Source organism: Paenibacillus sp. FSL K6-1558 (assembly GCF_038002565.1).
Classification (GTDB): Bacteria; Bacillota; Bacilli; order Paenibacillales; family Paenibacillaceae; genus Paenibacillus; species Paenibacillus polysaccharolyticus.
In genome coordinates this window covers 3,114,261-3,171,931 of sequence record NZ_JBBOCV010000001.1, presented here as the reverse complement: position 1 = coordinate 3,171,931, position 57,671 = coordinate 3,114,261, and the positions used below count along the sequence as shown (strand labels likewise).

The following is a 57,671-nucleotide window of genomic DNA, read 5'->3' as shown; positions in this document are numbered from 1 at the left end:
CATCGGGCCGCTTGTCGGATATGGGGAACGGTGCAACCTTTTTCTCGGCCACTGTTGAAGTGAAGCGGCAATGAGTGTGCTTGCAGCCAGATAGTTTTGATGTAATATAGATTCATATTATAATATCTTTAACTTACAGGCTTCCGCCGTGGCGAGTTGTGCCACGTGTGCGGGAGCCTTTTGTGCGGACAATGGTAAGGGTATGTCAGGCTAGAAGATGTAAGGAGTATGGGTAAAATGTTGAGATGGCTGGATAACTATCCAAAAGAAGTGAAAGTGTTTTTGCTGGCAAGCATGGTGAGTGCCACGGGTAGTGCTCTCATGTGGCCGCTGACGACTATGTATGTATTCGACGAGCTGGGGCGCACGATGGCAAACGCAGGTTTTGTTATTTTGATTCAATCTCTGGGTGGTATTTTTGGACAGCTGCTTGGTGGCTCTCTATACCATCGTGTAGGTGTGAAAAAACTAATCATTGGTTCGCTTGCACTAAACGCGGCAGGATTGTTCGCATTGCCTTGGATTAGCGCGTACTGGGTTGTTTTTATCTGTGCAATGGGTTGGATTGGGTTATTCAGTTCATTATCGTTGCCTGCAATTCAAGCGTTTATCGGCTTCCGGTTTGCCGAGCGGCGCGGAGAACTGTTTAACATTATTTATGTGGCGAACAACATCGGTGTGGCGATTGGAACGGCGCTTAGCGGATTTCTCGCTGACTTTTCATATCATCTGAGCTTTGTGTTAAACGGGGTGACCTCAGCAGGATTTGCAGTGTTTTTCTGGTTTTATCTTTCCCGGGCGGAGCCGGAGCAGGGAGAAGTACAGCTGACGAAACGTAAAACCGTACCAGACGGTCCGGGCATCTGGACACTGCTGGGAAACACTCGGCTGTATCTGTTTATGAGTCTTGGTGTGTTGTTCCTTTTGTTTGGCAACTCCATCTGGAATACAGGCGTATCCCCGTATATTATTTCAGAAGGATTGGAGAAAAGAATGTACGGTCTGCTCTGGACACTTAACGGGGTGCTGATCTTTGTGGGGCAACCATTCACCAGTTGGATAAAACGTACGATGGCTCGTACCTCCAGCGCCCAGATGACAGCAAGTGCCTTATTTTATGGGCTCGCCTACATTGTTATGATCACGATGTACAATTATCCGGGCATGGTACTTGCGATGGTGCTCGCTACTTTCGGAGAGATGTTAATCTCACCGGCAACACCGGCATTTATATCGGAGCATGCGGGGAGGGCAGCCCCTTTTTACATTGGTGTCTCGGGCGGAATTGGAGCGGTTGGACGTGTAATCGGGCCGTATGCGATGGGGGTTATGTATGATAAACAGGGTCTAATCCCTGTAGCATGGCTGGCAACCGGGACGGCTTCAATAGCCCTGCTTGGATTTGTATTACATGCTGCGCTGAACCGTAACCGGGAGACTCGGGAATACGGCTTGGACGCATAGGATTCTAAGTGAAACGGACAAAATGAACGTACTGAATCTAAACAACAGAGACGACTGAAATAATATAGATTCTAATGAACTTATCTAAAAATGAGATTGACAAAAAAGTTTATATATGCTATAATTTACATATATAAACTTTCCGTATATACTAAGGTTCTCCTGGCCAGGGGGACCTTATTTTTGTTGATACGGGAGGAACATGATGAGCGAGAAGAAGGAGTCCAGTATAACGTCTCTGATTTCAGCATTTGCCCGAGCCTACCATATGGAGCATGATGAACCACTTATCTTTAATGATTTTGTAAGTCGAAAACTGATCACTTCAGAAGAATTCGCAACAATTAGCGAAAACATGATACGAGGCATTCATTTCTTTCACCCGGATGCGGATCATCAGTTCAGGGGTGATTCAAATCAGATATTAAAATGGATAACCCAAGTCCAGCTGTCACCGATCACGCTGGCTCGCTCTGCCTACAGTGAACAGGTGATGCTACAGGAAGCTGCGCTGGGCGTGAAGCAGATGATTGTTCTTGGTGCCGGTATGGACACGTTTGCGTTTAGACACCCGGAATTGGGGGATGAGTTGGACATATTCGAGGTAGATCTCCCATCTGAACAGCAGTTAAAGAAAGAGCGTTTGAGGCAGGCAGAGCTGGTTATTCCACGCAATCTTCATTTTGTACCCATGGACTTCACCCGTGAGATGATTCGTACGGATTCTTGGAGCAGTCTATTCCGAGATGTGAGAACCATGTTTACACTGCTTGGCGTTTCGTATTATTTGCCCAAAGAAGACCTCTGTCGTTTAATTCATCACGCTTTTGCACCTCTTCCAGCTGGAAGTTCAATCGTGTTTGATTATGCAGATGAACATCTCTTTCAGGAAAAGGGCAAATATAACCGTGTCGAAAACATGGTCAAAATGGCTACGATGGGGGGCGAACCGATGCTATCCTGCTTCACGTATGAAGACATGGAGCATCTGCTGGAAAAAGCAGGTCTTCTCATCTATGAGCATCTATCCCCTGAAGAAGTACAGGAGCGGTATTTCAGTCAACGAACAGATGACTTGTCTGCTTTTGAGACGATTCATTTTATTCATGCGGTAAAAAAGTAATCTGATCCCGTGTAAGTCTCATTCGTTAGATCGTTTGACTTGCTTTATATGGATATTTATCTATAATCTTTATTTTGATCTTAGGTTGGATTTTTAAGGCTGATCTTGGGACAATTTGAGGTATAGGCTTTCCTATAAAGCAAGTCTTCTTTTTACAATCGATGCTGAACATAAGCGTTGAAGGCAGTGTGAGGTTCAAAGTGAGATATGAACGTATTGAATATGTTCTTCTTTTCTGCGAAAATCAAATAAAATGGTTGAAATCGCTATCACTAGCGACTATAATGAAAATGTCGAAACGTTTCAATCTGTTGTGTAGAGCAGATTTCTCAATATTTCTTTTTATATGATTAAGAAGAATTTGATTACGAAGGAACGAATCATGACTACAGTTTTGTTTGTACTACAGCAGAGAGACAAGAAGGTTGAGCATGAATTATTTTTTTGGAAATACCTCGAAACGTTTCGATCCATAATTGAAATGGTTTAGAAGCAACTCAAGATTTATAATAATAGTACAACCATAACATACTTTAGAGGTACCCTGAAACATCATCTCAAAATATTTGCATTACAATGAATAGTAACTATAAAAGAACAGAGCACAGAACGAAATAGTCATGGACGAGTGAAGCAAGAAGGGGCGAACTAGGAATGGCAACGATCAAGGATGTGGCAAAGCTGGCGGGTGTAGCACTCTCTACTGCTTCCTATGCATTGAATGGGGACAGCAAGGTTAGTGCCAAGACCAAAGCCAAAGTGCTCGAGGCAGCACGGGAACTGAATTACCGTAAAAACGGCTTTGCCATGGATCTGAAACGGAGCCGGACCAATACCATCGCGCTAATCTTGACAGACTTGTCGGGACCTTATTACTCCGAGTTGATTCGTAGTGTGCAGGATGTGGCGCTGGCGAACGGGTATGACCTGATTGCGTGCAGCTCGATGGGTGGAGGGGATTCAACGGCCGTACGTTTTTTGCGTGAAAAAAGAGTGGACGGAGCCGTTGTTCTGGCTCATAACATCGATGATGATATCCTGGTTCAGTCTGCCGGGTCGCGATTCCCCATTATTGTCATGGATCGACAGCTATCTGGCGATCATCTTGTTAGCGTACTGGTGGATGGAGAGCAGGGAGGATATCTGGCGACTCGCCGTCTAATTAGAGCGGGGCATGAGAATATTGCTTATATAAGCGGACCGTCCAATTCCTATGATAATGCGCTACGTTACCAGGGGTATCTCCGAGCGATGCGGGAAGCAGGCCTTACCGAAAAATCCAAGTGGCGTTTGAACGGCAATTTTGTGCGCGAGGGCGGTTTCAGCGCGACCAAGATGATGATTATGCAGGGAGAGCTGCCGTCAGCAGTGTTTTACGGGAATGACGAGATGGCTATTGGTGGACTGAAGGCATTTGAAGAGAGTGGTATTTCGGTGCCGGGAGATGTTTCCGTTATTGGATTCGATGATATCCAGCTGTCTGAATATATTCAACCACCGCTGACCACGATTCGTCAGCCGAAGCATGAGGCGGGATCACTGGCCGGGCATCTGCTGTTCCAGATGTTGAATGGAGAGAGTGTTAATCCATCCTATACATTAACGATTGATCTGGTAGAGCGCGGGTCCGTGGGGTCTCCTTAAGGTCGAGAGTAGGAAATAAGGTTACCGAGTTTGCATCATGGTATGTAATATTGGTGGCAACTGGGGCAGTAGATGCAAAAGGCAGAGCAAGTATTCATCACAGCAAGACTTGGCTAAGATGGATACATAACGACGAGAAGTGTGATCTGTAAGTGAACACAATGTGTTACTTGTATTACAGCATGAGGGTTATCGTTGGAACGGGTCGGGAACGACCGGTTCAAAGGGAGCCCTATTCTTTTTCAAAAATATCGAAACGTTTCGATTTTAAGTCGTAAACTAATTTAAGGAGTGATAGAGAGATGGCAACAACCATGAATGAAACGATTCGTCTGGCAGCCGGAGAAGTCACATTTACTTTTTTGAACAGTGGAGATTTGTATCAAGCCACTTCCGGCTCAACCATGCTGAATCAACTACTTAGCAACCCGATTGATGGGTCTTTGAATAATCTATACCTGCGTGTATACGGAGAAAATGGGGAGATTCTTTCCTTCCCTCTCCTCGGCGTGCATTCCGGTAGCCAAGTATCTACGAGCAAATTACATGCAGACCGTCAGCTGATCTGGACAGGCAGTGTGCAACCGAACCCTGCAGGACAGGCGATCCAGTATAAAGTTGTATTTACGCTTGCCCCGCAAGGAATCTGGTTCTGGGATGTGAAGATTACAGGACAACAGCAGCGTGTTGATGTGGTGTATGGACAAGATGTGGGACTTGCTGATCCGGGCGCAGTACGTAGTAATGAAGCCTATCTGTCGCAATATATCGACCATACGGTATTTGAAGATGATGCAAAAGGCTATGTGGTATGTTCACGTCAAAACCAGCCACAGGGCGGCGTGTTCCCTTACATGCAACAAGGCTCTTTGACCAAAGCGGTGGGTTACTCAACAGATGGATTCCAGTTCTTCGGACTATCTTACAAAGAAACCAATCAACCTGAAAGCCTGAGTCGCCCGTCTCTGGCAAACGAAACTTACCAGTATGAGTTCGCTTATACTGCATTGCAATCCGAGTTGTTGGAATTGAACGGTGAGGCACAGGTTGTTTTCTACGGACTGGCGAAGCCTAACCATGCATCGGGTATTACCGCACTGGAGTATGGAGATGAAGTTGCAGCAGGATGGAACGAAGTACAGGCTTTGAACGCAGAACAAGGTGAAGTATTTGAACAGGTGAAACTTTCCTCGTCTCTGGGTGAGCCACTGGCGGCACTGGATCTGACGCAGGAAGAGATTAACCAGCTGTACCCTGACCGTCATCAGGAAGAACGTAGCGGGGATCGGCTGTTGTCCTTCTTTACCGAATCTTACGAGCATATCGTATTGAAAGCCAAAGAACTGCTGGTGGAGCGTCCACACGGACATATTCTGATGAGCGGCGGTAATGTAAAACTTGGTGCACAGGTTATTACAACCACCTCGTATATGTACGGAATGTTTAACTCACAGCTTGTCATTGGTAACACCAATTTTAATAAAATGATCAGTAATGCCCGCAATGCTCTGAACGTGCCAAAAACGGCCGGACAACGCATCTATGTTGAGATCGATGGGCAATATCGTCTGCTGACGATGCCGTCTTTGTTCGAGATTGGGTTTAACTATGCTCGCTGGATATACAAAATGGAGTCCGATACACTCATCGTGACGAATTACACAACGACGCATTCTACGGAAGTACGCATGAATGTGCGTTCTACAAGTGGCAAAGCTTATCGTTACCTGGTGACGAACCAGATTACGATGAACGTGAATGAGTACGAGTATCCACTGCACATGACGCAGGATGGTAGCACATTGATTTTCAAAGCGGATTCGAAGTCTCTGAGTGCAGGAACGTATCCTGAGCTGGAGTACCGCATGACTGTTGAAGGTGCCTCTGTACAAGCCGGGGACGAAACACTTCTTGCCAGCGGTGTTCGCAGTGGTGCTGCTTCACTTGTAACGTTAAGCTTAGAAGAGACTGCGGAATGGACGCTGAAGGTTCAGGGCGTGCTGGAAGGTCAGGCGACTGCGGGTGCTGACACAGCAACTTCTACTCTTTCTTTTGAAGAAGAAGTGCAGGCATACCGTGAGTTCTTTGCAGGTGTCATGAATGGTTTCCGTTTGTCGCGCGGCGAGAGCCAGGATGCGGAAGATCTGTTCAAAGTCAACGCACTTGCTTGGTGGTACACCCACAACATGCTGGTTCACTACTCTGTGCCTCATGGTCTGGAGCAATACGGCGGTGCGGCATGGGGTACGCGTGATGTGTGCCAAGGTCCGGTAGAGTATTTCATGGCCACTCAAAAATATGAGCAGGTTCGCGATATCATCAAAATGGTGTACACACACCAATACGAAGATGATGGTAACTGGCCGCAATGGTTTATGTTTGACAAGTACTTTGCGATTCAACAGGAAGAGAGCCATGGCGATATCATCGTATGGCCGCTGAAAGTGCTGGCAGATTACCTTACTGCGACACGCGATTATGCCATTCTGGATGAGAAAGTGCCTTATACAGTTAAACACAGCTTTGGATTCACAGAAGAGACAGCAACCGTACTGGATCACGCGAAAAAAGAGATCGAGTATATCCGTGCACACTTCCTGCACGATACGTTCCTGTCCTCCTATGGAGATGGAGACTGGGATGATACCCTGCAACCAGCTAATGCACAACTCAAGCAATACATGGTGAGTAGCTGGACGGTTGCCTTGACGTATCAGTCCGTGAACGTGTTATCACAGGCGTTGAAGTCCAAAGACGAAGCTTTTGCGCAAGAGCTTGCCGAACTGGCACAGGGCATCCGCGAGGATTTCAACCGTTACATGCTGGGCACAGATGTAATTCCAGGCTTTGTGTACATGGAAGAGGCAGATCGGGCGAAGCTGATGCTGCACCCGACAGACACCGAGACTGGTATCCAATATCGTCTGTTGCCAATGACACGCAGCATGATCGGCGAACTGCTGAACGCAGAACAGGCTGAGTCACACTATGCACTCATTCGTGAACAGTTCCTCTGCCCGGATGGCGTACGTCTGATGAACCGTCCTGCGCAATATGCTGGCGGTGTGAGCACACACTTCAAACGTGCAGAGCAAGCATCCAACTTCGGACGTGAGATCGGTTTGCAATATGTGCATGCCCACATCCGTTACGTGGAAGCGATGGCGAAGCTGGGTAAAACGGATCAAGTGTGGAACGGTCTGGCGATGATCAATCCGGTGGGGATCCGTGAGGTTGTGCCTAATGCAGAGATTCGCCAAGCGAACGCGTACTTCAGTAGTTCGGATGGCAAGTTCAACACCCGTTACGAGGCACAGGAACATTTTGACCAGCTTCGCAAAGGGACGGTAGAAGTGAAAGGCGGATGGAGAATCTACTCCAGCGGCCCTGGAATCTACATGAACCAGTTGATCTCGAATGCACTCGGTATTCGTCAGGAAGGCGGTAATCTGGTCATTGACCCGGTACTGCCAGCTGAGCTGGATGGCATGCAATTCGAATTCGAATATGCAGGCACGCCGGTGACGTTTATCTACCACCTGAATGAGAAAGCTGTCAGCCGTGTAACGGTGAATGGCAAAGACGTGGCTGGTGAGCGTACAGTGAACCGTTATCGTGAAGGCGGGGTATGCATCTCGCTGGATGCGTTCAAAGAAGTAAGCGGCACGGCTGAGCGTACGATTGTTGATATTTATATGTAAACTAGTCATTGCTGTCCTCTCTAGCGAGACCAGCAATAAGAGCCAACCTCCTTTCGGAGAGTTGGCTCTTTCCTATATCATTCGTGTTTCGCTGGAGGTTGTTGTCAGATACCTGCTATTATAGCGGAACCGCAAGTACGGTATGCAATAATTCATTATGACGGACATGTTTGGTCTCGTAGCCCAGGTGAGTCAGACGGCAGTGTAATTCGTCCAGCAATGGGAAATGGCGCTCGTGCAAAGCGCGTTGTTGTTCCTTGTCGCCTGTGACCTTGGCATGTCGTAGGTAAGCGTCACGATGGGCGGAATCCCTAAACATCAGGTCGGTGAGACAGATTCTGCTCGTGCCGCTGGTTTTGAGCACACGCTGGATTTCTTCCAAAGCGAGCTGTTGCTGATCCGGACCCAGATGATGGAAGGCGAAGCTGGATACAACAAAGTCGAAGGATTGATCGGCAAAAGGCAAGGCCAGAAAATTACCAAGCTTCACCTGCATCTGAGGATACTTGAGGCGGCATGTTCGCAGCATTTCCCGTGATTGATCGATCCCGGTCATGACAGCACCCTGACGCAGCATTCTGCCAGCCAGATTGCCTGTCCCAGTGCCAATGTCCAAGCCAGTTTCTCCAGGCTGAGGAGCAATAGACTGCAAGGTCTGTTCTAATGCTTCGTCGTAATTACGGTATAGGTTAAATGGCTTGTCTGCTGTTGTTTGTACGTGGCCTAAGGACGCAGTCGTGGATAGGGTTGAATCTGCTTGTGGAGTGTAATCCTCTGTATCTGTCATAGTTTGAACCCGCTGATCATGGATGGCCGCTTGTTTATCATAATTCCAGCGGTCATGCCAGTTCTGCCTTGCTTCCCGCAGTCTGCGTGCACTGCCAGCCAGATCATGCAGGTGGCTGACATCCAGCGCCCCGTCCTGACGGTTCAGGTCGATCATCCGCTGGGTTGTATCCATCATACGTTTTAACTCCACCCACTGGGCGTACATCACCGCTTGCTGCAACTCCAGATATTCCTCTAACCCCTGCTGGTTACCTTGATCTATCTCGGCGAGCGCGTGAGTAATATCCTGCAAAGACATGCCAATTTCGCGTAGCGCTGCTATTGTCTGCAAACGCCAAATGTCATTTTCCGTATAAGTGCGGTATCCGTTGCTGACCTGCTTGGCAGGCTGAATTAACCCTTTTTCCTCATAAAAACGAATGGCTCTTGCGGAAATCCCCAGCCGGGAAGCGGCTTCTTTGATATTCAACCGGATGTACCTCCTTACCTTATTGAACCGTATCTATAAGTATTACCATGGAATCAGTATAAAGTATGACGTTACGGCAAGGTAAATTGATTTGTCGAAGTCCATGGTTATCTGCTTTTTTCTGCTGGGTCCAGAAATTAGAGGGCATCGGCTATGCTAGCAGGCAAGTTGTAGTGTGCTCTAATCTTTCATGATTTGGTCAAACGAAGGTGGAATTTTAGTCCTCCCGGCGGCTATGCTACAATAGATAACAGAATAAAGAACATGATAAAGATAGCGTAATCAAGCTAGGGAAAAAGATATTTAAATGAAGCGAATCAAAAAATTGAATGAAGATATCGAAAGGTTGAATCAGCATGTTCACCAGTCATACGTATCAAATCCGTGCTTCCGAGATGAAGGATGCAAACCAGCTAATGGAGCTGGATATGCTGGTCTGGAATGCATCCACCTCGCCTGCACCGATGCAATGGAGATCCAGACAGCAGTATTTGCAATATTGTCCTCCTGGCAGTCAGCTCATTGCGGTACAAGAGGATCAGGTATGCGGATACGTGGGCTTCCATCCCCCTACGGGGATGCCAGTGAATCGGCATGTCTATGAAATCCATATTGCTGTTCATCCGGATTTTCGCCGCTCTGGTGTGGCAACAGCTCTAATGAAAGCGATGAAGCAACACGCGCTGGAGCAGGGCATTCGTAAGCTCAGACTGCGTGTATTATCCAGCAACCCGGGAGCGGTTGCCTTCTATGAGCAATGTGGGTTTATAACCGAAGGCAGGCTTGTATCTGAGTTCCGAATCGGTGGCAGGGATGTAGACGACATTTTAATGGCTTATTTTATTGATGCCTAAACGGTTAGACGGATGTGTAGGGGAACAAACTTTGCTTAGGGAGGAATACACAATGGATATGGGACTTCGCGGTAAAAAAGCACTCGTGCTGGCCTCCAGTCGAGGCCTGGGCAAAGCGGTTGCGGCACAGCTGGCACTGGAAGGTGCGGATGTGATGTTGGCCAGCCGAAGCGGGGACAAGCTCGCTATCGTCAAAGAAGAGTTGCTTGCACTTGGCGGCGGAGGATGTGTCGAATATGTCGCAACGGATGTAACACGCAAGGAGGACATCGCGGCACTTATTCAGGCTACAGCAGAACAATTTGGCCAGATCGACATTCTGGTTAACAATTCTGGTGGCCCGCCTTCCGGTACGTTCGAGTCACTGACCGACGAGGACTGGGAGCGTGCATTTGAGCTAAACATGCTTAGTTATGTCCGGCTGATTCGGGGTGTGCTTCCATATATGAAGGCAAACGGAGGACATATTGTCAACATTGCCTCCACATCGGTGAAGCAACCCATTCCGGGTCTGATTCTATCCAATACGTTCCGGACGGGTGTGTTTGGTCTTGCCAAGACGCTCTCTCAGGAGCTTGCACCTTACGGCATACTGATTAATACCGTAGCCCCTGGACGCATCGCAACAGATCGGATTCGTGAGTTGGATACGGCGAGGGCAGAACAGAATGGAGTCAGTGAAGACGAGATTGCCGAGCAGTTCCGCAAAGAGATTCCGCTGGGGCGTTATGGACAGCCGGAGGAATTCGCCAAAGCTGTCGTATTTCTGTTGTCTGGTGCCAACTCCTACATTACCGGAACATCATTAATTGTGGATGGTGGCATGGTGCGCGCGCTCTAAAGGACGATGTACCTGATAAACATTAAAGCCCCTCCTTCACCGCTGCTGACAGCGTGGGAAGGAGGGGCTTGGCATGGGAATCATCCTGCAGGATGCAGAGACAGGTGAGATTCCACGTACGATTTGCTTGCTAACGGTTGGTTATGCAGGATCTTTACTAAGATCAGAAGTGCTCGTACCTGCCTGATCTGTCGTGCCTGCTTTGTCTGTTTTGTCGTTCTCTGGCAAAGGTTTAACTGGGGTGCCAGACTCGTCTTTCAAACGAGAGCCATGGTGATGCTCGGGCCGAACGGATGGGCGTTTGCCATTAACAAGGTCTGTGATGCACTGGGTTAGATCGGCAACCCGTTCATCATACTGAGCCTGTGTAATTTTCCCGTCTTTCAACTCTTGCTGCAGATCGGCCGTTCTATCGGTTGCAAGCTGCTGAATAAGGGTTTGCACGTTTACCTTCTGGGCAGAGGCAATGGCTGCGAGGGTATCCCCTTTTTTGAGTGATGAAGTTAATTCATTGGTGGTCACTCCGAGTAAAGACGCGAGCTTGTCCAGGTTGCGATCGACTTCAGGGCCAAACCCCCGTCCAGGCAAACCCATTCCAGGCACAGAATGTTCTGGTTTTTTCGCGCGTAATGCGGATGGTTTTTCGTTTACCAGTTCACTCACGCGCTCCGTAAGAGCGGCCAAACGTTCATTATATTGGGTTTGTGTAATCTTGGAGTCGGTAAGCTGTAGTTGCAGTTCCTTTTTCTCCGTGGCTACCAGTTTATCAATGAGCGTCTGTGTCTCAACCTTTTTTGAGGCAGCAATTTCAGCAAGGGACTTATCTGCTTTAATGGCTTCTTTCAACTCATCTTTGGTGATGCCCAGCACAGAGAGAACATCTTCGGCATGAGGCCCGAACCAAGGTCCAAGTCCTCGTTCCGCTTCGCCAGGTGGTTTCAATATATGGGACCCCATCGGGGCAGTGCGTTTGTTTTGGAGTGCATCGGATGCTTTCGCCGCAGGGTCTGCATGAACCGCAGTTGTTGCCACCAAGCCCCCGCCAAGTGCAAGTGTTAAAGCTAAAGCGCTGGTTACTTTGACTGCCTTTGATGTTGTGGTTTTCTTCATCCGTGATCATCCTTCTTCCTTGAATAGAGTTTGTGGTTATACAGCCACAACGCTATCTTAGGCACCGAGCATGAAGCAGAGATGAGTTCAACCTTAAGGGGAAGTAAAAAGTGGTGTCCTAACCACAAATACCCCTCATCTATGGGACATGTGCCGTCACAGACAAAGGGCAAGCGGATTAGGGTGATGTATGATGATATGTCCATTATGTAAGGCTGTTTTATCGCAAAAGTTCCCATTCATGCTGTAACATGCCGTATACCGCATGATTGACGTATCCTTTAGGCAGCTTTTCCGCCTGGCGAATGACACCCTCAAGCACGAAGCCAAGTCGTTCCGGAATAGCACGGCTACGTTTGTTGTTGGTGGCACAGCGAATTTCGACCCGATTCAGATCCAGTGTCACGAGGGCGTAATCCACTAAGACACGGCAGGCACTGGTCATTAGGCCTTGTCCTTCGAAACCTTTACCAAGCCAGTATCCGATGCTTACGGAACGGCTTGTCCAGTTAATCTCGTGGAAACCGATGATACCTGCAAGTTCTCCTTTTAACCAGATGCCGGCTGTGAAGCCGCCGTTCTCCGCAGCTTGTTTTAACGCGTTCGTAATAAAGCTCGATGTATGTTCCATGTCGGTCACCTGATCTACCCAAGGCAGCCAATGTCTCAGTTGATCTCTGGAACGGTCCGTCAGTTCGAACAGCGGTTTGGTGTGCTCCATCAAAAGCGGGCGAAGCTCTGTATATTCATCCAATGAATAGGTAAACATGATTGCAACCTTCTTTCTTTATATAATAGGTAGATTAGCGGGGAGGCCGGGGCAATTTGCGCTCCAGAGCAAACAGATCTTCTTCCATGGAGGCCATGCGCTGGTTTACCGTCGTGCGTGCGTCACTGAGTGCCTGATTATATATGTAGGGAGCAAGCTGTGTCATAAACAGGTCGAGGACGCCCCATGCTGCCAGATCGCCCAATTCTTCGCCGCGTTCCTCTTCAAAATACGACTGGATCGTGCGAATGGCTTCATCCTGCTGTTCTTTGGTCAGTTTTAGCGCGTTCACTTGGGAAACCCTCCCTTAAATTTAGTTTTACTCATATGCTACATGATTCGTGCGAACTCGTCAAAATGGTATTGGGCCTAACTTGAATCGGGTAGCGTGTGCGTTTGATCCCGATTTTCATGTTGTTATTTATTGAACTCCTTCCCCGTTAAAGGTATATTTAAATGAAACGCGTACGAAACTTTCCATGAAAGAAGATATTTTCAGGAAATGGTTTCGTCATTAAGGAATTTTACCCGGAATTGCTGTACTATTGTACTTTTTGCAAGCTCCAATCCATTCATGAAAGGTTTGATAACTGTGGACAACCGATTCACAACCCCACCTAACTTTATTAAAAATATCATTACCGAGGACCTCCGGTCGGGCAAAGTCCAGGAAGTTATTACCCGTTTTCCACCGGAACCGAACGGTTATCTGCATATTGGTCACGCGAAGGCGATCTGGATCAACTTTACGCTGGGCGGCGAGTTTGGCGGCAAGACAAACCTGCGCTTTGATGACACGAACCCGGTGAAGGAAGACGTGGAGTACGTGAACTCCATCCAGGAAGACGTGAAATGGCTCGGATACGAGTGGAACGAGAAACGTTTTGCCTCGGATTATTTCGATGAGATGTACAACCGTGCGGTCTTGCTTATTCAAAAAGGTAAAGCCTATGTCGACGACCAAAGCGCCGATCAAATCCGTCAAATGCGCGGAACGCTGACCGAGCCGGGCAAAAACAGCCCGTACCGCGACCGTTCGGTGGAAGAGAACCTCGACCTGTTCACACGTATGCGTGCAGGCGAATTCAAGAACGGAGAAAAGGTACTGCGTGCCAAGATTGATATGGCTTCGCCTAACATCAACCTGCGTGATCCGGTCATCTACCGTATCTCTCATGCACATCACCATAATACGGGCGACAAATGGTGCATCTACCCGATGTATGCATTTGCACACCCGCTGGAAGATGCCATTGAAGGTGTAACACACTCTTTGTGTTCTCTGGAGTTTGAAGATCAACGTCCATTCTATGATTGGGTTGTTGCAGAGTGTGAGATGCAAAGTCAGCCGCGTCAATACGAGTTTGGCCGCCTGAACCTGTCACAGATGGTAACGAGCAAACGTAAGCTGAAGTTGCTTGTGGATGAAGGCCATGTCGATGGCTGGGATGATCCGCGTATGCCAACGATCTCGGGTTTGCGTCGCCGGGGGTACACACCGGAAGCGATTCGTGATTTTGTATTCGAAACAGGCATTTCCAAAAGCCAAGGCGTGATCGATCTGCAAACGCTGGAGCACTTTGTTCGTGAGGATCTGAAACTGAAAGCTCCGCGCACCATGGCTGTCCTGCACCCGCTCAAAGTGGTTATCACCAACTATCCTGAGGGACAAGTGGAGTGGTTGGAAGCCGAGAATAACGTGGAAAATCCGGAGATGGGCAACCGCCAAATTCCGTTTTCCCGTGAGATTTATATCGAGCAAGACGATTTTATGGAAAATCCACCGAACAAATACTTCCGTTTGTTCCCTGGCAATGAAGTTCGTTTGAAACATGCCTACTTCATTAAATGTAATGACGTGATCAAGGATGCGGATGGTAATGTTGTTGAGATTCATTGCACATATGATGTAGAAACGAAGAGCGGCAGCGGCTTTACAGGCCGCAAAGTCAAAGGCACGATTCACTGGGTAGAGGCAACTCAAGCGGTACCCGCAGAATTCCGTTTGTACGAGCCGTTGATTTCGGCGGAAGCGCCGGAAGCGGAAGCAGAGGCCGAAGTGGTTGCTGCTGTAGCAGGGGCTGAGATTGAGGCCGATGTGACTGGAGCTGGAGCAGAGACTGCCGAGCAACCGGAAAAAACGTTCCTGGATCAGCTGAACCCGAACTCTCTGGAGATCGTTCACGGCTTCGTGGAGCAAGAGATGAAAGAAGCGAAATCACAGGACAAGTTCCAATTTTTCCGTCACGGTTACTTCAGTGTTGATCCAAAGCACTCCGAGCCAGGCCGTCCCGTATTCAACCGGGTTGTATCGCTGAAAAGCTCATTCCAATTGCCGAAGGCATAAGGTATAAAGTAGATACAAGAGGATATGGGATGAGGTAGACGTACAAGAGCGTGAGATAGACAAACAAGTGAGTGGGATAGACAGACAAGAGCATGAGATAGACGTGTAATAGTAGCGTGGGCATGGGACAGGGGTGGTTGCTAAACCAACGTCAGCCACGACATTAATTCACCCGTCGAACGCTTGAAGGGTTTGGTTAGAGCACGAAGTTTCGAGATTAGTAAGCTGCATATGCATTAAAAAGGGGCGCTCCTTCATCCTTAAGATGACGGGACGCCCTTTTTGTGTTTTTCGATATAGAGGGGATGTCTTCCTTATATTATGCAAATTACTCTAACGATCACAGGGAACGCTATTTCCCTACTATTCGGCACTTCTGAATTCTAACGATCCGTACGGAGCTTATTTCCTGAAAATGTAGTCTTTTCACCCTGTTTTCCCCGGTTTGAATGGAAATAAGGCTTCTGGTGATCGTTAGAATATGAAATGACTAAAAATTGCACAGATAAGCTTCGTGGTGATCGTTAGCGGTTAGCCGCGAGAGTTACCACTAATTTTTCACAGGACTGTTCCATTGTCTGCAGGAATCATTACGCAAAAACTGAAGCTTTATTTGTTCAATGACTTCTCAGCTATTCCTCAACTACATCCTCCATCTACTTACCTCATTTACTTACCTCATTCAATTACTTCATCTACTGAACTCATCTAGCTCGTACTGCGAATTTCCCAGCACGCAGTGCTCTGCTTCATGCGAGGGTGGTCAGCCACATCCCCACTTACTTGTCTTCATCCATATTGCCCATCTCGGTCAGCACCGTTGGCTGGTACCCATTACGACGGTTCCACAGCCACATGATGGCAAAGCCAGCAGCGCCGATGAGTGAAAAGAAGACACCGATGTTGTACATTACCTCTGCACCGAAGCTCTGGAATAGCCAACCGCCAAACAGCCCGGCAATGACGCCGGAGAGACCACCCCAAGCCATCGTATACACCGCTTGCCCGGAGGAGCGGTAAGGCCGTGGAATAAACAGCATCGTCAGTTGTGTGCCCACATAGAAATAACCGCCAAAGGTGACCGAGTGCATGAGTTGAATAAAGACAACCTCCATCGGGTTGTTAGCCAGCGCCATGAGCTGCCAGCGAAGCGCAAACAACAGGCTGACCAGAATCAGAGAGCCCAGTAGTATGCTCATCTTGCGTTTCAGTAACCGATCCAGCAACAGGAACACACCCACTTCGAGAATAGAGGATGTGAAGATGGCCCAGCCGACCATCTGTTTGTCGCCGCCCATCTCTACAATATAAAGAGACATAAATGTACTGTTCATGGCATTGGGTACCGAAACGAGCACCCCAAGACCGATAAAGATCATAAAATACGGATTAAACATCACTTTGCCGAACCGCCGAAACGTCACAATCGGGGTATCAGAAGCAATGGGCTGCCTTGGCAAAAGTACAGAGAATACAAACGCTACTGCAATCATGCATGCAAAAATAATGGACACACTGCTAACGCCAAAACGGTCAATAACCGGCCCAGCAGCAACTGCAGTCAGCGCCCAACCTAGAGAGCCCCAGAGCCGAAAGGATCCGAACTTCTGACCTGTACCGTCGATATAACCGAGAATCAGGCTGTTGGTTTGAGCGAATAAGGGACTTTGGAAAAAATAAAAGAAAATCATGGCGACATAGATCCAGGCATATGAGGGCGCATAAAATACACCCTGTGCAAGCACAAAGGTGCCTCCCATCATCATCATTAGCACAATACGGATATTGCGCGACTTATCGCTCCAGAACCCCCAGAACGGATTGGCAAACAGAGATACAAAAGGACCGATGGCCATGAGGCTGCCAATCTCCAGTTTGGTCATACCAATCTCTTGAAGATAGAGCTGCAGGAATCCGGCAAAGATCGAAATGGCTCCGTAGATGAAAAAGTTATATAGTTTCAGAGAGGTCAGCGAGGAAGTGCCTCTCACAGGTGCAGATCTGTCCAATTGAGCCATTCCTTTCCGAATCGAATCATATTGTTCAATGTATCATTTGTTGAAAGGGGATTCAACGTATAGAATATATGAATTAAAGGTATGTCCTATCCCATAACGGATGCAACGAAATGTATGCTAAGGATGTGTGCTTTATAAGTTCGGTGTAATATTGCACGAATAGAAAACTCAGGTTCTGACGGGAAGAGGAGAGTGCTATGGACGCTGAAAAATGGACAGGCATTATATTGGCAGGTGGATTATCCAGCCGAATGGGAACGAACAAAGCACTACTCGAACTGAATGGTTCAGCCGTGTTAACTCATATAAACAATGCGATCAGACCCGCCGTATCCCGGGTTGTTGTTGCAGCGGGGCCGAGCGAAGCAATTTACACCGCACTAGGGGATGAAGACTTCGAATGCGTACAGGATGTTTACCCGGGCAAGGGGCCACTTGCGGGGCTCCACGCAGCGCTCAATGCCTCCCAGACAGAGTGGAATCTGGTCAGTGCCTGTGACATGCCGCTTCTGCAAACCTCTTTTTTCAATGGAATGAAGAGGCTCGCAGTACAATATCCAATATGCAACGCCATCGTTCCGCGAGTAGAAGGACGCATTCATCCCCTTGCAGGGGTTTACCACAGACATGTGCTTCCAGAGCTAGAACAGTGCCTTACTCATGACCGGCTGCGTGTCATTCGCTGGCTGGAAGAGATCGGTTGCCATTTTGCCGAAATAGACGAACTGGAGCAAGTAGGTATTGAACATGCCGCACTACAATTGAGCAATATGAATACTCCCGAAGAATTCGAGAATATACGAATTCATCTTCAGCGTTCGGAGTTTCCTTCTGGAGGTTGAGCAACGGGATTCAGGCTATTCTCTGCATGTTGATTTCGATAGAGTAGAGGGCTTTGGCCTGTCCAGCGTTTGAATTGTCTACTGAAATGAGACAAATGGGTGTAACCAAGTTTGATGGCAATCTCCCCAAGCGAAAGATCAGGTTGCTCGATCAACACCTTGGCCTCTTGCAGTTTCAGGCTGGACAGGTAGGCCCGCGGAGAATGACCAAATACTTTGCGAAAAACTTGTAAACCATATCCCGGACTAATGCCAAACGACGAAATGATCTGCTCGACTTTGACCGAAGATACATTGTCGTCCCGTGATCGTAACTGGGCATGGAAAGCCTGCTTGATCGCTTCAGCGATCGCTCCTGCGTAATGCATGGCGGTCGGAGCAGGGGCATGAGCAGTATCCACCGAGATCGTGGATTCGGGTGTATTCTCTGCTGCTTGAGATAACAGCGCAAACAGTTCGAACATCCGTGCTTGCATGAGTAATTTGTCTGTGGACGAATAAGCCTCGGCTGTATTAATCATGCTCATCCAGCTTTCAAGCACGGCTCTTATTTTCATATTATCTCCCGTACCGGCGGCATAGATTCTGCTACGCTGGGACATGAGTTTTAAGGTGAATACCGGATCATCCACGTTAAAATGTGCGCTAAAATAGGTCATACCCTCCGCAGAAATACATGTATTGGTATGTTTGAATCCGGGCGGAATGAGCAGAATTGAGCCTTCATCCACCGTATACGTGTAGCCATGAATCACACTCTCCTGCGTTCCCTGAATGATCAGAATGATCTCAAAGCCCGGATGTGTCTCCTCAGGCATAGCCCACCTATATGGAACTTGCTGGCTATGAGCGCCATAAAATTTGATGTTACAATCGATAATTGGAAGCCAGTGAGCCAGCGTATGGTATGGCATCTCTCGAAGCTGCGAACGGATATCCATGACATTCACCTCGGAAAAGGGTAAAAAATACTCGCCTTGTGCCATCGGCACTATGCATGTACTTCATTATAATCAGTTTAACGCGGACATCCTAATATATCGGGATATGCAAGCGTATCAACAGATATTAAACAACGAATAAAACGATACTAGCATTAATGTAAACGCTACCATTAGAAGCGGGAACATGTCAACTTACCTTATGCACTCAAAGGAGACTATTTCATGGACAAATTATTATACGGCGTAGCCTATTATGATGAATATATGCCATATGAAAGACTGGACAAGGACATTCAGATGATGAAGGATGCTGGGATCAATGTCGTACGCATCGCCGAATCAACGTGGAGTACCCATGAACCCCAAAACGGCGTGTTTGATTTCACTTCCGTCGATCGGGTACTGGATGCCATGCATGCGGCCGGAATTCATGTCATCGTAGGCACGCCAACGTATGCTGTTCCGACGTGGATGGTGAAGGAGCACCCGGACGTGCTGGCAACAACCGCACAGGGACCTGGAAAATATGGAGCAAGACAGATTATGGACATCACGCATCCGACGTATCTGTTTTATGCAGAGCGCATCATTCGTAAGCTGATCTCACGCGTGAGCAAACATCCGGCGGTTATCGGATATCAGACAGATAATGAAACCAAGCACTACAACACAGCTGGAGACAACGTGCAGTTACAGTTTGTTAAATATATGCGGAACAAGTTCAGCTCCCTGAACGAGCTAAACAAGGAGTTTGGACTGGACTACTGGAGTAATCGCATCAATAGCTGGGAAGACTTCCCTTCCGTTGTGGGTACGATTAACGGTAGCCTGGGAGCTGAGTTTGCCAAGTTCCAGCGGCAATTGGTCACGGATTTCCTGGCGTGGCAAGTTGGGATTGTGAATGAGTACAAACAGGAAGGCCAGTTTGTTACCCAGAACTTTGACTTTGAATGGCGCGGGTATTCCTACGGCATTCAGGGGGATGTGGATCATTTTGCAGCATCCCGACCTTTTGACATCACCAGTGTAGATATCTATCATCCTTCCCAAGACGAGTTAACCGGCATTGAGATTTCGTTCGGAGGAGATGTGGCGCGTTCCACCAAACAATCCAACTACCTTGTTCTGGAGACCGAAGCACAGGCCTTCTGGCACTGGGTTCCTTATCCGGGCCAACTGCGATTACAGGCATTCAGTCATCTGGCTTCTGGGGCTAACATGGTTGCCTACTGGCATTGGCACTCGCTGCACAATTCGTTTGAGACCTACTGGAAAGGCCTGCTAAGCCATGATTTCGAACCGAATCCGGTGTATAACGAAGCCAAGACGATTGGCCGCGATTTTGCTCGCCTGAGTCCTAAGCTGGTGAATCTGAAGAAAACAAATCGGGTGGCTGTACTGTTCAGTAACGAGGCGTTAACCTCCATCAAGTGGTTTGGCTTTAACTTTACCAGTGACAAGAACTACAACGACGTTGTGCGCTGGATGTACGATGAGCTGTATAAAATGAACATTGGCTGCGATCTTATCGATCCTTCCGTGGAGAGTTATGCAGATTATGATGTGCTAGTGGTGCCTGCTCTGTATGCGGCTTCGGATGCGTTGCTGGAAAAATTAAATCAATTTGTACAGGACGGCGGACATATCGTGTACTCGTTCAAAAGCGGTTTTGCCAATGAACACATCAAAGTTCGTTCTACACGTCAGCCCGGACTGATCAGTGAAGCATGTGGCATTAGCTACAACTTGTTTGTTGAGCCAAAGCATGTTGGGCTACGCGATGATCCATTTGGCGTAGGTGAGGAGCATAATCAGGTACACACCTGGATGGAGCTGATTACGCCGACGACTGCGGAGGTGCTCGCTTGGTACGATCATCCACATTGGGGAGAATATGCGGCGATCACGCAAAATAACTACGGTAAAGGCAAAGTAACATATGTTGGCTGTTATACGAGCGCTGCCGTCATTCGCAAGGTGCTGGAACGTGTGATGAAGGACGCGGGTGTATGGGGGGCGGATCAGGAGCTTGCTTTTCCACTCATTGTGAAGACAGGGGTGAACGACCAGGGGCATACCATTCGCTACTATTTCAACTATTCGGATGAGCCGGTTTCCTTCAAGAATCCGTATAGCGAAGGGACAGAGCTATTATCAGGAGATTCGATTGCTGCTGGGCAGGAGATCAAGCTGGAACGCTGGGGCGTACGAATTATCGAGCAACACTAGGGAATAATAGTGCAGATTTTAAGTTCCCAAGGAAAATAGAAGATTTTGAATTGTTCTTTTACACTTTAACGGAGAGGACAGAAAAAACCTGAAAAAGCGAAGCGTTCGCCTTTATCACCGGATTTTCCCTTTTGGAAAAAGGAATCAAAAAATCTGGGGATAACAGCGATTGAAAGGTTATTCTGTCATCGGAGTGGCCTGTGTAAAATCTTGGTTCAACATTCACTTCATATTTTCCGAAAAAAATAACAAGACCATGGCGCCCTCGGCTTTGATGCTGGGGCGTTTGTCTTATTTTAGCTCAGGAGTGGATGCGCTGTGTTTAACGAATTATACCGTCGGCTGATAGACCCTTTCAAGCGCAGCATTCGTAATAAATTGATACTGACCATGACCCTGGTCGCTGTACTGCCAGTCATTGTGATAACTGCGGTAGCCGCGGAGAATGCGCGTTCCTCCATGGAAGCCGAGGTTATGGATACGAACCGGGTCAATATGAATTGGGCCTCTGTCTATCTGGCAGAACAGTTTACCCGCATGAATAATATCATTTATTCCATTCAGATCAGTGATGAGCTACATCAGTATTTGGCGTTGGGCCAAGAAGCGCCTGCTTCCAGCCGTTTTGACGAACAAAAGGCTGTTTTTAATATGCTGAACAGTGTGTACTATTCTGCTGGCAATTATGTGTTTGGGGTCGAACTGTACTTGAAGGAGCAGGACACCCTGTTCACCTTCAATTCTATGGAATCCCGAATTAAGACGGTTGCGGATATTCCGCAAGGGTATCATAAGCTTTTTACGGAGCATAAAGACTTTACAATTATCAATGATCCGGTAGATCCGCAAAAGTTCCATATGACCCGCAGCATGAACCGCTTTGAGGATCAGGCTCAGATCGGAGCAATCAGTCTGGAGATCAAGTGGGCCGAGTTTAACCAGACGCTTGAACTGCTCGACAGCAGGGGAGATTATACCGCCTATATCGGAGACAGTTCAGGTCATCCGGTATATCAGCCAAACTCCTCCATCCAGCCATCGGATGAAGCGTTGAAGCAGCTGAGCGAAACGAAGAATAACGCGGGTTTTATTCGTACAGCACAGGAATATATTTTCTATCACGATATTGAGTCGACAGGGCTAAGGGTGATTAAAATCGTACCGGATCATGTCATTAACGAGAGTGCACTGGAAACGATGAAGTATGGGCTAGTTGTGGGCGGAGTGGCAACGGTCGTGTCTGTTGCTCTGGCGGCACTGGTCGCTTGGCGAACCTCTAAACCTATTGTCAGACTGGCGAATTCAATGAAGGGTATCCAGTTGATCAAGGATCGTAAAGTAGAGCGTAGCGGACGAGTGGATGAGATTGGCCTGCTGGAGAAAAATCTGCACGGTATGGCTAGTCGAATTCGGGAGCATATCCGGGATAACTATTTGATGAATCTGGAGAAACAGACAGCCGAGCTCAAAGCACTACAATCTCAGATTCATCCCCACTTTCTGCAAAATACATTACAAATGATCGGTGGCATGGTCTATTCGCAAAAGCCGGCAGATAGCTACAAGGTGATCCGGGCATTAAGTGAGATGTTCCGCTATATTGTACGGGCACCGGACGGCCTTGTCCCTCTGCAATCCGAACTGGATCAATTGGAGCATTATATGCTGATTCAGAAGCAACGTTTTGCCACCCGACTTGAATATAAACTGGAAATTACGGGAGAACTCCGAGCGTGTTATATTCCGAAGTTATCCTTACAGCCTATTGTAGAAAATGCATTTTTGCATGGGCTGGAGAAAAAGCCTGGGGAGTGGAAGCTAGGCATCGAAGTGCTCTGTGATCCACAGCAGGGTAGGGTGACGATTCAAATTTGTGATAATGGCATGGGTATGGAGCCGGACAGGCTCGTAGAGATGCAATCCAAACTGGAACGCATTACGCGGTATACCGATCGGGTATGGAATTCAGGCACGAGTATTGGACTGCTCAATGCCGCATCACGAATGGTGATGCATTTTGGACCCGATTACGGTATGCGTATGGAAAGTAAACTTGGGCAGGGAACAAAAGTGATCGTAACGATCCCCTGCACAACAGGAGGCGAGCCCTTGTGAGCAAGGAGATCTATAGAGTGTTGCTGGTGGATGATGAGCCGTGGAATCGCGATATTTTACGTAATCTTGGTGAATGGGATGAGCTCGGCTTGGTTGTCTGCGGTGAAGCAGAGGATGGAGAACAGGCGATACAGATGGTCAAGACGTTGCAACCTCATCTTATTATTACGGACATGCGTATGCCTGGATCGGATGGTGTCGAGCTGATGCAGACGCTGAGCAGTCAGTACCCGGAGATTAAGGTCGTTGTGGTGAGCGGTTATGATGATTTTAATTATGCTAAACATGCTCTGCGGTATCGTGCAGCTGATTATCTGCTGAAACCGGTGAATCCGGATGAACTAAATGCTACGCTGGCGAAATGTAGTCATGAACTGGATAAAGCTGCTACGGCACCAGAAGTGTGGGAAGCTTATCGGGCTTCATTCGCGGGTGAATTCTCTCTGTTCCAGCAGCAAGCACGTCTGCGCTTCAACGACTTGAACCTGACGAGCCTGCGGGAATGGTTTCATCAATTAGAGCAGAAGCTGGAACAAAACGAGGTTCGCAGACCTCGCCAGCTTGGGCGTGCGGTTTATGAGCTGCAGAATATACTGGACGAGCTATGTGTGTCCAATGGGCTGTTTGATCGTCCGGAAGAGGGAATATTGCCTCCTGCATCAGCGCTGGGTTCGATCCGGGCGGCTGTGGAATGGATCTCCGCTTCCTATTATCAGGCGCTGGAACAATTAATTGCCCAGCGTAAGTATAAGAACAAGCTCAACCTCGAAGAGGTAAAGCAATATATGCAGCAACACTGCATGGAGATGATTACGCTGGAGCAGCTTGCCCAAATATTTTTTGTCAGTAAGGAATATTTGAGCAAAGCTTTCAAGAAAGAATATGACGTGAACGTGACCGATTATGTGGTTCAACTTCGGATGACCAAGGCCAAAGAGTGGGTGATGGATGATCAGATTCCATTCAAACATATCGCCGAGATGACGGGGTATGAAGATGTGTCCTACTTCTATCGGGTATTCAAAAAGCACTTTGGTGTGTCACCCGGAGAGATGCGCAAAGGCCAGCATAAGTTGCCTAACCCATTCCCCGAATGAATCATTCGGGGAATGTTGCTTGAATTAAGGTTTAAAATAATCCAATGGAAGAGTCTAATTTTGTCCAATGAAGCGCTTACATTTTGCGATATATAATAAGCCTATGAAAGACAAACCAGTCACACCGGGAGGTCATAAGAGATGAAAGTATGGAAAAGCGTTGTAAGTGCGGCACTGGTCAGCGTTCTGCTCGCAGGCTGCGGCTCGAATGCAGGCACGGATAATGAACAGAACGAAGTCAAAGCTGGCAGCACCGTAAACCTCAAAGTATTCGTTGCTCAACCAAGGCTGAAAGAACATTACGATAAATATATAGAACAGTTCAAAGCCAAGGAAAAAGCAGACAAAAACATTGAAGTGAATGTGCAACTGGAGATGCCGCCAGCAGATAATGCACCTCAGATTTTGAAAACAAGACTTGCTTCCAATGACGCACCAGACGTATTTGCTCTGCATGCGGTGAATGAGATTCCACCTTTCAGCAAAGCCGGATATCTGGAGGACTTGTCCGACCAACCTTTTGTAGATAAATTATTGGATTCGGTTAAACCTTCGGTAACGGATGCAAGCGGCAAAGTGGTTGCGGTTCCACTGGAAACCTTGTCATGGGGTTATCTGTACAACAAAGATATCTTCAAGGAACAAGGGCTGGAGGTTCCAACAACGTTGACAGAAATGAAAGCGGTTGTAGAGAAGCTGAAAGCAGCTGGCATTACACCGTTTGAGCTGTCTTACAAAGAAGCTTGGGTTCCGCAATTATTCCTGCCACTCACTGTAGGGGCGCTGACACAAACGGAGCACAAAGACTTTGTGGAAAAAATGAACAAGGACGAAGCTTCCTTCTCCGATATGAAAGCACTGTTTGATGTGTTTGATCTCGTCAATGCGAACGGAACGGATAAAGCGCTTGAAGTTGGAGCCGATGACGGCGCTGCCGCTTATGCTACAGGCAAAGCGGCGATGTGGATTCAAGGACCTTGGTACGCAGAAACGATTCTGAAGTCCAACCCTGACGTTAATTTTGGTGTAGCTCCAATGCCGCTGAACGATAATCCGGATGATACGAAAATCAACCTGAGCACATCCACTTCACTAGCTGTATCGTCATCAAGTAAAAACAAAGAAGTGGCACTCGACTTTGTAAACTACATTCTGGATGATAAAGATTCCAGTGCATTCTATGAAGCGCTCAAGTTTAATCCGGTTGCCAAAGTGCATACGTTCAAGAGCTTCCCGTGGGTAGACGACGCCCTGAAATATGTTAATGAAGGCAAAGCTTATCAAGATCCAAAGATTCCACAAGCCGTGAAGGATGAGTCTGGTAAAGCTCTTCAAGGGTACTACTCCGGACAGTTGAATCAACAGCAGGTGATCGATGCGCTCGACAAAGCGTGGAAATCCTACAATAAAGTCAATAAATAAGAGCAGGATGCTTAACAAGTAAGCGCCTGAACGATCAACAAGGTTGAGCTGTAAGAAAGCAGTACCTGCGTTTGTTGACAAAATCTCGTTTGGTTCCGTATTAAGCTCGGGGTTTTGTCAACAAATTAGCGGTACTTTATTTCGTAACAGTCTCGAAGCAGATGAAACGGCTGGCTGAACGATCTTCGTTCCCCCGTTAACCTTCATCCGCTGTGCAAAAAGGGGGAGAAGTTATGGCTACGAATGTGTTCAAAAAGTATCTTTCATTGCTCGCGTTCACAGCGCCGGCCTTTGTAATCTATGCGATTTTCCTGCTGTACCCGACGTTTAGCGGGATGTTCTACAGCTTGACGGATTGGAACGGGTTAAACCGTGACTACAGCTTTATAGGGCTGGGGAACTTTGTGGAATTGTTTAAGGAAGATCCTGACTTCCTCAACTCGCTGTGGTTTACGATGAAATATGTTATTTTTATGCTGATTTTGCAAAATGTCATTGCATTGCTGCTCGCCGTGTTCATTGAGTCGCGTACACGCAGCAAAGGGTTATTCCGCACATTGTTCTTCATGCCCAATATGATCAGTACAATCATCAGTGCATTCATGTGGACGTTCATCTTTTCCCAGGTGTTGCCGCAGCTGGCTGAGAAATTGGCCGTTTCTTTTCTCGACCAACAATGGCTCGGTGATCCGAAGTTCTCCTTCTACTCGATTCTAATCGTATCGCTTTGGAACGGTGTGGGCTATATGATGATCATCTACCTGGCTGCATTGCAGGGTGTACCGAAAAGCCTCAAGGAAGCCGCGGTCATTGACGGTGCAAATGCATTTCAAGTGTTACGTAACGTCGTACTGCCGATGATTACACACGCTATTACAATCTGTTTCTTCCTGACACTGAACGGTGCATTCAAAGTGTTCGAGGTGGTCTATGGATTGACAGGCGGCGGCCCGGGTCGGGCTACACAGGTCATCACCATGAATATCTATGAAGAAGCTTTCTCGAACAACTTCAGATACGGTTATGCCAGTGCCAAATCGGTTGTATTGTTTGCTATCGTTCTTATCTTTACACTCATCCAGATCACCGTCATGAAGAGAAAAGAGGTGGAAGCATGAGAATGCAGCGACTGAATAACTACCTGATTCGGCTGTTACTGATTCTCGGCTCTCTGGTAGCCATGCTACCGATCTACATGGCTGTGGTGAACTCATTCAAAACACAGGGTGAAATGTTCCAATCCTTTATTGCTCTGCCGACCACATTACATTGGGAGAACTACACGGATGCGTTTAACAAAATCAATCTGCTCGGCAGCTCGCTGAACTCCGCGATTGTGTCGATTCTGGGTATCGGAGGAATTGTCTTCTGTGCTTCGCTTGCAGGATACAAACTGTCACGGACTTCCGGCAGGCTTAGCAATCTGATCTTCTTCATGTTTGTCGCTTCCATGCTGGTGCCGTTCCATTCCATCATGATCCCGCTGACGCGTGTCGCGAAGGGGATGGGGGTGCAGGGAAGCACTTACGGACTGGCTCTGATCTATATCGGACTTGGTGTAAACATGGCGATCTTCCTCTATCACGGGTTTGTGAAGTCCATTCCGCGTGAACTCGAAGAATCGGCTCAGATCGATGGATGTAACGAGTTCCAGACGTTTTTTCAGATTATTTTCCCGCTGCTGCTTCCGATCACGGTGACGATTGCAATTCTGGACTTCCTGTGGATATGGAATGACTTCCTGTTACCGCTATTGATGTTGACGGATGTAAACCGGTACACACTTATCCTGTCCACGAACATGCTGTTTGGTGAGTATAACAAGGAATGGCCGTTAATTCTCTCTTCTCTGGTTTTGACTGCAATTCCGGTTATCCTGATCTATGCATTCTTCCAAAAGTTCATTATGGAGGGTATTGCGGAGGGAGCGGTCAAAGGATAATAGGTATAGGAGCTTGTTCCTGTTCCTGCGATCCTACTCTACACACTTAAGTGTGTAAAAGCTCATGCTTATAGCCTTGAACTGCGGATATACTCCGTTAGTTCAAGGCTATTCTCATTTATGGAAAGAGAGGGACACCAAGGTGAGCATCCCAAATAAGCGCAAGTTGAGTATCAGCAGTACAATAGGGGGCGACGACGTATTTTACAATATTGCAATGCAAAGAGATGTTGCTCACACGCTGGGCTTCATTAGCCTGTGTGCTTCTTGTGCAAGGACAATCAGTCCCCGCTCCATCTCATCTTGCGAAGCATAGGCATAAGAGAGTCGGATATGACTCGCATCCAGCCGATCATACAGATAACCTGGATGAATGAGTACATCTGCTTCCAGACAGGCAGAGAACAACTTGTGGGTAGACAAGGGTTCCGCTGTGAAGTGTAGCCAGATATAGAACCCACCTTCTGGCGTTGCCCATTCTGCAATGTCATGAAAATAGCGATGCAGTAGCTCCAGCATGAAGTCTCTGCGTCTTCGGAGCTCCGGACGTAGCCGCTCCATATGAGTTGTGTGATGGCCATCTGTAAACCATAATGCGGCGGCTTCCTGTGCGAGTGAACTGGTACCGTAATCCGTCTGCATTTTGATATCGGCCAGCCTTCGAATGACGGGCACAGGACCGACAAGCCAGCCAAGACGAAGACCTGGACTGACCGCTTTGGAGAGAGTGCCCATATGCAGCACCCGACCTTCCTGATCCATTGCCTTAAGTGGAAGAGGAGGAGGGTGATCCAGCCAAAGTTCCTGATAAGCGGCATCCTCCAAGATCGAAATGCCGGAGTTGCGGGCGAGGGATATCAATTCATCCCGGCGACGGCAGCTCATCACGCTGCCTGTAGGATTATGGAAGCTCGGTATGGTGTACAGTAGCGTGAAGGACTCGTTGTTATTCTCGTCGTTTCCTGAGTGCAACGTTCGTATCGCATGTTCTAAATGCCCCAGATGTAATCCCTCTTCCTCCATGGCAATTCCGTTTAGCTTTAGCCCTGCCGATTGGAAGGCGTGGATGGAATATAGATAGGACGGCTTCTCTAACAAGACAGCTGATCCACGAGGCAGCAATCCCACAGAGATTAAATGCAGTGCTTGTAGAGATCCCGACACGATCAGAATCGAATCAGGTGAGGCCTGAATGCCATTAGACTGCAAATGTATGGACAACGCCTCACGAAGCGCCAGGCTGCCTTGAGGTTCGATGTAATTCAGCATACGTGTTTGGCTGGACAGGGTCTGGAGAATTTTATTAAACGCTTCGTTTGGCATCAGTTCCGGTGCGAGCTCACCTGTACCCAGCCGAATAATGCCAGCCCTGAACTCCGCCTGATTAATCTGCTGAATCTCGGGCAAATTCGGATAGTACCAGCCTTCCTGTGCAGCTTCGCTCCAATTGGGCAAGGCGGCATGGGCCATACTGTGCCAACCGGAACCGGAGACGTAGGTACCGCCTCCGTGTCGGCCTTCAATCATCCCTGCCGCAGTCAGGTTATCCAGAGCGGTGACCAGCGTACTGCGGTTTACACCCATGGATGTTGCCAGTGTTCGCTGAGAAGGCAGACGAGTCCCAGCCGACCACTCGCCTGTTGTGATTTTTTGCCGGATATAGGCTTCAATCTGACGATACATAGGCAAATCAAGCGCAGGGTTAGGCTGCCAAATTTGTCTAGAAGATGTATTGGAATATTGACGTCCCATCAGGTAATTTCACCTCCTGTAGTTATAAAGAAAGTGTCCATTATCGTGTTTGTATCGTCCACTATACCATTTGGTTGGGCTCCATGCCATCCAAGTGGTTGGTTACGTCTTTCTTAATTTCATTTACGCTGAAGAAAGAATAAGGGGGATGGACAATGGACGTTTTTATTCATGCAGTGGTGCTGGCATTTGGCTTGATCTTACCGCTGGGTGTTCAGAATGTATTTATTTTCAATCAAGGGTTAACGCAAAAGAAATACTTGCATGCACTGCCGGCTATAATTACAGCAGGGATTAGTGATACGCTGCTGATTGGAGCCGCTGTAGGGGGCATGTCTCTCATTTTGATTCAATGGCCTATACTCACCCATGTTTTATATGCGGCTGGAAGCCTGTTCTTGCTCTACATGGCCTGGGGGTTATGGAAATCATCGGCTTCCTCAGATAAAGCCCCGACAGCGATGTCGGCAGGTCGGCAGATTGCTTTTGCCGCTTCGGTGTCTATTCTCAATCCGCATGCATTGCTGGATACCGTGGCTGTCATTGGTACAAGTTCCATTCAGTATGCAGGGGGGGAGCGTATGTATTTTACGGTCACAACAATGGCTGTATCCTGGATTTGGTTTCTGGGGCTTGCCGCTGCAGGCAGCGTAGTTGGCAATCATGATCGCACAGGGCATCTACGAATTGTGCTGAACCGCATATCCGCTTTGATTATGGTTGGAATCGCGCTGATGATGTGCTGGAGGCTTTTTAACTCCTAAATCAGGTGTTCAAAGCACATGAGCAAGGTGAATCAATGAAAACTAGGGAATCGTAAAGGCTGGATGGGTGTAAGAAGGGGACAGCCGTGCACCTGCACCTGCTAGCTAGCACCTAACATCAAAAAAAAGCTCCCCGTCGTAGAATCACGGGAAGCTTGATGTATTCGTTTATTCTGCTTTTAGCAGCATCGATTCAATGAAGACTTTAAGATCCTGGCTTGTTGCGTTCAGATGATCAATGATTTCACTGAACTCCGTTACAAGTTCAGACTGTGCATTGCTTGAGTGTGTAATAGAGGTAATCTCCTGCTCCATCTGCTGAATGGAGGACTGCACATCCTTGAGGGAGCGTTCAATATTCACCGTCGCCTCCTTGGTTCCGGTGGACAGTTTACGCACTTCGGCGGCAACTACGCCGAACCCGGCACCTGCCGCGCCCGCGCGTGCGGCTTCGATGGCTGCATTCAGACCAAGCAGATTCGTTTGTTCCGATACTTCACGAATAAATACGGCAACTTTATTGACCTCTCCGGAGTTCTTCACAGCGAGGCGTGTGTTGTCCAAAATTTGCGTAGACGAAGCAGTTAGCTGTTCGGACTGTGCAGCGACCGTCTGCACCATCTCTGATAACCTGCCGCTGATGCCTGTAATCAGGTCGGTAAAGTGCTCCAGCTTTTCTTCGTTCTGAAGTGAAAAACCTATAGCAAGCGTTCCTGCAATCTTTCCTTCATCATCATAAAGAGGAGTGGCGGATGAAATAATGGGTGTGCCGTAAAATTTGGCGTCAATGCGATTGGCTGAGGTCTCCCCATGCACAAGTGCCCGGCGCAGTGTAGGGTCTTCAAGAGAGATCGGATCTCCGGCTCTGATGCCAAGATCAAGCTCGTTGCCGGGAACGTAATACCAGAACTTCTCGGTATCGGTAACGGCAATCATAATATCGTGTTCTTTCAGCATAATTTTAAAATAAGGACTTGCTGCAGTGAGTGCTTCTACGATGTTCAATAAGTTCAGCTCCTGTAGGTATGTGTGTATATCATCTGGGTGTATATTATACATCGTCAGATCGATTAGCATAATTTAGGCCTAAAAAGGGCATAACGTCTATTACATTTTTTTGAAGCGTTTGAATCAGAGCATGTTATGTTTTTAATACGATATTTACATATGTGCAAAAAAAACAGACGGGAACATGATGTTCTCGTCTGTTTTGATCATACATAATACAGCACTTATTATGACGTTCTCAACTGACGGAATGTTCGATAAACGATGTGTCTTCCGTTAGGTGATTGAAGCATTTCTTGCGTGTCGTAGGGGCTGTACGGCTTCGTTCTATCCACCGATCTGCGACATGCGTCGTACCGTCGGGGTGTGGGATTGCATTTTTTTCTCCAGTGCCAGCGCCATTTCATGATTTTTCGGTTTGGTACCGAGTGCTTTCAGGAAAAGTGCGGCCATCGCATCGGGATCATCTACATAGCGGCGAACATTGTATTCATCTGACCAGTACAGACAAGCCTTGATATGTCCGTCCGCTGTAAGGCGCAGCCGATTACAGTTATCGCAGAAGTGGTCACTGACTGGATGAATAAGACCAAATGTGCCTTGGGAGCCTGTAATTTTCATATTACGTGATGGACCGTTCCCGGCAGGGCCCTCGGTATTCTCAACCGTCCAGCCAGCCTCGGCGCATACATCCGTCACGGCCTCCAGCGGCAAATACGATTGACGCCAGGAATCGGAAGCCTGCCCGATTGGCATGTATTCAATGAATCGCACATGTAGCGGCTGATCCATCGTCATAGCGATAAAATCCTTGATCTCATCATCATTAATGCCTTTCATGAGCACGACATTCAGCTTGATCGGTGCCAGGCCCACCGCAGTAGCTGCCTCGATACCCTTCAGCACCTTATTGACATCTCCACCGCGTGTGATCATAGAGAAGCGGTCAGCATGCAGGGAGTCCAGGCTAATATTAATGCGGTTCAGCCCAGCATCCTTCAAAGCCTTCGCCTGTTTGTCCAGCAACAAGGCATTCGTGGTCAGTGCAATGTCCTCGATGCCATCAATGGCAGAGATCATGCCCACAAGTTTATGCAGATCCTTACGTACCAGGGGTTCTCCCCCCGTGAGCCGAACCTTGCGCATGCCCATCGGGGCGAGCACTTTTAGCACTTCCGTAATTTCTTCATAACTCATTATCTCATCATGCGGAGCAAACTCCATGCCTTCCGCGGGCATACAGTAGACACAGCGCAGATTGCAGCGGTCCGTAACGGAAATACGGATGTAGTCATGTATACGGCCAAATGAATCCTGAAGCAGTTCCATGCAGACCACCCTTTCAACGGTTCAGATTGGAAACCTTCTATAGTAAATGATACGACAATTGTAAAAGCAACAGTTGCATCAAATTTTAGCTATTTCTCCAATCCGCGTCAATGATGACGTCCCATGATAGCAATTTAAGCAGGCTGATTTAATTGAAATTGGCCAACGACTTGTTGCAGGAACAGGGTAATGGCCTCCACATCATGGGAGGATTGCTGAACCTTCAACATATCCCGAATCAACGCCATCATCTCGGCTTCCACCTCGGCGGAGGTCACCCGATTTTGGTGGCTGATGGCAGCGATATTTTCCATCAAAAATACGACCTGATCGACGACTTGGGTACGCTCGGCTTCTTCGGAGCTGGCTTTTTGGAGAAGCTCTGACGCTGCTTGAACCAGCGTTGTTCCTTCGGCGAGCACCTGGTCTCCTTCGGTGATTTGCTTGGAAGCTGCGCTTGCAGCCGTCGAGATCCGATCCAAAATCTGATGAATGTCCTCTGTAGAGGAGCGGGACACATCAGCCAGCTTACGAATCTCTTCAGCGACAACCGAGAACCCGCGTCCATGCTCTCCGACGCGAGCGGCTTCGATTGTCGCATTTAATGCGAGCAGATTGGTCTGTGCGGATATTTCTTCAATGACCGCCAAGGCGCGGTAGATGTCTTTCATTGTGCCGAGGAAGGAGAGGATCGTCTGGTTAGTATCCGACACGGCACTGGAGATTTGAATCATTTTATCACCGATGCGATCTACTTCCTGTCTCGCTACACCAATCTGTTCATTGGCGGATGTCTCCAACTGCTTTAGGGTTAAACGCATATGATCAGCGGCCAGCTTGGCTTGATCCAGATCTTGTAATTGTGTACGGGTAGCTTGAATCATTGAACCAAGCTTGAGGTTGACGCGGTCAGTAGTCACTTGAGTGGTCTCTGTAGATGCACGCATCAGATGCTGATTATCCATCACGTCCACCGTAGCCCGCTGGACTTTGAGCATAATGCTCTCCAGAGAATCAATCATATTATTAATCCATTTAGCCAGTTCACCTGATTCATCTTGAGCAAAAGCGTTTGTGTCCAGACGCTGGGTAAGATCACCTTTACCCTCCGCGTTCACCCGAATGAATTGACTGAGACTCCGCAAGTCCCCATGGACGCGGTTGTATTGTTTGCGATGAAGCTGGAATGCACCCAAGAATCCCAAGATGACATGAAAGCCGGCGATTGCAGCAGCGTTCCATCCGCTGCCTGTCAGCACAAAAATCAAGGCGGCAGCAAGAACGGCCGAGAGCATAATATAGAAGCTATGCTGTTTGAATTGTCTCCATCCGATACTGCGTATGCGGTACACTTCTTCCAGATCACCTTCGCACATCATGCCCCAGCGATCCGGGCAGTGAGGGAGTTGAAAGGTGATGCCTTTACCGATGACGGGAATATGACGGTAATCCGAATAACCGGGATAGGCCACAAACAGATTCGAGCCATTTTGAATCGTTTTCGATACGCCCGGATGTAATTGGCCGGTAGAGGGATCGGTGAACATCAGCTCAAGCTCCGTATGCTTCTGGACAGACACGATGCCCCAATCCGTGGTCACACCGTCTTTCAGGTTTTCTCCATGCGTGAATGTTCGATCCTCGAAGCGGCTGCGAGATAGAGCGGTACCTGGCTGTAGTTCAGGCCGCAATACAGACTCGGCCATAAACAGATAGTTATCACCTGAGTCCGGGTAGATATGTCCCGATTCACGCTGAATGAGGTCACCAAGCACGTCGCCAGGAATACGGCTACATAAAGCACCCGCAACCTTACCTTGTTGCACGATAGGGACAATGAACATCAAGGTAATCGCGTCATGAAACGTGGACGAGCGTGGCCCGATCTCCAGCGTAAGCGGATCAGAATACGGACCATACAGACACTTCTGACCATCTATGCCTGCTTGTGCATAGCTCAATCCGGGACCAAAGGATATTTTCTCGTGAGGAGTATAACGTTGACCTATATGTTTCTGATATGTAGAGAATATAACCTGATGCTGCTCGTTAAGTATGAACAATTCCGTACTATCCTGGGTGCGTGCGTAGCTCGCCTTAAACCAGGTATCCAGCTTTTCTGCCTGTGCTGATCCGTGCTTCACATCCTGGAGGTTAACCGATCCGATCTGCTGAAGCAACCGATCCAGATGACTCCACTGATCACTCGCCCAATCTATCAATAACTGTCTTCTTGTCTCCGCGATCCCTTCAAAAATGTGCTCCACATCTTCCTTCCGGTGTGCATTCAACCGATAAGACCACCACAGCGGTAACCCTTTTTTCCATCCCAGCCAATCAAACATGATGACCACCCCGAATTTTGGATTTAAAAAGATTTGAACAGCCCTCAAACATGTTGTTTTTCATGATCTTGTGGTAATTCAAGCTAGAGTTGGTACAACTGTATCCCACCAATGCTTTATTCCAATCTCTGTCTATATCCAACGTTATACATGAAATTTCATAGGATTACGAGGGGATATGTCATATTTTCCGAATATTCCATCAATTAATACAAATGAATATACGCTGTTTGCAGAAGAGGGCGTGGAGAGGGTACTTCATTTATGGCAGCTGCATGTTACTTCATGTCTCAACAAATGTGCAACAGATATGCAACGGATATGCTGAGAATCAATCTCATTTTACAATGTGTCACATGTACAAGCCCATACTCCACACAGTTTGTATAATGTAATTTTCGGCCAAAGCGATATAGTAGTATCTAACAAGTCAACCCGTTACGTTTGTGTAGGTTAACCTTCCATCAATCAACCTTGAAATCTTCTCCATCCATCCCATCTTTCCAAAGGAGAATGCCTATGAACTCTCCCTCTGTTGTATCTCTTCATCCATCCACGAGCGTTACCTCGGAGCAACGTCTTATCGATGTGGATCATGTTTCTGTCATCTTTGGCAGTGGTCCTCAGCAAGTAACGGCCCTATCCGATGTGACGTTCCATATTGCCCCCAATGAATTTGTCTCCCTGCTGGGTCCTTCCGGCTGTGGCAAATCAACATTACTGCGAATTGTTGCTGATCTTCTCCAGCCAACATCAGGCCGTGTTCGAATTGCAGGACAGGAACCGAAGCAGGCAAGACTGCAACGGCAGTTTGGTATCGTCTTTCAGACTCCGGCTCTGTTCGATTGGCGTACGGTGCGCCACAATGTAGAATTGCCGCTAGAACTGCTGGGTACCCGGCGAAAAGAGTGCCGACGCATTAGCAGTGAACTGCTGGATATGGTTGGACTGACGAGATTTGCAGATCATTATCCATGGCAACTGAGCGGAGGGATGCAACAACGCGTGTCTATTGCACGTGCACTGGCGCTTGACCCCCCCCTTCTATTAATGGATGAGCCGTTCTCTGCGCTGGATGAATTCACCAAAGAAAAATTGCAGATGGAACTGCTTGAGATTAAACGTTCTACCGGCAAAACCTTCCTCTTTGTTACCCATAGCATCCCCGAAGCGGTCTTTTTATCGGATCGCATCATCGTACTCTCTGCCCATCCGGGCCAAGTGCATTCGATCCATTCCGTGAACCTTCCAGCCGAGCGAGAGAGCCAGTTGAGGGAAACCGAACCTTTCTATCAGATGATAACGACGATTCGTAACTGTTTTCATGAGGAGCGTGATGCGACCCATGTTCCTTCGTTTACTTAAACCGGGTTACCGTGCCTGGGTGATGATCTGGATCATATCGATCTTTGTCCTTTGGGAAGGGCTGGCGTGGATGCTACATCTGTTTATGTCTCCGCAGCAGGCCACTTCTCGTTTGCCGTATCTCCACGTTGTTATGGATTCGTTCTACCGTCACTGGAACACGCTGGCGGAGCAAAGTTCGGTTACCTTTGGCAATGCTGCCATCGGTTTTGCCGGAGGAACATTGCTAGGAGCATTACTGGCACTGCTCATGAGCGCCGCAGTCTGGATTGAACGCACGTTGTCTCCTTACGTAGTGTCTTCACAGATGGTTCCGGTGATCGGGCTTGCTCCGATCGTATATGGCATTATTCATAATGCGGAGTTGGCGCGAATTGTCATGGCGGCATATGTTACCTTTTTCCCGGTGATTATCCATACTTTAAAAGGTTTGAAAAGCGCTTCTCCCCAGCATCTGGAACTCATGCGCGCCTATGGCACTTCGTGGGGAGCGCGTTACGTAAAGTGTTTACTGCCTTCGGCGCTTCCTGGTCTGTTCTCCGGCATGAAAATTGCGGCTCCACTCGCGGTGACCTCCTCGATTGTCGTGGAACTGATGGGCGCACCCGACGGACTTGGCGTACTGATGGTCAGCTCGCTGTATTATGGTTCAGCACAAGCGGGTATGTTCTGGGCAACCATCATGCTCAGCATGGGCATCGGGCTCATCTCCTATCTGTTCATCAGCTTGGCCGAACGCTGGCTTACCCCATGGCAGCCCGAATTCAGACCCAAAGGAGGGGAGTAGCCATGAGCGAAAGTAGCGTATTCCAGCCAAAAAGGGATGAAGGAACCACAAACGGAGTTACAGGGCATGCTCTTCCTGGCGAAAGGGGATCGAGACAACAAGCAGAACATTCGTCCTCGTCTACTGATTATTTCCGCACAAGTACTTCGCGTATTGGCATGAAGGCCGGCATGCTGCTCCGCAACCTGTTGCCTTGGCTCGCAGGAGCGATTTTTCTAACATTGTGGCAACTGCGCTTCTTTCATGTGCTGCTGTCACTGGAAGATTATCAGTTGCCCGTACCCTCCGCCATTGCTATATCCATCCGGGACAATGCCGAGATGCTCTTCCGCTATGCCATCTACAGTGGTACCGAGATGCTGGGCGGGTTTCTGATTGGCTCGCTGCTAGGGGCTCTGGCTGCGATGGGAGCTTCACTTTTTGCAAATAGTGGCAGGGCAGCCGTCACAGTCCTGTCTGCGCTGAATGCAGTTCCGATTGTGGCTCTGGCTCCGATCATGAACAACTGGTTCGGAGACGGGATTTGGTCCCGGATCGCCGTCGTGTCGGTCATCACGATGGCCGCGATGGCCGTCAGCCTGTTCAAAGGACTGACCTCTATTCAGCCGCAGTATGAAGAACTGCTGAGCAGCTTGGCGGCGAGCAGGAAACAGTTCTTTTGGAAGCTGAGGATGCCCCATGCGCTGCCATCTCTCTTTGCGGGTCTGAAAATCAACATGTCGACCAGTATTATCGGCGCGATTGTAGGAGAGTTTTTTATCGCATCCCAAGGACTAGGTTACTTGCTTTCTGATCAGATTCGGCTCGCCAATATGCCGCTGGCCTGGTCCTGTATCGTCATTGCAGCGATCCTCGGCATTGTGCTCTATGAGACGGTGGTTCTGGCTGAAAAACGCCTGCTTCACTGGAGCCCTTTGCATACGGAAGCGAAGTAGGCATGCATGTACAGAAAAAATGAGCGCATCAATCAGGATTGGATTTAACAAAATCCATATATAAACAGGGGGTTGTTCTGTACATGTACAAAACATTGAAGCCGGGTTTAGGGATGTTGATCTTGTGTGTGGTGCTGGTGCTGGCAGCATGTTCTGCAAAAAGCGAACCGGCGGCGCAGCCAGCCGCTGCAAACTCGGGTGGCTCAGGAACCGCGGAGCAACCATTAACCAAAGTGAAGATTCAGCTTAAATGGGTACCGCAAGCACAGTTTGCCGGAATATATGCCGCGAAGGAACAAGGTTTTTTTGCAGAAGAAGGCATTGATGCGGAGATTATTCCAGGTGGCCCGGATATCGTTATTGAGCAACAGGTCGTTAATGGTGCAGCCGATGTAGGCATTACGGGAGTGGACAGCTTGCTGGTCAGCCGGGATAACGGTCTCCCCCTCGTTTCACTTGCCCAAATCTCACAGAAAAGCAGTTATCGGCTAATTGCTAAGAAGTCCGCAGGCATTACCGACCCGGCACAGATGAAGGGCAAGAAGGTCAGTACCTGGTTTGGTAGTCAGCAGTTTCAGGTGCTTGCTTTTATGGAGAAGAACGGACTTGATCCGAAAAAGGATATCGAGCTGGTGAAGCAGGGCTTTACGATGGATCAGTTTTTCAATGATCAGGTGGATGTGGCTACAGCCACGATTTATAACGAATATCACGTTGTACTGGAGAGCGGCACAAAAGAATCTGATCTGGACGTGTTCAACATTGAGGACGCCGGAGTCGGCATGCTGGAGGATACGCTGATTGCCAAGAAGGACTGGGTGGAGAACAATCACGAATTGGCGGTAAAAGTAACCCGGGCTATCCTGAAAGGCTGGAACTACGCCATTGATCATCAGGATGAGACGGTGGACATTGTGATGAGTAATGTGACGGAGGGCAGTACAACTCGTGAACATCAAGTGACGATGCTTGAAGAGATTGCCAAGTTGATTCGTCCGGAAGGGTTTAGCGAGAAACAAGTGGGAAGTTTTGTCGAGGATTCGTTTACCCGAACGGCAGATATTGCACTGAAATATGGGCTGATCAAGAAAGCAGCCAATCTGGATGAAGCACTAGAGAAGAGTATATATGAAGAGGCCGTGAAATAAGCCCGGAGGCCGGGCGGTTTGAAAGAACGGAGGATGTATAGGAGCCTTGAAAGAGGCTGAGACACGGGAACATAGACTGAGGGATAAATCGATTGTTCTGGCATAGATCGAGTTGTCGGATGTACATGATCATGTGGATGGGCGTGACGTGGGAACATTGCTACACGCATCACATAGGAGAGGAGCGGGATGGATGAGTTCTGTGGATCAGCAAGCACAACGTCTGGGCGGTACGAAGGAAGAATGGCTGGAGAAGGATCGCAAATATGTCTGGCACCACATCTCGCCCCATAACGATCACCCGTTGATTGCCGTTAGCGGTGAGGGGAGCTGGATTACGGATCAGGAGGGGAAACGTTACCTCGATGCCATGTCTGGTCTATGGTGCGTCAATGTGGGTCATGGACGAGAGGAGATCGCCAAACGTGCCTACGATCAGATGAAAACTCTCGCGTATATTCCGATGACACAGAGCCATGAACCGGCGATTTTACTTGCTGAGAAGCTGAATGAATGGCTTGAGGGAGAGTATCGAATCTTTTTCTCCAATTCCGGTTCGGATGCCAATGAGGTGGCTTTCAAAATAGCCCGTCAGTTCCACCATCAGAACGGTGAGCCCGCGCGTCATAAATTCATCTCTCGTCACCGTGCCTATCACGGTAACTCTATGGGGGCACTGGGCGCAACGGGGCAAGCCGCACGCAAGATCAAATACGAGCCGCTCGGTGTAGGCTTCTCCCATGTTCCTCCGCCGTACTGTTACCGCTGTCCGTTTGGAAAAAGCAAAGATAGCTGCGGGCTTGAATGTGCCGCCATCTATGAGGAAGTCATTCAATGGGAGGGCCCGGAGACGGTGGCTGCCGTAATTATGGAGCCGGTGATTACCGGTGGCGGCATGATTGTTCCTCCGCCAGATTATATGCGCAGGGTACAAGACATCTGCCAGCGCTATGGTGTGCTGTTCATTGTGGATGAGGTGATCTGCGGTTTCGGCCGCTCCGGGCAGAAGTTCGGTCACCAGAACTATGGTGTGCATCCAGACATCGTCACAATGGCCAAAGGCATGACGAGTGCCTACGCACCGTTATCCGCCACGGCGATAAGAGCCGACCTGTATGACTCTTTTCGTGAGCCCGGAACGGATAACCACTTTCGCCATGTGAACACGTTTGGCGGGAATCCAGTATCCTGTCAGGTTGCACTGGCGAATCTGGAGATTTTGGAAACGGAGCAACTGGTCAGCCGGGCTGCGAAACTGGGGCAATTGCTCGGCGAGAAGTTAGAGCCGTTACTTGAACTTGCTTCCGTAGGCGATATCCGTATATTCGGTTTCGCTTGTGGCATCGAGATGATTGAGCCGGACGGTTCTCCGGCGACAACAGAGAATGTCATGAAGGTGCTTGCCCATTGTAAACGGGAAGGCATCCTGATTGGCAAAAATGGGGACACGGTGCCGGGCTTTGCGAACATTTTGACCCTATCGCCGCCCTTTGTCACTACCGAAGAAGAACTGGATCTTATCGTAAGTCATTTGTTTACCGCACTTCGCAGTCTGGATGAAGGCCAGGCATGAGTTGATTTAACGCGTGACAAGGAGGAGAGGAAGGATGCAGGCCATAACCGAGTTATCCATTAATCAGCTGAGGCTGAATGAACATATTGAACAGTTAGCTCAGATCGGCAAGATCGGAGATACAGGGGTATGCAGGCTTGCCCTTACTCCAGAGGACATGGAGGGCATCAACCAAGTCAGGTTCTGGATGGAGAAGGCAGGCCTTGTGACTCGAATGGATGCTTTCGGTAATCTGATTGGTCGCCTGGAAGGGACAGATGCAACCAGACCTATACTGATGGTCGGTTCACATATCGACTCCCAGCCGTATGGAGGTCGTTATGACGGTGCGATCGGTGTACTCGGTGCGCTGGAGGCCGCACAGTGCCTGATTGAACAAGGCGTACAGCCGCGTATGCCGATCGAAGTAATTGCTTTTTGCGATGAAGAGGGATCACGGTTTAACAAAGGTTTATTCGGTTCACGAGGCATCACAAACCAGTTGGAGGAAGGGGAGCTGGAACGTCAGGATAAAAACGGGGTGAGTCGCCGGGAGGCATTGGCATCCTTCGGGTGTTCGCCCTCAGAATTCGTAGCAGCGGTATATCCTCCCGGTTCCATTGGCAGTTATCTGGAGCTACATATTGAACAGGGACCTGTACTAGAGGCTATGGATGCTCAGATCGGTCTGGTGACAGGCATCTCGGGTCCGCTCTGGCTCACGGTGACTATGAAAGGAATGGCCGGGCATGCAGGCTCGGTGCCGATGGGGATGCGTCATGATGCACTTGCGGGCAGTGCCAAAGTGATTGCGGCCTTTGATGATCTGGTCCGTGAAGATCCGGGAGCGCCCACTGTCGGTACGGTAGGAAGTCTGAGGGTATTTCCGGATTCAAGGAATATTATTCCGGAAGAAGTGAGCTTTACCGTGGATTTGCGTGACATGGAGATGGAGCGGCGTAATCGGCTGGAGGCCCGTTTGATGACATTGCTGGATGAAATCAGCTCTGGGTATGGTCTGACATATACGGTCACCGAGGATACCAATAGTGAACCGCGCTATTGTGCGGATTCCATGATGTCCGTCATTCGCTCTTCTGCGGAAGAGATGGGGGCAGTCATGCCTGAATTGATGAGTGGCCCGTTCCATGATGCGCTCGCTCTGTCTTATGTGTGCGATTATGGCATGATTTTTGTCCGCAGCAAGGACGGTATCAGTCATCATCCCAGTGAATATTCCTCTCCCGAGGATATTGCGTTAGGCACGGAGGTGCTCTATCGCACCATTCGCAAGATGTGCAACGGTAATCCACCAAAGGAGGCGGGATAACGTTATGGCAAAGATCAGCATCGGTTTGATTCAGGCTTCCCATGAGATTGAAGGGTCGGCCCCGGTTGAAGTGCATAAGGAGGCAGCTATTCAGAAGCATATTACACTTGTACGCGAGGCGGCAGCACGAGGGGCGAAGATCATCGGACTGCAGGAAGTGTTTTACGGGCCTTACTTTTGCACAGAACAAACACCCAAATGGTATGCATCCGCAGAACAGGTTCCCGAAGGGCCGACGACCCGGCGTTTTCAGGAACTGGCAAAGGAGCTTGCTGTTGTCCTGATTTTACCCGTGTACGAAGTAGAGGGTATTGCTTCTTATTACAACACGGCGGCGGTGATTGATGCGGATGGAACGTATCTGGGCAAATACCGCAAACATCATATTCCGCATGTGGAAGCGGGAGAAGGGACGAACGGCTTTTGGGAAAAGTATTATTTTAAACCCGGTAATCTTGGATATCCGGTATTTGATACGGCTTACGCCAAAGTGGGCGTGTATATCTGTTATGATCGACATTTTCCTGAAGGTGCACGTTTGCTTGGGCTGGCAGGGGCAGAGATTGTTTTTAACCCATCGGCTACAGTGGCAGGCACCTCGGAGTATCTATGGAAGCTGGAACAGCCAGCCCATGCGGTAGCCAACGGATACTACGTAGCAGCAATCAACCGTGTAGGCGTGGAGGCGCCATGGAACATGGGTGAGTTTTACGGACAGTCGTATCTGGTGGATCCGCGAGGGCGCATGGTGGCGATGGGGAGCAGGGATCAGGATGAAGTGGTCATTGGCGAGATGGATACGGAGTTGATCCGTGAGGTACGTAATGTGTGGCAGTTTTACCGGGATCGCAGACCAGAGACGTATGAACATCTGGTGAGCTTGTAGATCGGATCTAGAGCGTTGTGGCAGGAAGTATAGGCTTGGCATTTGTCAGGCATATCAATGGATGGTACGGCAGAAATCTTAAATCCGCGGGAGGTGCATGACATTGATGAACCGTTCTGGAACAGCATGGTCGGATTACGGCTGGGAAAATCGTTTTAGCGAGATGAAACCAGCCATGACCAATAAGGAAGCGATGGAAGAGTCCAACCGCTGTCTGTATTGTTACGATGCCCCATGTATTAAGGCATGTCCTACGGATATCAATATTCCTTCTTTTATCAAAAAAATAGCAACAGGACATCTCAAAGGGTCGGCTCGTACCATCATGGATGCCAACCCGGTTGGCGCGAGTTGCGCACGTGTCTGTCCTACAGAAGAGTTATGTGAGGGTGCCTGTGTGCTGAACGAGTCCTCCAAACCGATCCGCATTGGTGATCTGCAGCGCTATGCGACAGACTGGGCAATGGAGAGGCATGAACCGCTGTTTCATGCAGCCCCGTCAAACGGGAGAAGTGTGGCTATTGTCGGGGCAGGACCGGCAGGGCTCTCTGCAGCACGCGAATTGGGCCGGGCAGGATATGATGTGACCATCTATGAAGCCAAGGCGAAAGGCGGCGGACTGAATACCTATGGCATCGTATCCTTCCGCCTGCCGGAGTCGATCTCCTTGTGGGAAGTCGAGCAGGTGGAGGCACTGGGAGTAAAGATTCGATATGGTGTACGGGTTGGTGTAGATATAGCGGCCCCCGAGTTGCTGGAGCAACATGAGGCTGTCATTCTCGCATGCGGGATGGGAGCGGTCCCGATGCTGGGCATTGAAGGGGAGAAGCTGGAAGGCGTTTATGATGCGATTGAACTTGTGGAATCGACCAAACAGGGTGTACCGCCGGCGCTGCATGGTCTGAATGTAGCTGTAATTGGAGCAGGCAATACGGCAGTGGATGCAGCGACCTGTTCGGTGCGTCTGGGTGCGGAGCGAGTACAGATGTTGTATCGGCGCGGAGAGCAACAGATGACGGCCTATGCATTTGAGTACACGTTTGCCAAGCAGGAGGGCGTGGAGTTTCGTTGGTTTACGATGCCGGAGCGTATTCTTGGAGACGAGAATGGCCGGGTTCGAGGGGTGGAGTGTGTGAAAATAGAGCTCGTGACCCCGCCTGGCGGCGGACGTGCGATGCCTGTGGCGGTGGAGAATTCAACCTTTATTATCGAATGTGACACGGTGATTCGGGCTATTGGACAGAATCGTTTGCTACCACTAATTGAGGCGTTTGAACTGAAGCATCATGGAGGTGTGGTAGAAGTCGAGGCACATACGTACCGTACCTCTCATCCTCAGGTGTACGCGGCAGGGGATGTCATTTTTGGCCAGGGTCAAGGAGAGGCCATGGTTGTTTCTGCGGCACAGCAGGGCAAATGGGTCGCTGCCTCGATCATGAAAATGCTGCCTGGTTGCTCGGAAGAGAGCGCGTAAGGAAGTCTGTACGCTTTCTCAGAAACTCATCTCCACAGGACTTCATACTGGCTCCTAATCGGCTAATGATCTCCAGACACCCTATTTCTGCAAAAACAAGGCATGTGAACTTCTAACGATCACCACAAACCTTATTTCACCCAAAACCCGCGGATTCAGGCCGGAAATGGGCAAAAACAGCAAAATAACGTTCCTACGGATCGTTAGAATTCCCAAAGGCTTAATTTTAGTTAAATAAGCGCTGTGGGGATCGTTAGATGGCTATCCTTGTTTACGTTCATCTTAGCAAGCGTAGATTCACTCCAAATCACATCAAGGAGGGTTCGATATGGCTGACTTATCCATCAATCTGGCGGGCATCCGGTCACCTAATCCATTCTGGCTCGCCTCGGCGCCACCAACCAATACCGGGTACCAGGTACAGCGTGCGTTTGAAGCAGGCTGGGGTGGCGCGGTGTGGAAGACACTTGGGGAGCCGATTATTAACACCTCCTCCCGTTTTGCGGCAGTACATTTTGGCGGCCAGCGTGTGGCAGGCTTTAACAATATTGAGCTGATCTCCGATCGTCCACTGGAGGTCAATCTGCGCGAGATTGCCGAGACGAAGAAACGTTTCCCTGACCGCGCTGTCGTGGCATCGCTAATGGTGGAACCGAAGCGGGAAAAGTGGCATGAGATTGTTAAAAAGGTCGAGGCTGCCGGCGCCGATGGTCTGGAGCTGAACTTTGGATGTCCGCACGGTATGGCAGAGCGAGGCATGGGCGCCGCATCAGGCCAACAGCCTGATCTTGTCGAGCTACAGACGATGTGGGTAAAAGAGGTGGCTACCACACCGGTCATCGTAAAGCTGACACCTAACATTACAGATATTACGGCAACAGCCCGCGCGGCTGTAAGGGGTGGTGCGGATGCGATCTCACTGATTAATACAATCAATTCTCTCGCTGGTGTTGATCTGGACTCCTGGAACACCGTGCCGCATGTAGGCGGTAAGGGAGCGCACGGTGGATACTGTGGCCCGGCTGTAAAACCCATCGCGCTTAACATGGTGGCAGAGTGTGCCCGTCATTCCGAAGTGGGTGTGCCGATTTCGGGTATCGGCGGCATATCCGACTGGCGCGATACGGCGGAATTTCTGCTGATGGGTGCGACGGGAGTGCAGGTATGTACGGCGGCGATGCACCATGGATTCCGCATTGTGGAGGACATGATCGAAGGGCTGAACGATTATTTGGATGAAAAAGGAATTCAGAGTGTAGCCGAGCTGGTCGGTCAGACCGTGCCGAGATACTCGGATTGGGGCAATCTGGACCTCAACTACAAGGTGGTTGCCCGCATCAATCGGGATGTATGCATCAATTGCAACAAGTGCCACATTGCCTGTGAAGACACCTCTCATCAATGTATTGACATGTTAACCGACCCGTCAGGTGCTTATCTTGAAGTGGTAGAGGAGGATTGTGTCGGCTGTAATCTGTGTTCCATCGTCTGCCCGGTGGACGGTGCGATCGAGATGATTGAGCTTGCACCAGAACAGGAGCCGGTTACCTGGAATGAACGTCAGTCGGCGATTTCCCTGCTGCAATCTATTCATAATCCATCAGCCAAGGAGGCGATTTCATGAGTACACGTACATTAATTCGCGGTGGTATTTTGGTGACGGCATCGGATACCTTTGAGGCCGATATTTTAATCGCAGCAGGGAAAATAGCACAGATCGGTATCGGGTTAATCCCCGATGATCAGACAGAAGTACTTGATGCAACAGGCTGTTATATCATACCTGGCGGCATCGATCCCCATACTCACCTCGATATGCCGTTTGGCGGCACGGTCACAGCGGATGATTTTGCTACGGGCACAACGGCCGCGGCCTTTGGTGGTACCACAACCATCATTGACTTTTGTCTGACTCAGAAAGGCCGTCCCTTATCCGAATCCCTACAAGAATGGCATCGAAAAGCCCAAGGGAAAGCTGTCATTGACTATGGATTTCATCTGATGATTGGCGAGATGAATGAGCAGGTGCTGGAAGAACTGCCGCAGATGATTGAAGAGGAGGGCGTATCGTCCTTCAAGGTATTCATGGCATACAAAAACCAATTTCAGGCCGATGATGGCATTCTCTTTCAGACGTTGCAAAAAGCCAAAGAATACGGTGCACTTGTGATGGTGCATGCCGAGAATGGAGATGTCATTGACCTGCTTGTGAAGCAGGCACTCGCTGAAGGTCGCACAGCACCGATTCATCATGCACTGACCCGCCCATCTATGCTGGAGGGAGAAGCAACGGGACGTGCCGCCCGTTTGGCCGCTTTGGCGGATTCACAGCTGTATGTGGTGCATGTTACTTGTGCCGAAGCCGCCGAGCAGATTGCGCGCATGCGTGAGATGGGATACCGAATCTGGGGAGAGACATGTCCGCAATATCTGACGCTGGATCAGTCCATAATGGATCAGCCGGACTTTGAGGGTGCTAAATATGTTTGGTCGCCTCCGCTCAGGGAGAAGGGACATCAGGAAGCACTATGGAATGCGCTCCAAAGCGGACAATTACAGACCATTGGTTCGGATCATTGCTCGTTTAACTTCAAGGGGCAGAAGGATCTCGGCAAAGATGACTTCAGCAAAATTCCTAACGGGGGGCCTGTCATTGAAGACCGGCTAAGTATTCTATATTCGGAAGGCGTAGCCAAAGGCCGCATATCGCTCAATCAATGGGTGGATTTGTGCTCGACCAGAGCAAGCAAATTGTTCGGATTATTTCCTCAGAAGGGAACACTTGCGGTGGGTACGGATGCGGATATTGTTATTTTTGACCCTTCCGTAACCAGGGTGATTTCGGCGGAAACACATCATATGAACGTGGATTACAGCGCGTTTGAAGGCATGCAGGTACAGGGATGTCCAGTGACCGTGCTTTGTCGCGGCGAGTATGTGATACGGGATCGGCAGTATGTGGGCAATGCAGGGGCAGGAAAATATGTAAAACGTAATAAGTATGATGCAGGAGCACCGATTCCACCGAGGCAACCGGTGACTGCGATTCATGGGGGGCGGAACTAATGTCGAAACAGATGTCGGAGCACGAAGCATTTGAACTGGAGAAGCTGGACATTGAGCGATTGATTGCACAGGGGTATCGAATCTGTTCGGTCCGGGAACATCTGGAGGGCGCTCATGTGACATGGGCACTTCCTGATCTTCCAGAAGAGAATGTGGAGCAGCATGTGGGTACAGCCTCGGGCCGAAAGTGGTTCAGTCATATTCTCATACGTCAGCTACAGGAACAGCGTAGTGCATAGTTACTATATAAGCGATCCATGCACGTATTCATAGGCATATAGCGCAAGTTCCATAGCAACCCGTTTCTCGGGTAGAAGGTAGTCTTTCCCTAAAAGCGATTCGATTTTGTCCAACCGATGGTACAACGTTTGTCTGACGATAAACAGTGCACTGGCCGTCTCTTGTTTGGAGCAGCAGAGCGCCAGGTATTGTTTCAGTGTAAGGAGCAGTTGACCTCCCTTCTCCGAATCATACCGGATCAGTGAGCCCAGGTATTCCGTAATAAAATCATTCAAGTTACCGTTCTGTTTCATACTGGCGATGATACGATAGCAGTGCAGATTACTGTAAAAGGGCTGCTCCATTACTCCGATATCTTTCTGAATACGTAACGTTTCCTTCGCGGATTCAAGACTCTCTCGCAGGCGTGGGTATTCCGAATAGTTCTGACCGATACCATACAGACCGGAGAAGAGCTGGTGAGTTTGCTCCTGCTCGTGTTGCCGAAGTTGCTGAATGCAGGACCACAGATTAGATTTACGCAGAGATGCAGCCTGCGGGTCAATGACAATGAGAATGATCTGGAGATTAAGTACAGTGCTATAGAGGGTGAAACCTTCCCGGGCAAATACGGAGCGGGCAACGATATTACGCTGAATCAGTATCTTTTGCAGTCTGAGACTGTCGTGTTGCGTAGGGTTGCTGTCGAATAAAACAACTGCGGCCTGTCCTGTGCAGAGAGCCGGATGTACGGCTGCAAGATATTCATGAATTTCTTTCGCGGAGTGATGTCCGTTTAACCAGTCAATGACCCACATATCCTCTTTATAACGCCGTTTTTCCTCCATGTACTGGGTACGCATCCAATCCTGGGCTATGGCAGCAGCACATCGCTCCAGCGCATGAAAAACGTACTCGTCGGATGGGTACGGCAGAGCTGGAGTGGGAGGTTCAGGGTCTGTGTGTTTCTGAGGGAAAAGGATAAGATCAGCAAAGGTGTACTCCAGTGCCTGAACAGGGATGCTGATTGGATTCATTGTGAGCCGACCGGAAAAAGGGTCTGATACCTCTACAGTCGAAGGGTTCGCTGTATAACCGTCAAGGGTAGTGTGATCCATCGATTCACGCTGATCCCACCACTGTTGTCTCTGCTTCTCCAGTTGCTCACGTGGGACATGAGGAATGGCCGTCGCTTCACCTTCCAGCGGATATAAGGCGACAGCATACCCGGTATTGCGTGACAGCAGACGCAGTAGCGGCTGTACACCATCCCCATTCAGCAACAGCTGATGAAAGGAGGTGGTGAGCTGATCCAGTTCCGCGACCATACGCTGATGACTGCGAATCAGGGCAAAATGCAAATCCTGTGTAATGTCAATATACCGGACTTGCTCATGAAACCAGATCAGCGGGAAATCCGCCGCCTCCGCCATTTGTTTCATCGCCTCAAGCTGTGATCGTGTATGTTCCCCGAGTTCAATGCATAACCCTGCGGCACCGCAGGCAATCAATTGTTGCAGAAAAGACAGACCATGCGACTTGCCTTCAGGCCAGCCGATCCCTGTTGTCAGCACCAATTCTCCGCCGCTCAGCAAGCCCCCAATCTCAGGAACCTCCATAATATGTACCCAGCGTACATAACGCTCCAATGCATGCTGACTGGCAAGGTACTCGGCCTTGCGAAATACAGGACGTTTCAGCATGTCTCTAATTTGGATATGAAGCGTGGTCTCTCCCACACCATCACCGCCCTTTCCCATGACTCACCTGTAAATTTGATACAAAGGATGCTGGATTCAGGGTGTTTGCTCACTGGATTTTTAAAGATAAGTATACGTGCATTTAGATAAGATGAGATTAAACCTGACGCTCATTTGGTCTGGATGACAAAAATAGTTATCCTTTTTGTTTTGTATCTAAAATGAGCATCAGATATATGTTCGACTTTTTACCATCGACACGATAAAAAATGCCCTTGATCAGGCACGGGAATCACTACAGATTCCAGTACCCGTCAAGGGCAAATTTTTGCTCGCGATCACATCTGAATCGTGGGAATAACGATAGACTGAATTAATCGACGATTTTTTTCTTTTTGAATTTCATCAGGAACTCATACACGATTGGCACGATGACCAGTGTGAGCAGTGTAGAACTGATCAGACCACCGATTACGGTAATTCCGAGTCCTTTCGAGATGATACCTGCACTTTCTTCGAGACCTGTTACCAGTGGCAGCAGGGCACCGATCGTTGCGAGAGCGGTCATCAGGATTGGACGCAGACGTGTAGCTCCGGCTTCCAGCAGCGCTTCACGCGTTGTGAGTCCTTCGTTTTCCTTATGAATAACACGGTCGATCAAAACAATGGCGTTGGTAACAACGATACCGATCAGCATCAGTGCACCCATCATCGCGGATACATCGAGTGTACCGCCTGCGATAAACAAACCAACCATGATACCAATCACGGTGAATGGCAGAGAGAACAGAATCGCGAATGGTGCAAGTCCGCCGCCAAATGTCACCACGAGCACGAAGTATACAATCGCAATGGCTGCCAGCATTGCCAGACCAAGCTGTGTAAAGGTGTCATTAATCTGTTCGGTTGTACCGCCAAACTTCACTTCAACGCCATCCGGCAAGTCCAGCTTGTCGATGTTGGCTTTCAGGTTTTGCGAAGCTTTGGTCACATCGGATGCCAGAATGTTCGCTGTCACCTGTACAACCACTTTGCCATCAATACGCATAATGGAGTTTGGTGAAGTGCCTTCTTCCACTTTGGCTACATCCTTGATTGGAATCTGGATGCCCAGCGGTGAAGTGACCTTTTCATTTTCAATATTCTTGATGCTGCTGAACGTTTTGTTGTCCGTTTCTACATAGACTTTGTACGTTTTGTTGTCGATATCCACTTCCGTAAGTACCGGACGTTCACGTACAGGGCTCAGTGCCATTGCCAGTTGACCCGCCGTAAGGCCGAGTTTGCTCAGCTTCTCCTGATCGGCAACGAGGGTGTACTGACCGTAGGTGTCGGAGATGGTGGTATCTGCTTTTTCAAAAGAGTCCTTTTCCGCTTGAACCAGTTTCAGGACTTCTTCAGCTACAGGTTTCAATTGCTCCACACTATCCCCGTAGATGGACAGGCTTAAGTTGCTTCCGCCAAATCCGCCGGACATGTCGAGTTCACTCCATGTGCCTTTGGTCACTTCTTTTTGCAAACCTTCAACCAGTTGTTTCTTCACATCGGTAAAATCTTTGGTGTCTTTATTGTATTGAATGTAGAAGAGTGCAGAGTTACCGCCGCCTCCACCCATGCTAGCGAGCGGGTTACCACCGCCGATGGAATATTGCATTTTCTCCATACCTGGCTGTTTCAGTAACCATTTCTCAGCAACGAGGGCTTCTTTTTCTACATCTTCACGAAGTGAGCCCGTTTCCGGACTATAGGTGATCGTGGCGAATTTATCCTTTTGCTCTGGCAGGAAACTTGTGCCAATGAATGGGTATAGGAACAAGCTGCCGACCAATAGTAGAACCGCAATAAGAACGGTAATGATTTTGTGAGAGAGCGTCCAGTTCAACAGGCGTTTGTAGCTTTCAGCCAGTTTACCTGGTTTTTCTTCATGGTTTTGTTTGTTCTTGATCCCTTTACGGAACAAGCTGTGTGCCAGCATCGGTACAATCGTGATTGCAACCAGTAGGGATGCGAGCAGGGCGAATACCATCGTCAAGGCAAATGGCATGAACAACTCTCCGACCATACCGCTAACGAGTGCGAGCGGCAAGAAGACTGCAATCGTAACAATGGTTGAGGAGAGGATCGGGATAAACATCTCGCGAGTCGCCTCACGAACCAGATCCCGGCCTTTCAGCATCTCGTTTTTGAGCGTCAGTCTGCGGTAGATGTTCTCGATAACAACGATGGAGTCATCGACAACCCGGCCGATCGCAACCGTCATTGCTCCGAGTGTCATCATGTTCAAGGTAATGTCCATCAGATTGAGCGCCGTCAATGCCATGAGCAGGGAGAGCGGAATCGAGATAATGGAGATAATCGTTGAACGGATGTTACGCAGGAAGAGTAGGATAATCAGAATCGCGAACAGGGCACCAAATACAGCTTTGCCCAGCATCGTGTTGACGGAATCCTGGATAGGCTGACCTTGGTCAAGCAGGATCGTTAATTCTGCATTTTTGAATTGCTTTTGCAGTTCTTCGGCTTTACTTTTGACGGCCTTAACCACGTCCACCGTATTGGCATCGTTGGATTTCACTACGGAAATACCAATGGATTCCTTGCCGTTCGTGCGGGAGATGGACTCGGCTTGACCGATGACCTCAATCTTGGCAATGTCGCTCAGCTTCACGGTAGGGATTCCTGCTGCATTTGCCGCACCTGCGGCACCCGATGGATTTGCTGTAGCAACATTGCCGCTACCAGCTTGACCAGCTGCAGGATTGGACCCTTGCGCAGCACCAGATTCACCTTGTCCAGCTTGAGCCGATGGATCAGCGGTTTGACCTGTAGCTTGACCGGTTTGAGCACCGCCACCTTGGGAGGCCCCTTGCGCACCGGCACCCTGGCCTGTAGCACCCCCAGCACCTTGGTTTGCACCAGCTCCGCTTGGTACGACTGGAATCGCTAGATTTTTCAGATCATCGAGTCCGATGATGTTGCCGTCTACAACAACGGCTTTCTGGGATTTATCCAGTTCAAATAGGCCGAGCGGCACACGAATGGATGAACCTTTAACGATTCCGTTCACCGTATCTTCGCTTAGACCGAGTTCAGCCATTTTGGCTTGATTAAACGTCAATTGCACTTCTTTAACGTACTGACCGGACACTTGAACCTGAGCTACACCATCAATATCTTCTAGTGCAGGTTTGATATCCGATTCTACGAGCCGTGTCAGTTCTTCCAAATCCCCGCCGTCTTTGTCAGACAAACTGAGGGATACAACCGGGAACGAGTTAATGCTGAACTTGGAGATAGTTGGTTTCTGCACACTGTCCGGCAATTGCACCTCGTTCAGTGCTTCACGAACCGTAGCTGTTGCGTTCGTCAGGTCCGTTCCATAGTCGAATTCCAGTGTGATCGATGCCGCATTCTCCATAGAAGTGGAGGTGACGGTCTTCACACCCTCGAGGTTGCGTAGCTTCTGTTCCAGCGGCTTCGTGACATCTTCTACAATACCTTCTGGAGCCGCACCCGGATCAATCGCCGTGACATTCAGAAACGGTACATTGATGTTCGGAATAGTCTCCTGCTTCATCGTCATTCCGCTGTACAAGCCTGCGAATGAGATGATGATGGTCAGAATCCAGATTGCAAACTTGTTGTTCAGTGAAAAGTTAATAATCCCTTTCATACGTTGGTTTCTTCTCCTCTCTGTTTCTCCTGTTTATGTGTGTGACGAGTCAGCCTGGATAAACCGGTTATACATGGTATCCATAATGTGCTGAAGCTCGGAGTGCATCGGTTCAAGGATAGTTATCCCTTCCAGGTTACGCATCATGCCGAGAATGATGGCACGCCTTGGCGTAAATTCCATGATCTCTTGCCTCAGTATGGCAATGGTCTCAAGCACATCATTTTTTGACTGACCGGCGGGCAGGTCGCTTGATGCGATATCTTGCATCTGTTTCAGAATATGGACGGGATGCCGCAACATGGTTGCATCTAGTTGGGGTTCAGCAATCCAGGCAGGCCACTGATCCAGCGGAATCAGAGGTTCAGGCCGATGCTGGAGGCAGCCCTGTGCTGCATAATCCATCATTTGCAAAAGATGCGTAGCCATCTTATTGACCGTAAGAGAAGGCATTTCGGTAAACCAGATTTTGACGTACGACAGGAATAGTCCATGTGTCAGAAGGATAAGATCAATCGTATAAGGCTCGATCTCGGAGCCGTATAGATCCTCCAGTTTGTTTTTGAACCAATGCAATGTACGTATCTCAATATCTCTTTGCTGAGGAGTGCAGTGCTCTTTGCGCTGTTGTTCATCATCCATCATCATGCTGCGTAGTTGGATGCGTAAAAATTCCTTCAATTCCGCAACATGCGTTAGCAGCACCTCAATCTGTTTATGTAGCCGTTCTCTGGAGGTCAGGCTGCTCTCGTGTTCAATTTGGGACATCTCGTCCATAAGAATGTATACACAGTACTCCAGCGTACTGGCTTCCAGTTCCTCTTTGGATTTGAACATGAGATATAAGCTGCCTTTGGACATCCCGCATAATTCGGCAATCTCCTGCATGGAGGTTGCTGCGCTACCCTTAGCGGAAAACAGCTTGAGCGCTGTGGTGATGACCAGTTTTCTTTTTTCATTCATCCCATGGATCGGGTTCATTAAGGGTATGTTCACCTCACTGGGAACTCTTGAGTTCTTGAATTGACTTTGTGGTCAAACTAAGTATAAACGATGTGAATGAGGGATTACAAATGTGCACGGTGTAGGGGTGTGAAAGAGCCGAAAAGTGGACTGAGAAAAGAACCGAGAGGAGAGCCCAGAAAGAACTCTGAATGAATCGAGAGAAGAACTGAGAGAGTACAGTACGCAAGCCGTAAAGCTGTACGTTGTACTTTTTGGAGAGGGAATGGAAGAATGTATAAAGGACGCATCGAAAACACATCAACACCTCAACAACGCTCTTAAGGACGACTCGAGAACATATCGAAAATTTATTCTAACGATCACAGTGGAGCTTATTTGAGCAATATTCATCCTTTTGAAATTCTAACGATCACCAGAAACCTTATTTTGTTGAAAACACAAGCTGGACGTCCATTTTCGCATCAAAATCCTGAAATAAGCTCACCTGTGGAGCTAGAATAAAAAGTGGACACCCGTTAACGGACGGAAGGATAATAAGGCTAACGGAGGTGTGTCCACATGGGAGAACAACGGCAACGATACAATGAAGAATTCAAGAAACAAACGGTAAAATTTATTCAAGAACAGACCAAGACACTCGGAGACTTGGCAGAAGAACTCAACATTCCAAAAAGTACATTACACCAGTGGATGGGCAAGTATCGTGAACTTAAACATGAGCCCGTAGCTAGCGTAGATCGAGTGAAAGAACTGGAAGCAGAGCTTAAAGAAATGCGCCGGTTACTTCAAGAGAAAGAGCATACGCTTGCGGACACGCAAGAGGAACTGGCTATTGTAAAAAAAGCAGTGCACATCTTCAGCAAACCAAAGAATTAAGATTTCAGTTTGTGGAAGACCATCGCTCCCTGTTTTCTTTGGAGAAGATGTGCACTCTGTTACACGTGTCACGGAGCGGATATTACAAGTGGCGGATGGATCTAACCAGTAAGCAACAGCGCCGGAGAACTGAAATCATGAAGCGTATTCGGTTTCATTTCTACGACCACCAGAAGCGGTGTGGGAGTCCGAAAATTACGTATGCGCTCCATCTGGAAGGATACAAAATTTCTTCCCGTACCGTCAGTATATACATGCGTCAAATGAATCTTCGTTCCGTGCACAGTCCTCGGTATCGTGTCCAGACCACGGATTCTAACCATCATCATCCCATTGCACCCAATACGCTGAACCAGCAATTTCAAACGTCCAAACCGAACACTGCATGGGTCACCGATATCACCTACATTCCCTGCCGTGGAGGCCGGTTATATCTCGCCAGTGTTCTGGATTTGTGTACGCGTGAGATTGTGGGCTGGCGCCTGTACAACCATATGGAAACGAGCTTGGTGTTAGATGCATTGAAAGATGCTTACCAGGCCAAACGCCCCGCTCCAGGATTGCTCCATCACTCGGATCGTGGCTCACAGTACACGTCAAAAGAATACGTGGAGCAACTGAAATCGTATGGTATGGAGCTCAGTATGAGCCGCCGAGGAAACTGTTACGATAACGCATGTATCGAGTCTTGGCACAGTATTTTGAAGAAGGAACTCATTTACTGTAACCCTCGTTTTAAGAATCCAGAAGAGGCGTATAACGCCATTTACCAGTACATTGAGTTCTATTACAACCGCAAGCGAATGCATGGTGCGCTAGGTTATCTTTCCCCTACTCGTTTTGCGAAGAAGTTTACGGACAAATCCGTCGCGTAAGTGTCTACTTTCTTGACATTGGTCCACTGAGATCGTTAGAAATCTAAAACCTGTAATTTGGCCCAAATAGCGTTACTGGTGATCGTTAGAAATTAAATGCATGAACCGCGCTACTTCGGAAAAGGAAAAGAGAGAAAAAGTGAATGAATATCGAATGGAGGGAAGTAAGCCAAGCAAAACAAAGCAAAACAAGAAGGAGTAAGTAAAGTAAAGAAGTGAGGGAGGCGAGAAGTAGAGAACGAAATAGGGGCAAAAGCGAAGGAAAGCGCAAATAGAAAGTAAACCAACATAAATCGATATAAACTAAAATAAATCAGAACAAATTAAAGAAGATATAATACAGTTCAATAAAAGAAATTAAAATAAAAAAGGAATAAATGAAAATCCAAGTAAAGCATTGCGAGTCTAAGAAAAAAGAGCAAGTGAAGTAAAGAGAAAGCAGACTATGCCCCTCCCATAAAATCGTATACAGCGATCATGATGATTACTCCCAAGAAAAAGAGATAGAAGAGTGCAAGTGCGATCAAGAACGAATAACCGGTATACGCGCCGATACGTACCAACCATTTTTTCATAAAAAGCACTCTCCTTCTTTCCAATTGAGCTTGATAACAAGGCCGCCTCTTTGATTACATTATATCCCAAATCACTTGTTGTGCTTAAAAAATTTCACCTGAAATTTGTACCTACATAAGCCTACCTACACGAACCTACATATACAAACGTACTTAAAACAATCGTACCTACAAAAAAAGACGACTCCCTGAGTGAAGTCGTCTTTCTGCCTGAAGTTGATAATATCCATTATATTGCACGATATTCATTACATTACGTAATGATTTTCAATCCTACCGCTGCCACCAAAATCATTGCAATGAACAGTAGCCGCTTCGCTTCTTTACGTTCACCAAACAGAAGCATACCCGTCACCGTACTTCCCACTGTGCCAATTCCTGTCCACACCGCATAGGCTGTGCCCATAGGGATAGATGTCATCGCGTAAGATAACAGCGAGAAGCTGAATACGAATGATACCAGCATCAGGACAATGTAAGGCCAACCCTTACGCGTAGAAGCTCCGTTGATGCCGATGACTCCGAAAATTTCACAAATTCCTGCACCTACAATCGCAAGCCAAGCCATTAGACGGCACCTCCTTTAACCTGTGGTTCCTGCTTCTCTTGCTGATCCGTGACGAGTTTCAGCCCAATGACACCGCAGAGCAGCAGTCCGATCAGTAGCATTTTAGCTAAACGGAACGGCTCACCGAACAGCAACATTTCGGCCAACACTGTACCTGCTGTACCGATCCCTGTAAACACGGCGTAGACCGTACCCACAGGCAGTCGTTTAGCCGCAGCAATGATCAGGCCGAAACTAATGACAATGGCGACTCCCGTCAATGCCCATTCCCAAGCATTCGAAGCATGTTTTAGTCCGCTAACCCACACAATTTCAATAATGCCTCCTACAAAAACGTATAACCAGTTTCGGTTCATGATGTTCAATCTCCTTCTGGCACGATAGGGCGTGCCTGTTCATTCAAGCTGTGTATACCATTCCAAAAGACAGGCCAGGAAGCATCCAGCCGTCTCTTGTACCGACGTGAGCTTCCATAGATAATTTCAACAGTAATGCCATCGAGAAAGGTCATAAAAGCAATGGCGGCCTGCTCGGCAGGAATAGGCGGAACATCCCCCTCGCGAATCGCTCGTTGAAACAGCCGTGACAATGCACGCTCCATTCCGTCCAGAAATGGATATACCAGATCCATCACCTGGCTATACAGATCGGGCGGCGGATAATAACAGTTGCGTAGCATCAATCTGGCAGAGGCATGATTCTGATACTCCTGCTCAAACCACGTCAACAACCCCCGCAGCCGTTGTTCCAGTGGCAGG

The 57,671-nt window shown here is 48.6% G+C and carries 46 protein-coding genes (2 of these 46 cut by a window edge); 29 read left to right on the top strand and 17 right to left on the bottom strand.

Annotated features, from left to right (window positions below; translation table 11 throughout):
- From MHI38_RS13705 to MHI38_RS13685, 5 genes are all read left to right on the top strand, one after another.
- Nucleotides 1-74: the 3' end of a molybdopterin-dependent oxidoreductase gene (locus MHI38_RS13705; RefSeq protein WP_154892015.1), read on the top strand. The gene continues 1,990 nt to the left of window position 1, outside the view; only the last 74 of its 2,064 coding nucleotides appear in the window; its start codon lies off the left edge, out of view; it ends in the stop codon at nucleotides 72-74.
- A gap of 166 nt (nucleotides 75-240) precedes the next feature.
- The gene (locus tag MHI38_RS13700) at nucleotides 241-1,464 is read left to right on the top strand and encodes an MFS transporter (protein ID WP_154892014.1); all 1,224 of its coding nucleotides are present in this window, start codon (nucleotides 241-243) and stop codon (nucleotides 1,462-1,464) included.
- Nucleotides 1,465-1,666: 202 nt separating this feature from the next.
- Entirely contained in the window at nucleotides 1,667-2,587 is a 921-nt protein-coding gene (locus MHI38_RS13695) for a class I SAM-dependent methyltransferase (protein ID WP_154891999.1), read from the top strand.
- A 654-nt stretch (nucleotides 2,588-3,241) separates the two neighbouring features.
- Entirely contained in the window at nucleotides 3,242-4,231 is a 990-nt protein-coding gene (locus tag MHI38_RS13690) for a LacI family DNA-binding transcriptional regulator (RefSeq protein ID WP_090924177.1), read from the top strand.
- 302 nt (nucleotides 4,232-4,533) lie between these two features.
- On the top strand, nucleotides 4,534-7,932 hold the full coding sequence (locus tag MHI38_RS13685; protein ID WP_341181312.1) for a GH36-type glycosyl hydrolase domain-containing protein: 3,399 nt from the start codon (nucleotides 4,534-4,536) through the stop codon (nucleotides 7,930-7,932).
- A gap of 118 nt (nucleotides 7,933-8,050) precedes the next feature.
- Here the strand turns inward: MHI38_RS13685 and MHI38_RS13680 are convergent, their stop codons facing one another.
- Nucleotides 8,051-9,190 carry a methyltransferase domain-containing protein gene (locus MHI38_RS13680; protein WP_090924179.1) on the bottom strand — a complete coding sequence of 380 codons (1,140 nt, stop codon included), beginning with the start codon at nucleotides 9,188-9,190 and terminating at the stop codon, nucleotides 8,051-8,053.
- Nucleotides 9,191-9,546: 356 nt separating this feature from the next.
- On the opposite strand from MHI38_RS13680, the gene MHI38_RS13675 reads away from it, so the two are divergent.
- Nucleotides 9,547-10,044: a GNAT family N-acetyltransferase gene (locus MHI38_RS13675; RefSeq protein WP_090924180.1), complete on the top strand. Its 498-nt coding sequence runs from the start codon at nucleotides 9,547-9,549 to the stop codon at nucleotides 10,042-10,044.
- A gap of 52 nt (nucleotides 10,045-10,096) precedes the next feature.
- A complete protein-coding gene (locus MHI38_RS13670) occupies nucleotides 10,097-10,885 on the top strand; it encodes an SDR family oxidoreductase (RefSeq protein WP_154984485.1) in 789 nt (262 codons plus the stop codon).
- A 141-nt stretch (nucleotides 10,886-11,026) separates the two neighbouring features.
- On the opposite strand, the gene MHI38_RS13665 is transcribed toward MHI38_RS13670, so the two are convergent.
- From MHI38_RS13665 to MHI38_RS13655, 3 genes are all read right to left on the bottom strand, one after another.
- The gene (locus tag MHI38_RS13665) at nucleotides 11,027-11,995 is read right to left on the bottom strand and encodes a LysM peptidoglycan-binding domain-containing protein (protein ID WP_341181311.1); all 969 of its coding nucleotides are present in this window, start codon (nucleotides 11,993-11,995) and stop codon (nucleotides 11,027-11,029) included.
- Between the two features lie 220 nt (nucleotides 11,996-12,215).
- Nucleotides 12,216-12,764: a GNAT family N-acetyltransferase gene (locus tag MHI38_RS13660; RefSeq protein ID WP_154891995.1), complete on the bottom strand. Its 549-nt coding sequence runs from the start codon at nucleotides 12,762-12,764 to the stop codon at nucleotides 12,216-12,218.
- Between the two features lie 34 nt (nucleotides 12,765-12,798).
- Nucleotides 12,799-13,056 (bottom strand): DUF2164 domain-containing protein, encoded by a 258-nt coding sequence (locus tag MHI38_RS13655; RefSeq protein ID WP_090924184.1) that lies wholly within the window; start codon nucleotides 13,054-13,056, stop codon nucleotides 12,799-12,801.
- Nucleotides 13,057-13,338: 282 nt separating this feature from the next.
- On the opposite strand from MHI38_RS13655, the gene MHI38_RS13650 reads away from it, so the two are divergent.
- On the top strand, nucleotides 13,339-15,111 hold the full coding sequence (locus tag MHI38_RS13650; protein WP_341181310.1) for a glutamine--tRNA ligase/YqeY domain fusion protein: 1,773 nt from the start codon (nucleotides 13,339-13,341) through the stop codon (nucleotides 15,109-15,111).
- Between the two features lie 779 nt (nucleotides 15,112-15,890).
- On the opposite strand, the gene MHI38_RS13645 is transcribed toward MHI38_RS13650, so the two are convergent.
- The gene (locus tag MHI38_RS13645; RefSeq protein WP_221791641.1) at nucleotides 15,891-17,129 is read right to left on the bottom strand and encodes an MFS transporter; all 1,239 of its coding nucleotides are present in this window, start codon (nucleotides 17,127-17,129) and stop codon (nucleotides 15,891-15,893) included.
- A 197-nt stretch (nucleotides 17,130-17,326) separates the two neighbouring features.
- Between MHI38_RS13645 and MHI38_RS13640 the strand changes: the two genes are divergently transcribed.
- Nucleotides 17,327-17,971, top strand: coding sequence for a molybdenum cofactor guanylyltransferase (locus tag MHI38_RS13640; RefSeq protein WP_341181308.1), 645 nt, complete (start codon nucleotides 17,327-17,329; stop codon nucleotides 17,969-17,971).
- Here MHI38_RS13640 and MHI38_RS13635 read toward each other — a convergent pair.
- Nucleotides 17,941-18,957: an AraC family transcriptional regulator gene (locus tag MHI38_RS13635; RefSeq protein ID WP_341181307.1), complete on the bottom strand. Its 1,017-nt coding sequence runs from the start codon at nucleotides 18,955-18,957 to the stop codon at nucleotides 17,941-17,943. The two genes, MHI38_RS13640 and MHI38_RS13635, sit on opposite strands and share 31 nt — an antisense overlap.
- A gap of 180 nt (nucleotides 18,958-19,137) precedes the next feature.
- Between MHI38_RS13635 and MHI38_RS13630 the strand changes: the two genes are divergently transcribed.
- The 6 genes from MHI38_RS13630 (at nucleotide 19,138) to MHI38_RS13605 (ending at nucleotide 27,720) form a co-directional block, all read left to right on the top strand.
- Nucleotides 19,138-21,144: a beta-galactosidase gene (locus MHI38_RS13630; protein ID WP_341181306.1), complete on the top strand. Its 2,007-nt coding sequence runs from the start codon at nucleotides 19,138-19,140 to the stop codon at nucleotides 21,142-21,144.
- Nucleotides 21,145-21,462: 318 nt separating this feature from the next.
- Nucleotides 21,463-23,259, top strand: a complete 1,797-nt coding sequence (locus tag MHI38_RS13625; RefSeq protein ID WP_221791650.1) for a sensor histidine kinase — start codon at nucleotides 21,463-21,465, stop codon at nucleotides 23,257-23,259.
- Complete coding sequence (locus MHI38_RS13620; RefSeq protein WP_341181305.1) at nucleotides 23,256-24,356, top strand: response regulator; 1,101 nt, start codon at nucleotides 23,256-23,258, stop codon at nucleotides 24,354-24,356. Before MHI38_RS13625 ends, MHI38_RS13620 begins: the two co-directional genes overlap by 4 nt.
- A gap of 141 nt (nucleotides 24,357-24,497) precedes the next feature.
- Nucleotides 24,498-25,778 carry an ABC transporter substrate-binding protein gene (locus tag MHI38_RS13615; RefSeq protein ID WP_154891989.1) on the top strand — a complete coding sequence of 427 codons (1,281 nt, stop codon included), beginning with the start codon at nucleotides 24,498-24,500 and terminating at the stop codon, nucleotides 25,776-25,778.
- Between the two features lie 233 nt (nucleotides 25,779-26,011).
- Nucleotides 26,012-26,896 (top strand): carbohydrate ABC transporter permease, encoded by an 885-nt coding sequence (locus MHI38_RS13610; RefSeq protein ID WP_090922752.1) that lies wholly within the window; start codon nucleotides 26,012-26,014, stop codon nucleotides 26,894-26,896.
- Entirely contained in the window at nucleotides 26,893-27,720 is an 828-nt protein-coding gene (locus MHI38_RS13605; RefSeq protein ID WP_090922754.1) for a carbohydrate ABC transporter permease, read from the top strand. The genes MHI38_RS13610 and MHI38_RS13605 overlap by 4 nt, the downstream gene beginning before the upstream one ends.
- A gap of 234 nt (nucleotides 27,721-27,954) precedes the next feature.
- Here the strand turns inward: MHI38_RS13605 and MHI38_RS13600 are convergent, their stop codons facing one another.
- Nucleotides 27,955-29,472, bottom strand: a complete 1,518-nt coding sequence (locus MHI38_RS13600) for an aminotransferase-like domain-containing protein (RefSeq protein ID WP_341181304.1) — start codon at nucleotides 29,470-29,472, stop codon at nucleotides 27,955-27,957.
- 155 nt (nucleotides 29,473-29,627) lie between these two features.
- On the opposite strand from MHI38_RS13600, the gene MHI38_RS13595 reads away from it, so the two are divergent.
- Nucleotides 29,628-30,236: a LysE family transporter gene (locus MHI38_RS13595; protein ID WP_154891987.1), complete on the top strand. Its 609-nt coding sequence runs from the start codon at nucleotides 29,628-29,630 to the stop codon at nucleotides 30,234-30,236.
- 168 nt (nucleotides 30,237-30,404) lie between these two features.
- Here the strand turns inward: MHI38_RS13595 and MHI38_RS13590 are convergent, their stop codons facing one another.
- The 3 genes from MHI38_RS13590 to MHI38_RS13580 form a co-directional block, all read right to left on the bottom strand.
- Entirely contained in the window at nucleotides 30,405-31,241 is an 837-nt protein-coding gene (locus tag MHI38_RS13590; protein WP_154891986.1) for a methyl-accepting chemotaxis protein, read from the bottom strand.
- A gap of 330 nt (nucleotides 31,242-31,571) precedes the next feature.
- Nucleotides 31,572-32,573: a GTP 3',8-cyclase MoaA gene (gene moaA, locus MHI38_RS13585; protein WP_154891985.1), complete on the bottom strand. Its 1,002-nt coding sequence runs from the start codon at nucleotides 32,571-32,573 to the stop codon at nucleotides 31,572-31,574.
- A gap of 134 nt (nucleotides 32,574-32,707) precedes the next feature.
- On the bottom strand, nucleotides 32,708-34,918 hold the full coding sequence (locus MHI38_RS13580) for a methyl-accepting chemotaxis protein (protein ID WP_154891984.1): 2,211 nt from the start codon (nucleotides 34,916-34,918) through the stop codon (nucleotides 32,708-32,710).
- 519 nt (nucleotides 34,919-35,437) lie between these two features.
- Here MHI38_RS13580 and MHI38_RS13575 point away from each other — a divergent pair.
- From MHI38_RS13575 to MHI38_RS13525, 11 genes are all read left to right on the top strand, one after another.
- Nucleotides 35,438-36,283 carry an ABC transporter ATP-binding protein gene (locus MHI38_RS13575; protein ID WP_222592205.1) on the top strand — a complete coding sequence of 282 codons (846 nt, stop codon included), beginning with the start codon at nucleotides 35,438-35,440 and terminating at the stop codon, nucleotides 36,281-36,283.
- Nucleotides 36,255-37,070 carry an ABC transporter permease gene (locus tag MHI38_RS13570; RefSeq protein ID WP_341181303.1) on the top strand — a complete coding sequence of 272 codons (816 nt, stop codon included), beginning with the start codon at nucleotides 36,255-36,257 and terminating at the stop codon, nucleotides 37,068-37,070. The genes MHI38_RS13575 and MHI38_RS13570 overlap by 29 nt, the downstream gene beginning before the upstream one ends.
- Before the next feature lie 2 nt (nucleotides 37,071-37,072).
- Nucleotides 37,073-38,005, top strand: a complete 933-nt coding sequence (locus tag MHI38_RS13565; protein ID WP_261769658.1) for an ABC transporter permease — start codon at nucleotides 37,073-37,075, stop codon at nucleotides 38,003-38,005.
- 83 nt (nucleotides 38,006-38,088) lie between these two features.
- The gene (locus tag MHI38_RS13560; protein ID WP_154891982.1) at nucleotides 38,089-39,153 is read left to right on the top strand and encodes an ABC transporter substrate-binding protein; all 1,065 of its coding nucleotides are present in this window, start codon (nucleotides 38,089-38,091) and stop codon (nucleotides 39,151-39,153) included.
- 193 nt (nucleotides 39,154-39,346) lie between these two features.
- Entirely contained in the window at nucleotides 39,347-40,726 is a 1,380-nt protein-coding gene (locus MHI38_RS13555; RefSeq protein ID WP_154891980.1) for an aminotransferase, read from the top strand.
- A gap of 34 nt (nucleotides 40,727-40,760) precedes the next feature.
- Nucleotides 40,761-42,035 carry a hydantoinase/carbamoylase family amidase gene (locus tag MHI38_RS13550; protein WP_154891979.1) on the top strand — a complete coding sequence of 425 codons (1,275 nt, stop codon included), beginning with the start codon at nucleotides 40,761-40,763 and terminating at the stop codon, nucleotides 42,033-42,035.
- 4 nt (nucleotides 42,036-42,039) lie between these two features.
- Entirely contained in the window at nucleotides 42,040-42,921 is an 882-nt protein-coding gene (locus MHI38_RS13545; RefSeq protein WP_154891978.1) for a nitrilase-related carbon-nitrogen hydrolase, read from the top strand.
- A gap of 106 nt (nucleotides 42,922-43,027) precedes the next feature.
- Complete coding sequence (locus MHI38_RS13540) at nucleotides 43,028-44,395, top strand: NAD(P)-dependent oxidoreductase (RefSeq protein ID WP_154892009.1); 1,368 nt, start codon at nucleotides 43,028-43,030, stop codon at nucleotides 44,393-44,395.
- 328 nt (nucleotides 44,396-44,723) lie between these two features.
- Entirely contained in the window at nucleotides 44,724-46,019 is a 1,296-nt protein-coding gene (gene preA, locus MHI38_RS13535) for an NAD-dependent dihydropyrimidine dehydrogenase subunit PreA (protein ID WP_154891976.1), read from the top strand.
- Complete coding sequence (gene hydA / locus MHI38_RS13530) at nucleotides 46,016-47,461, top strand: dihydropyrimidinase (protein ID WP_154891974.1); 1,446 nt, start codon at nucleotides 46,016-46,018, stop codon at nucleotides 47,459-47,461. Before preA ends, hydA begins: the two co-directional genes overlap by 4 nt.
- Nucleotides 47,461-47,700, top strand: coding sequence for a hypothetical protein (locus tag MHI38_RS13525; protein ID WP_261769656.1), 240 nt, complete (start codon nucleotides 47,461-47,463; stop codon nucleotides 47,698-47,700). Before hydA ends, MHI38_RS13525 begins: the two co-directional genes overlap by 1 nt.
- 3 nt (nucleotides 47,701-47,703) lie before the next feature.
- Here the strand turns inward: MHI38_RS13525 and MHI38_RS13520 are convergent, their stop codons facing one another.
- The 3 genes from MHI38_RS13520 to MHI38_RS13510 form a co-directional block, all read right to left on the bottom strand.
- A complete protein-coding gene (locus tag MHI38_RS13520) occupies nucleotides 47,704-49,419 on the bottom strand; it encodes a PucR family transcriptional regulator ligand-binding domain-containing protein (protein ID WP_186809858.1) in 1,716 nt (571 codons plus the stop codon).
- Between the two features lie 334 nt (nucleotides 49,420-49,753).
- Entirely contained in the window at nucleotides 49,754-53,053 is a 3,300-nt protein-coding gene (locus MHI38_RS13515) for an efflux RND transporter permease subunit (protein ID WP_154891970.1), read from the bottom strand.
- Between the two features lie 33 nt (nucleotides 53,054-53,086).
- On the bottom strand, nucleotides 53,087-54,034 hold the full coding sequence (locus MHI38_RS13510; RefSeq protein WP_154891968.1) for a TetR/AcrR family transcriptional regulator: 948 nt from the start codon (nucleotides 54,032-54,034) through the stop codon (nucleotides 53,087-53,089).
- A gap of 543 nt (nucleotides 54,035-54,577) precedes the next feature.
- Between MHI38_RS13510 and MHI38_RS13505 the strand changes: the two genes are divergently transcribed.
- Together MHI38_RS13505 and MHI38_RS13500 are read left to right on the top strand one after the other, a co-directional pair.
- Entirely contained in the window at nucleotides 54,578-54,895 is a 318-nt protein-coding gene (locus tag MHI38_RS13505; protein WP_090921784.1) for a transposase, read from the top strand.
- 11 nt (nucleotides 54,896-54,906) lie between these two features.
- The gene (locus MHI38_RS13500) at nucleotides 54,907-55,770 is read left to right on the top strand and encodes an IS3 family transposase (protein ID WP_341181302.1); all 864 of its coding nucleotides are present in this window, start codon (nucleotides 54,907-54,909) and stop codon (nucleotides 55,768-55,770) included.
- A 443-nt stretch (nucleotides 55,771-56,213) separates the two neighbouring features.
- Here the strand turns inward: MHI38_RS13500 and MHI38_RS13495 are convergent, their stop codons facing one another.
- The 4 genes from MHI38_RS13495 to MHI38_RS13480 all read right to left on the bottom strand — a co-directional run.
- Entirely contained in the window at nucleotides 56,214-56,345 is a 132-nt protein-coding gene (locus MHI38_RS13495; RefSeq protein ID WP_261764621.1) for a hypothetical protein, read from the bottom strand.
- Nucleotides 56,346-56,598: 253 nt separating this feature from the next.
- On the bottom strand, nucleotides 56,599-56,913 hold the full coding sequence (locus MHI38_RS13490; RefSeq protein WP_090922789.1) for a DMT family transporter: 315 nt from the start codon (nucleotides 56,911-56,913) through the stop codon (nucleotides 56,599-56,601).
- The gene (locus MHI38_RS13485) at nucleotides 56,913-57,269 is read right to left on the bottom strand and encodes a DMT family transporter (protein WP_154891338.1); all 357 of its coding nucleotides are present in this window, start codon (nucleotides 57,267-57,269) and stop codon (nucleotides 56,913-56,915) included. The genes MHI38_RS13490 and MHI38_RS13485 overlap by 1 nt, the downstream gene beginning before the upstream one ends.
- Nucleotides 57,270-57,274: 5 nt before the next feature.
- Nucleotides 57,275-57,671, bottom strand: the 3' portion of a protein-coding gene (locus tag MHI38_RS13480) for a TetR/AcrR family transcriptional regulator (RefSeq protein ID WP_154891337.1). The gene runs 218 nt beyond the window's last position; 397 of the gene's 615 nt are visible here — the last part of the coding sequence; its start codon lies off the right edge, out of view; the stop codon is at nucleotides 57,275-57,277.

Excerpts from the sequence above, each read along its gene's own strand:
- MHI38_RS13510 (WP_154891968.1), bottom strand. The coding sequence starts at position 54,034 with ATGAACCCGATCCATGGGATGAATGAAAAAAGAAAACTGGTCATCACC.
- MHI38_RS13650 (WP_341181310.1), top strand. The coding sequence starts at position 13,339 with ATGAAAGGTTTGATAACTGTGGACAACCGATTCACAACCCCACCTAAC.
- MHI38_RS13630 (WP_341181306.1), top strand. The coding sequence starts at position 19,138 with ATGGACAAATTATTATACGGCGTAGCCTATTATGATGAATATATGCCA.
- preA (WP_154891976.1), top strand. The coding sequence starts at position 44,724 with ATGGCTGACTTATCCATCAATCTGGCGGGCATCCGGTCACCTAATCCA.
- MHI38_RS13605 (WP_090922754.1), top strand. The coding sequence starts at position 26,893 with ATGAGAATGCAGCGACTGAATAACTACCTGATTCGGCTGTTACTGATT.
- moaA (WP_154891985.1), bottom strand. The coding sequence starts at position 32,573 with ATGGAACTGCTTCAGGATTCATTTGGCCGTATACATGACTACATCCGT.
- MHI38_RS13555 (WP_154891980.1), top strand. The coding sequence starts at position 39,347 with ATGAGTTCTGTGGATCAGCAAGCACAACGTCTGGGCGGTACGAAGGAA.
- MHI38_RS13570 (WP_341181303.1), top strand. The coding sequence starts at position 36,255 with ATGCGACCCATGTTCCTTCGTTTACTTAAACCGGGTTACCGTGCCTGG.
- MHI38_RS13550 (WP_154891979.1), top strand. The coding sequence starts at position 40,761 with ATGCAGGCCATAACCGAGTTATCCATTAATCAGCTGAGGCTGAATGAA.
- MHI38_RS13685 (WP_341181312.1), top strand. The coding sequence starts at position 4,534 with ATGGCAACAACCATGAATGAAACGATTCGTCTGGCAGCCGGAGAAGTC.
- MHI38_RS13660 (WP_154891995.1), bottom strand. The coding sequence starts at position 12,764 with ATGTTTACCTATTCATTGGATGAATATACAGAGCTTCGCCCGCTTTTG.
- MHI38_RS13645 (WP_221791641.1), bottom strand. The coding sequence starts at position 17,129 with ATGGCTCAATTGGACAGATCTGCACCTGTGAGAGGCACTTCCTCGCTG.
- MHI38_RS13615 (WP_154891989.1), top strand. The coding sequence starts at position 24,498 with ATGAAAGTATGGAAAAGCGTTGTAAGTGCGGCACTGGTCAGCGTTCTG.
- MHI38_RS13640 (WP_341181308.1), top strand. The coding sequence starts at position 17,327 with ATGGACGCTGAAAAATGGACAGGCATTATATTGGCAGGTGGATTATCC.
- MHI38_RS13560 (WP_154891982.1), top strand. The coding sequence starts at position 38,089 with ATGTACAAAACATTGAAGCCGGGTTTAGGGATGTTGATCTTGTGTGTG.
- MHI38_RS13690 (WP_090924177.1), top strand. The coding sequence starts at position 3,242 with ATGGCAACGATCAAGGATGTGGCAAAGCTGGCGGGTGTAGCACTCTCT.
- MHI38_RS13505 (WP_090921784.1), top strand. The coding sequence starts at position 54,578 with ATGGGAGAACAACGGCAACGATACAATGAAGAATTCAAGAAACAAACG.
- MHI38_RS13595 (WP_154891987.1), top strand. The coding sequence starts at position 29,628 with ATGGACGTTTTTATTCATGCAGTGGTGCTGGCATTTGGCTTGATCTTA.
- MHI38_RS13695 (WP_154891999.1), top strand. The coding sequence starts at position 1,667 with ATGATGAGCGAGAAGAAGGAGTCCAGTATAACGTCTCTGATTTCAGCA.
- MHI38_RS13580 (WP_154891984.1), bottom strand. The coding sequence starts at position 34,918 with ATGTTTGATTGGCTGGGATGGAAAAAAGGGTTACCGCTGTGGTGGTCT.
- MHI38_RS13670 (WP_154984485.1), top strand. The coding sequence starts at position 10,097 with ATGGATATGGGACTTCGCGGTAAAAAAGCACTCGTGCTGGCCTCCAGT.
- MHI38_RS13545 (WP_154891978.1), top strand. The coding sequence starts at position 42,040 with ATGGCAAAGATCAGCATCGGTTTGATTCAGGCTTCCCATGAGATTGAA.
- MHI38_RS13485 (WP_154891338.1), bottom strand. The coding sequence starts at position 57,269 with ATGAACCGAAACTGGTTATACGTTTTTGTAGGAGGCATTATTGAAATT.
- MHI38_RS13565 (WP_261769658.1), top strand. The coding sequence starts at position 37,073 with ATGAGCGAAAGTAGCGTATTCCAGCCAAAAAGGGATGAAGGAACCACA.
- MHI38_RS13540 (WP_154892009.1), top strand. The coding sequence starts at position 43,028 with ATGAACCGTTCTGGAACAGCATGGTCGGATTACGGCTGGGAAAATCGT.
- hydA (WP_154891974.1), top strand. The coding sequence starts at position 46,016 with ATGAGTACACGTACATTAATTCGCGGTGGTATTTTGGTGACGGCATCG.
- MHI38_RS13495 (WP_261764621.1), bottom strand. The coding sequence starts at position 56,345 with ATGAAAAAATGGTTGGTACGTATCGGCGCGTATACCGGTTATTCGTTC.
- MHI38_RS13675 (WP_090924180.1), top strand. The coding sequence starts at position 9,547 with ATGTTCACCAGTCATACGTATCAAATCCGTGCTTCCGAGATGAAGGAT.
- MHI38_RS13575 (WP_222592205.1), top strand. The coding sequence starts at position 35,438 with ATGAACTCTCCCTCTGTTGTATCTCTTCATCCATCCACGAGCGTTACC.
- MHI38_RS13515 (WP_154891970.1), bottom strand. The coding sequence starts at position 53,053 with ATGAAAGGGATTATTAACTTTTCACTGAACAACAAGTTTGCAATCTGG.
- MHI38_RS13635 (WP_341181307.1), bottom strand. The coding sequence starts at position 18,957 with ATGGCACAAGGCGAGTATTTTTTACCCTTTTCCGAGGTGAATGTCATG.
- MHI38_RS13490 (WP_090922789.1), bottom strand. The coding sequence starts at position 56,913 with ATGGCTTGGCTTGCGATTGTAGGTGCAGGAATTTGTGAAATTTTCGGA.
- MHI38_RS13610 (WP_090922752.1), top strand. The coding sequence starts at position 26,012 with ATGGCTACGAATGTGTTCAAAAAGTATCTTTCATTGCTCGCGTTCACA.
- MHI38_RS13525 (WP_261769656.1), top strand. The coding sequence starts at position 47,461 with ATGTCGAAACAGATGTCGGAGCACGAAGCATTTGAACTGGAGAAGCTG.
- MHI38_RS13665 (WP_341181311.1), bottom strand. The coding sequence starts at position 11,995 with ATGAAGAAAACCACAACATCAAAGGCAGTCAAAGTAACCAGCGCTTTA.
- MHI38_RS13600 (WP_341181304.1), bottom strand. The coding sequence starts at position 29,472 with ATGGGACGTCAATATTCCAATACATCTTCTAGACAAATTTGGCAGCCT.